The sequence below is a fragment of the Salinimonas marina genome, from assembly GCF_015644725.1.
In the GTDB taxonomy this organism is placed as follows: domain Bacteria; phylum Pseudomonadota; class Gammaproteobacteria; order Enterobacterales; family Alteromonadaceae; genus Alteromonas.
Genome location: NZ_CP064795.1, coordinates 605,515 through 663,185, shown reverse-complemented (window position 1 = coordinate 663,185; position 57,671 = coordinate 605,515). Strand labels below are relative to the sequence as shown.

Below are 57,671 nucleotides of genomic sequence, written 5' to 3'. Positions count from 1 at the left end.
CATAGCCATCATAGTGTCGTTTGTGATTATTTGGTTTGCGATAGGCCGCGAGCTCAAGCCGCTTCAACGACTGAAAAAGGCGATTACCAACAGATCGCCAGATGATTTAAAGCCTATCCAGCTAGAGCACAAACTTATCGAGCTGTCCCCGCTTATCGATAGCCAAAATTCTCTGTTTGGAAAACTTGAAGGCGTCATCGAAAGGGAAAAATCCTTCACCGCCAATGCTGCGCACGAGTTGAGAACCCCGCTGACCGGTATCATCAGTCAGTTACAAGTTGCCAAAATTACCGATGGCGAGCCTAAGAATAACGCCATCAGACAAAGTCTTGCCAGTGCACTGCGGCTTCAGAGCCTGGTGGAGAACTTGCTTTTGCTTGCACGGGTGGAAAACGATGGCGCGCGGGGCAATGTTCAGCCCTGGAATCTGCACCATGAATTGGACAGCGTATTTGAACAATTAGGCTTTGCTCGTAGCAATATTGATATTCAGCTTGAATGCGCTGCAGTTATCACTCACATTCCCGCTTTTGCCTTCAGTATTATTATCAAGAATTTAGTAGAAAATGCCCGCCATCATGGGCAGACAGGCCCGCCGATATCGCTGATGATTAAAGAAAGCACTGATGACTTCAAGATTGAGGTGCAGAATGCTGCGCTCCTTGCTGACGAAACCCTCGAAAAAATGTCGCAGCGCTTCTGGCGAGATAGCTCTGCGCGAGGCACCGGCCTTGGCTTAGCTATAGTGAACGCTTTAGTTAAAGCGTTAGGCGGCAGTATTGACTACGTTTACGACAAAAAATCTTTGAGTGTCTGTATAAAGTTTCCATTGAAAAGTGAGACGCTTTGATTGTCCAACTCACCTCGCCCTGACTCTCGCCTGATAGGAGTGTGCAAAAAGTGGCGTAAGGCGATACCGGTCGTTTAGGATGGATACCCTACTCAGATTCCCGGCGGGCAACACAGACAGAGCGATTGATATGTGATGCTCTGTTAAGCCAGTTACTGCCCCAACCTCTGCTATTTTCAGCATCTTCACTACTGCAATTTCGTTTTTATACTGCCTCGCTTCAATCACGATATTGACGGCAGTGAAAACATCCCGCTGATGATCGGCCGTGTTCCCACGGAGGTAAGTACTTTGTGGCGTCTGGTTTTTCGTAATATTCGACGCATAAACGCCTTATCCGCCCCTTACATCAAAAGGAGAAAAAGATGAAAGTTCATCTGAACCTGTTAGCGCTTTCGGCACTGATGACCTTTACGGTGCAGGCCGCCGAAGGACTGATAAAAAAGCCAAGTGCCTATTCGGTCACCGAAACGGCCGATCGCTTTGAGCAGTTAGTAAACGAGAAGAAACTGACCTTCTTTACGCGTATCGACCATGCCGCCAATGCTGATAATGTGAGTCTTTCATTACGGCCTACAACAACGCTGATTTTTGGTAACCCCAAGATTGGTACCCCCCTGATGCAATGCGCGCCGACGGTAGCCATCGATCTTCCGCAAAAAGCCTTGGTATGGCAAGACGACAAGGGGCAGGTGTGGCTGGGTTATAATGACCCGGAGTACTTGAAAACGCGCCATGGGATTGAAGGCTGTGACAAGTATTTGAAAAAAATTGAAACGGTATTGGGCAGTCTCAGTGATCGCGTTACCCAACAAGAACATTAAAGCCGCGCATTTGACAGCGGTGGCCTGCCTGGCTTGATCCCCCGTGCCGGGGTGTATAAGTGACTCATAGTGTGCGGTTAGCCTGGCGTAGATTAGCGTTCGAATCCAGAGCGCCACAGGCAATACAAAAAAAGCCCTACTGCTTTGGCACAAGCAAGTAGGGCTGTAATTCGCGGTCAGAGTTAGTTAACTAATCCTACCGGCGTGATGGTGTGTGTCAGAGGATTAAACTCAAACGACACCGTACCCGTGGTCGAGTCACCGTTTTGATCAACATTGGCATCCTGCTCGTCGCTAACGAATTGATCAATCACTACCCGGTAGGTGGTGGGGCCATTGGCCCAGCCGTTCACTCGTGCCCGGTACGTCTGGCCTGGGACAATACCGCCGCCCACTTGCTCGTTGGAGCCAAGGTTGCCAGATGTGTCCATGATATTGCCTTCTGCATCCAGTAACTCAAAGTCAAGATCCGGTACTGCCACCACTTCAGCATCGGCACTTAGCGTCGCCACCACGCTCGAGGCACTGGGTAACGCGGTGAAGGGAATATCCACATAGTCGACACCTTCAACCAGCGCTTCGTCCGCCGCACCAATGATGATAACGCCGGTATGCTCTTCGATATTGTGGTATACCACGCCTTGCTCATTGGGCTCAGAGGTATCGTTAGTCGGTGTTTCGCCCACCCCGGTAGACGAGGCACCAGCCTCGTAGCCGTTAATACGCGCGCGCAAGGTGAAGAGTTTGCCATTCGGGTTATCCAGTTTCACATGGCGGGTCCCAGACGTGCCATCTGCAGCCAGTGACTGATCAAACCTGAATGTAGCGGTATCACGACGCTGCCCGGTACCACCGTTATCGGCGTTCAATACGGTCACGCTACGCTCGCTGATGCGGGTGATGTTAAAATCAACAGGACCGTAAATCTGCTTATCACCCGTGTTGATCAGCGCCAGATCGAAGGCAAAAATGCCATCGCTGTAGCTCACATTGTCAATTTTATAATCAACCTGCTTGCTCACATCCACAGCATCCAGCCCGGTGGAGGCAATCCCCGACATATTTGAAAAGCCAACTTGTTTATTGCTGGCCGGCGCAATGGCTCTGACTACATATTCGTAGTCGAAGGAGTCAATCCCCTGCCCTGCACCCCGGCCTAAGCCCTGGCCTTTATCCACGTACACAGTGTCACCGGTAACAAATTCTACGTGGGTGAAGCCATCAAACGTGACGTCACCTTCATAGTATTCTCTGGTCGGTACACCGGTAAACAAGCGCGAACTTGTTCCTTTTTTGCGTTTTAGCACCTGATAGGCGACAGCCTCTGGCACGGCGTCCCAGGTAATTTCAATTGCATCGTCTGAAGTAATATGGGCATCGACCGCGGCTGGGGTAGCTGGTTTTTCCTGACCGGCGGTGAACTCACTTACGGCAGTGGATACGGTTTGACGACCACCCACTGGTGCTTTCGCATTGGCGCCCATTTCACGGGCCGCAAATACCCTCTCTATCAGAGCGTGATGGCGGCCAGGAGCCGTCAAATCCAGTGCATCACTGGGGTACAATGCGGCATCAGCAATTAGTACTGCATCTCTGGCTTTTACGAAGGTATCAGGCGCAGTCACACCTAATACATACATAGAGCCTAAGAAGATTCGCTCCCAGGTCTCTTTACCCAGGCTTATATCCTGAGTGGGCTCCCCAGTGACAGAGTCAGGGCGCTTAAATTCGCTGCGTGGCTGCAGTTCCACCATCAGTTCACGCAGGTCCCACATGGCGCCGGCGTAAATTTCACCGTCACGGTGGACTTCAAAGGCATTGTCGCGGGTGCCGAGCTGCGAATAACGGATCTGACTTTGCGCAGAACGGATAAACTCAAATGAGTCAGGATCGACATCTAACTCTTCAAGATAATTGCGAAGATCGCACGAGTTGACCGGGTAGGTACCTAAATCAGGAGTCTCACCAACGGTGTAGGCCCACAAATCGGCCTGCCCTTCGTTTAGAGCACCGCCTTCGGGCCCGCCCTCAAAGCCGGCAATGGGCGTTATAGTAGCGTGTGTGCCTTCGTGGATAGGTACAGAGAAGTCCAACGCCAGGTTGTTAAACAAAAATCCGTGGCCATACGCAGTGGGATTCACCACCACTTCTTCACCAGCAATTTCCTGGGACAATGGCACAGCAAACGCATTATCGAGCCCCAGCAGTTTTGCCATAAAATCGGGATCAGCTGGGTTATCAGGTGGATCCAGTACATTAGGAATATGCACTACCCCGGTCAGCGGCACCGCTTCATTCGGGTAGCTGTTTGGAAACGAGCCATCGCCCACACCGCGACTGTGTACACTGTCACCTTCTTTATGCAGGTAATCCAGATACTCCAGTAAAGTGGTGATATAGATAAACTGACTGATCCCGTCAATATGGTGTGCAGGGGACGGCGTCACGTGGTCATTTTCTTTTGGTCGCGCCTCTATTGCCGAGTCTTCACTAAAGTGATAGGTACCAAGAGCGGCCTGGGGGAAAGGCCCTTTGGTCACCAGTGCACTTTCAATAACCGCATGCTTACCTGTTAACAGGCCTTCCACCCCGGTGACCACATTAGAGTCATCAAATTTGCGAAGATTAATGCGCTCCATGCCTTTGGGCTTTCCTGTGTAGCCGCCCGCCTCATCTTCAATTAAACACTCGCGTTGCATTGAATCTGTAATGGGTGGAAACGTAGGAAAATAATCCGCGGTTTGTTGCAAAGCACCTGTCTGGGTTGCTTGTGCATCATTATCTCCAGGTAACAAAGTTCTTACCTGATCGTTTCTGGCAAGTATTTCGCCGCTCTGGGCGTCAATAACATATTCAAACACGCCGAAAGGGTTCGTCGAGTAGTAAAAGAACCGCCATGCCATACGCAAGGTATCATGGTCCTGCACGACCACTTGTTGGGGCACCGGCTTAGCGAATACACCCAGACTTTTCTCAATTTGTGAATAGGCCGGGTTTAATACATCGAGCGCTTCAATGGGTAATGTGCGTTGGTTGGTAACTAAGTCGGCCGTGGCAACTGCTACTGCGGCCTCTGCACTCAATACGCTGCTGTTGGTTATTATGGGGTTATTGACGGTATCAGCAAAGACGGCTCTCACCACCCCAGATTCATCGATCAGTAACCCAAGACCACGATCTTTTACTTTAATGCCATCCACAACCTGATCGAAACGTACTAAATGCCCGCCCAGTGCAGTTTTACTACGAAACGGGTTAAACACCAGGTCTTCTGAGGTCAAACCGCCCAGCAAGGCGGAGTGCCTGCTGATAAAATCCTGGCCCATGGATTCAGGTGAGCTTCCTGATACCTCGACCGCAATCCCAAAGACAGTGTCTAAGTTGCCGCTGGTAGTGCGAGACGTGGCGTTGGGGAATGCCGCTTGCAGTTGCGCCAATGCCGTCGACAGCTCAGTATTTGCTGGTGTCTTTACATAACTGTCATTGAGATTGATTTCAGCAATGCGGTGGGAAGATGTATCAAGGGGTGCGTGTACATTCGATGAGTTGGCCATAAAGGGCAATGCCGCAGCAAGGGCCGCATATACCAGGTTTCTTTTTCTCATTATCCGATCCTTTAATTTTTAAGCTATCGGTGTCAGGTTTCAATACCTGAAATCACCTGGATAGCAGAACCATCTCAGCATCGAATAAAAATCCGTCAATCACCATAGGGGAAAACCACTAGAGTCAACTGCACCAACCAGTGGACCACATGGTGTAAAAATCAGGGCCAGGTTCGTCGCTCCCTAAAGGTCAATTAGCGCGGTGTCATACCTTCGGCCACATTTTGTTTTATCAAAATGTCAGCTTGAAAACTTTTAAATAGCTGGCACGTGAGGATTGTTTGATAAAAGAGCTATTATTGCGAATTCGTGTATTACAGAGTGACTGTCTGACCCAGCACGGGGATAACCGCTTGCCATCCATGCGCACCCACTGCCTGTTTAAGTGCCTCTTTGGCCCCGCTTTCGCCATGCACTAAAAACAATCGTGGTTTAGTGCTTTTGAAGTGCGCTAACCAATCAAGTAACTGGGCTTGGCTGGCATGGGCTGAAAAACCGCCAAGTGTATGTATTTGTGCTTTGACCGCAATCTCGTCGCCCCCAATTTTAAATTTTTTAGCGCCATCCACCAGCGCCCGCCCGGGTGTTCCAACGGCCTGAAATCCGACAAAAATTACGTGGGACTGCTTGCGCCACAAGTTGTGTTTAAAATGATGACGAATGCGTCCGCCATTACACATGCCGCTGCCTGCGATAAATATCGCACCACTGACGATGCGATTAAGTGCAATAGACTCTTCGGTGGTGGTACTGTAACGCAGAGAAGGCAAAAAGCTGTGCAGGCTCTTACTTTTCATCCCGCCTGCCGGCGAATGCTGCTCAATGGCTTGCATATCCTCATCGTTATACACATGCTGATACCGGTGATAAATTTCGGTTACCGCGATGGCCATGGGGCTGTCTAAATAAACCACCTGGTGCTTTATTTTGCCTTGCTGATATAACTCCCCCAGACGAAATATTATTTCCTGGGTCCTGCCTACCGCGAACGACGGAATTAATATGTTCCCCCCATTGGCAGACGCGTCTGCAATCACATCCTCAAACTCTTGTAATGTTTCGGCCATGGTGCGATGCTCACGATCGCCATAGGTGGACTCCAGCAACAACATATCAGCCTGTTCAACTATGCTGGGATCACGTAATAATGCGGCCTGCGAATTGCCTAAATCACCGGAAAACACCAGCTTCTTATGCTGACCATTTTCGGTTATAAATATCTCCACAATGGCAGAACCCAGGATGTGCCCAGCATCCTGAAAGCAAACATCGATACCCGCAGTTAAATTGTGCCGTTTATAATAGGCAGCGCCCCGGCAATAACGTAGGGTTTCATCAACATCTTCCAGGGTGTACAGGGGCTCAATTTCTGTCTTTCCCGCTCTACGTCTGCGTTTATTTTCCCATTCGGCGTCGCGTTCTTGTAAAGAGGCCGCGTCCTTTAGCAATACCGCAATTAAATCAGAAGTGGGATTGGTCATGTAAATAGGCCCCTCATATCCCTCCGCTACCAACAACGGCAAGCGACCAGAGTGGTCCAGGTGGGCATGAGAAAGTACCACTGCATCCAACTCAGCCACCGCAAACGGAAAGGGTTGATGATTAGCCGCTTCTTCTTTGCGTCTGCCCTGAAAAAGCCCGCAATCCAGCAGTACCTTTTTATCGCCAACGAGCAACAAATACATAGAACCGGTGATGCCCTCTACCGCCCCGTAAAAAGTCAATGACGCCATGCTATTCTCCTTTGCCCTTGGTGTGTACCAGGGCGCTCAGCACCTAGAACAAAGCTAATTACTGAGATGTTTACCGATGTGCTGAACTGTTTTTATTGATAAGCGTTGAGCACGCACCGTTACTTGAGTATTTGCAATTACATCATCAAGTATATTACTCGCTGAGGCGTTACGCGAATGAGCAACCTTTTTAATTTCAGGGCTACCTGGCGTGCGGCTTGATGTCAGACTTCAGTTAACACCGGCATGCTGTGCAGCATTACCACCACGCACTGTGACGGTAGGTACTTGCCGAAAAGCATTTTCTTAAATTTCTGGCCGATTTCTCTGGGGAGAACCTGAAGATAAGCAAAGTATTAGTGTCACCAGGCGCTTTACCATGACTCTTCTTCAGTAAAGCCGCACTGTCATGCCCTCAGCGCTTGCAAAGCTTTTTGATGGAACCGCAGAACACTTTGTAGTGAATTTAGCTAAGGCTTCGTAAAATCATTTTTGCTTTGGGCGTGACCGGTAAGCTTACAGCTGCCAGCTTTTGCGACCAACAGCAATCCCTGTTTTTAAAAACTGTTCTATACTTATAGGTGGCCTCCTGCGTTGTATCAGGTTCGGTATCGTTCATTAACAAGACGGTCGGGAGTTTGCTATGTTACGTCATTACTATATTTGCGATGATCTTGACGATTTAGAAATTGTCGAGAAAGAATTGGAGCAGCAGGGTGTTGGCAGGAGGCAAATCCACGTGTTGAGCGAAAATGATGCCGAGCTTGAACAGCATCATTTGCATGCCCTCACGCCTTTTTTAAAAAAAGACATTGTCCATTCATCAGAACTGGGGGCGGCAGTTGGAATTGTGGCCGCGGTTGTCTTGTTGTCTGTCACCTATTTTCTTGATTTACACAATACGGTCGTGGGCTGGTTACCTTACATTTTCGGCGCGCTGGTAATCCTGGGCTTTTGTATCTGGGAAGGTGGCCTGATAGGGCTACAACTACCCAATCAAAAATTCAAACACTTCCAGAAGATCTTGAAGAAAGGTCACCATATCTTTTTTGTGGATACCAAAGCTGAGCAGGAGGCCCCGTTGGCCAGTGTTATTGCGAAGCACCCAGGCTTGCGCGAAGTGAGCGCCGATAAGGCCACCGCAGCCTAGCCTAAATTCTTCGGTTGGCTGACAAGTTGTATACGTACAGAAATAAGTCGTGATTCTGTATAAGCCACTTTGGCGTATCTGTTACAGCACTCTGGTTTCGCTCTTCGCGCTCAAAGTGTCGCTGTTACTCACGCCCCCGGTATCTTGTGGGTAAGCCTCATGAATTGCCGGGGCGCAGACTGGCACAGTGATGCCAGTTAGATTCCGTGGCAATAACAATGTGCCGAAAAAAAAATTTTTGTCCGCTGATGATACCTTTTACCCTGAACCGGGCCTCTGCCTCCAACAGCAGGCCACAACCTGATGTGTTCTATTGATGGGCGCTTGTAACACCTGATGTAATCACTTGCGAACAGACTATGATACGAATACGGAGCCCGTTTATTGTCAGGCTAGCTGCACAGCTGGGCCGATTATTCAGCAGATAACAGCATAAACAATGGGATTTAAAAAAGATGGGAGATATCCTTCGGGAGAGAGTGGTCGCAGCGTTAAAGAATGCTTTTATTGCTGACGCCTTAGCGATGCCGGTGCATTGGTTTTATAACCCGGCTGATATCCTTAAAGTGTTCCCTAACGGCATCCGGCATTTTGAGGATGCACCATCGTTTCATCCATCTTCAATCATGTCACTACACGCCACCACTCAGGGAGGCCGCGCCAGAGATTCCGCGCCTTCTGAAAAATACATTGTCGGCGACGTGATTTTGAAAGGCAAACAGCAGTTTTGGAGCGGCGCCAATCAGCATTACCACCAGGGCATGAAAGCCGGTGAGAATACGCTTAATGCGCAGTGCGCCAGAGTATTGCTGCGCGCTCTGTCACATCGGTATGACCGCGACACCTTTTTACAAAACTATATAAGCTTTATGTGCGCGGATCCGCCGTTGCATCCAGATACCTATGCTGAGTCCTATCACCGTGGCTTTTTTGCCAACCTGGTCGCAGGCAAACCCGCCCATCTGTGTGGTGCGGTAACCCATGACACCCCCTCAGTGGGCGGATTGGTGAGTATCACCCCGCTGGCACTGATTGAAGCTCTTCACGGAGCCGGTCTCGAGCAGCTCCAGCAAATCACAAGAAGGCATCTATTGCTCACCCACCCTAGTGAGGCGCTAGCCACTGTGAGCGATTTTTATGTCGAGTTGTTGTTTCGTTTATTACACCGGGACGAACAATCGCCTTCGCAAATACTGCAAGATATCGCATTGCGCTCCGCGAATCTGTCGCTGAAAAAACTCATAGCTAAACAAAGAAGCGATATTGAAGTGGTGGGGCATCACTATTCCTCTGCCTGCTATATTTCAAATGCGTGGCCGAGCGTGTTGTATTTTGCTTATCGCTATAGCGAGGATGGTAAAAAGGCATTGCTGGCCAACACCAATGTTGGTGGGGATAACGTACATCGAGGGTTTGTCCTGGGCGCCATAATGGGGCTGATAGAGCAGACCTCCCCCGCCTCGTTGTTTGAGCATTTGACCGAAGCAAACACCATTGAGCAGGAAATTATTGCTGCTTGTGATAACAGATTTAAACAGACCGATTAGCGCGAGGCCTTCATCCGAGATTGGCATCAGGTTGCCCCGGTTTGTGTTGCAACCTGCTTTTTTTGTACTTTGTTTTTTGTCCACGATTATGCGCGAACAGCCGGGGCCAGAGCATCAAGGCTGCTCAGGCTGAAAATGTCCACACCGGGTAGAGGCCTGCTGCCTTGATGCATTACCCCGAATGTTTCAAAAGAATTACGCGTCATACACTGGCGCAATCTTTAGGCCAGGGCTACCGCCTGTGCTAAGCCCGACAATTGGCTACGCCGAAAGGCGAGGCCGACGTTGCCTAATGTGCGAGCCGGACATCGACAGATGCCAAAAGCGTGTTCGCCAGAACGATTATGTGCTCATCGACATATCCGCCATTACGCGCCACAAGCCGCATCACTGGTGGTTTATATTTAAAGTGGCCAATGTGTTTTTTCCTTTGCCATGTACTTTGCCTTACACAATGTCGCCCGGTTACTGTGAACAATAAACATGCCCTTTGCCACCACTATTAGGTGGCGTGTTCTGTAATTGCATTGTCATTTTCAACAACACCACCCTTTCAACGCTTAATGGTTGCTTCAGCCTTGTAAATGCAATAGGTTACCGCGCATCTGACACAAGGAGAGCAACACGTGATTCAACTGGTAGCTGTTACCGTACTATGGGCATTTTCATTTTCGCTTATCGGAGAGTATCTGGCGGGCAGTGTCGATAGCTATTTTGCGGTGCTTACCCGGGTGTTACTTGCTTCCTTGGTGTTTCTGCCTTTCCTGAACTTCTCGCTGCTTTCCACCGCACAAAAATTCATGCTGGCGGCTTTAGGAGCGATACAGCTGGGTCTGATGTACATCTTCTTCTATCATTCTTTTTTATATTTGTCGGTACCCGAAGTACTTTTATTCACCATCATGACGCCGCTGTATGTAGCCATACTGAATGATGCTCTATTTCGCCGGTTTACCCCCTTTCATCTTCTGTGTGCAGGTATTGCTATGACAGGGGCAATGATTATTAGATTTGAGGAAGTAAGCGCTCACTTTTGGACCGGATTTTTCATCGTTCAGGGAGCTAATCTCTGTTTTGCGCTGGGCCAGGTGGGTTACCGAAAACTAACCTCCACTTTTCCATCGCCAGTGTCGCATCATCATGTATTTGGTTGGTTCTACCTGGGCGCCCTGGCGGTCGCCGTACCGGCCTTTTTCCTGTTTGGCAATAGCGCTCAGCTTCCCGAAAATTACCTGCAATGGGGCGTGCTTTTGTGGTTGGGGGTGGTGGCTTCGGGCTTGGGATACTTTTTCTGGAACCAGGGCGCGCTAAAAGTATCGGCAGGCACCCTGGCTATTATGAACAATGCACTGATCCCCGCCGGGCTGGTGGTCAATCTTGTGCTTTGGCAAAAAGACACCGATATGGTGCGGCTGCTATTGGGCGGTGGCATTATCGCTGCAGCGTTATGGCTATCTCATCATCGACGTAACACCAAGACAAAGGAGCTAGTTCAGTAATTTTTGTTAACTGAACCCGTTGTTTACGTCACGGTTGAGTCATTAATCCGGCTCATAACGGCTGCGCATTGCGTAGTCTTTTCTGGGACCGGTGACCTGCCATTCAGACTCCCATATCGGCCAGCGCCTAAAGACATAGTCGACTTTATAGTCGTCTTTGCCACAAAGATGCTCTGCATGGGGCACCAGGCTAGAAAAACTATGAAAATATCGGTTGTCGTCAAACAACACATCAATTTGACCACCGCTTCCCGCTTGCCAAAAGTAGGTTCGCTCCGCCGGTAACTTTTTACCGTTGGGCGCCATCACCAGTCCCACTTCTTTGTACTTCAGCCTTTGCTCGTGCCAGGTGAAGTTAGCCGCGCCTTCAAATACAAACGTTTCACCATTACGCTGCACAATGGTCCGATTCAGACGCCACGCCCCGGCAAAGTCCTTAAGCCCTGGCATCTGTTTCTTTTCGGGGGAAACAGCGGGGTTAACGATTTGATTTTTGTTGCTGCTCTGGCTCAACTGTATTACTACTTCAAAAACAATTTAGCCAGACTATAAAAGTCTGGCTGCGGTAACGCAATGAGAAAACCAATCCTTGCTGGTGTGGTCTGGTCGCCACAAGCCTACTTCGCTGCTTGCTCTGATCTCGTGCCAATCCTGCTGTCTGTATTTGGTAAGGGGCTGCTTCTTATAACACATGTTGCTATGGAGCCCAGAACATGCAGACCGCAAGGTCAGAGTGCCTGATGATACCTCTTTCGTAACTCCTCAATATCCACCGTGGGAGCAGGAAACTGCATATTCATGGCCTGCAGGGTTTCTCTGACGATATTCGACACGGCCAGATCGCGAAACCACTTATGATTCGCCGGAATAATAAACCAAGGCGCGTGTGCTGTGCTACAACGCATTAACGCCTCTTCAAATGCGTTGGTATAGGCTGACCAATGGTCCCGCTCAGTGTAGTCGCTTTCACTGATCTTCCAGTGCCGGTTCGGATCCTCCAGGCGCCGCTTGAAACGGGCCAGTTGCTCTGACTTGTCGATGTGCAGATAAAACTTAAGAATATGCGTGCCATTGGCATGGAGTAGACGCTCAAACTCGTTAATTTGTTGATAGCGCGAGGTCCATAATTTTTTTGAGACTAAATTATGAACACGCACCACCAGCACTTCCTCATAATGGGAGCGATTAAAAATGGCCACATAGCCCTGTCTGGGGGTCGCTTGGTGATAGCGCCATAAAAAGTCGTGCTCACTTTCCCGGTGCGAGGGCACTTTAAAACTATGCACATTGCACCCTTGCGGGTTCATTGCCGCAAACACATGGTTGATAACGCCATCTTTGCCTGAAGCGTCCCTCCCCTGCAAGCATATCAGCAAAGACCGCTTATGTTCGGCATACATCTGGTACTGAGACGCGGAAATCTGCTCATTAGATGCAGTCAGTTCGCTAACTGACTGCTCACCGCAATCGTATGGCTCTGTATAGCTGGCATCAATTTGATTTAGTTTGACCGTCGCCCCAGGTTTGACCCTGAACTTTTTAGACCAATTCATTTCAGACTTGCCTCATCGAGTCTGCACTGCTTCTTTACAGTATAGAAGCCTTAGCATCAATCACCTGTTTTCCTGAATTAGCGCTTGTTTCTATAGGCCTGATTTTCTCGCACCATGCCCTTTTTTATCCTCTGGCAGACTGAAAAAGATAAACACAATGGGCGAGAGAAAAGTTGGGCCCATCTTCAGAATCCAGATAGTATGAAAAAACCGCCAGGTACTGATAAACTGCCTGCTCTTTCATATATTTAGCCTCTGTTACGTTTGCTCTTTTGGTTTCAAAGACGTCACATGAGCAGTTTTCACTTGTTGGAAAAACTTCTCTTAGCAACCACAGGTCTGTCTCTAAGCTGTCAGCATAAGCGTTTAACCGGTGTCGGTAAGCCATAGCCAGCCGGCCGTTAATCATTTCAACGCCGCGGTGATAGTGAGACCTGTTGCTGGATTGATATTAACCATGAAGCGCTTTGGAGAATAAGGCCTGGCAAACGGTCCTTTCCCTGGGTTTGCTGTATGGCTCAATAGCATTTGCTATATTCTGAAACACGACCACGCGAAAAAAGGACCTACAAGGGTTACAGATAAGAGCCCGACTATTCTGTATAGTTGGTTATATTATTAATGACGGATGATGATCCCCTATGAAATATCCAGTGTTTTTGTTGGTAACTACGTTGATAATGATAAACACGGCGCAGGCCGCGAACACGGCGCCTGTGTTGAACTCACACCCAAACCAGCAAGCCTTTTTTCAGGCTTTGACCAAATTATGCGGTCAGGCATTTAAGGGAAAGGTGGTTGCCGATTCCACCAATTCAGAGGCATTTAATAACAAATCACTGGTTATGCATGTCAGAACATGCAGCGACACCCAGATTCATATTCCGTTTCATGTGGGCGAGGATCGTTCGCGTACCTGGATCATTACCCGCACCGGCAGCGGCTTGAGTCTGAAGCATGATCATCGTCACAAAGACGGTAGTGAAGATGCGGTGACCATGTACGGCGGCTTAAGTCATGAGCCTGGCTTTGCGCAAGTGCAGTCGTTTCCCGCCGATAGCTACACACAATGGATGTTTGCCGAAAAAGACCTGCCTCAATCCATCAGTAATATCTGGAGGGTGTTTGTCTATCCTGAACGATTCAGCTACCAGTTGGTGCGGGCAGGCCGGGAGTTTCGGGTAGATTTTGACTTAACCCAACCTATTGAAGCGCCGCCGGCCCCTGGGGCAGCTAGGTAGCTAACAAGCCTGAGCGCAACTGGACAATGCTGCCACTTGCCCATCTGGCAGCCGCGAACAAATAGCGCCCCGCTGACAAAGTGGCAGCTCACTGGACCGCAGAAGATGAGTAGCGCTGGGGGCTTTTCATTGCAACCTCTGCCAAAGAGCCGCTTTTTGCCCTTAGCGATACCAGCTTAGACAGTCTTATCCCCACTGGAAAAAGGTGGGTCTCCATCATTTCGTCCTAAGCGCGACGTCCTGATAAAATTGCGTGGAAATCTGCAGTGTCAGTGTGCGAAGCCCGTCATGACGAATGGAATAATTTCCTTGGTACACATTAATGGCATCATTACCATCACCTGTGGCTGTCCAGTCTGCATAGTTACCTGTTTGGAAACCATTCTGGTAAATAACGTCTGCAATTGCGGTTCGTCCGCTACACAAGATCACCAGAAGAAATAAATAATGTTGCCAGCTACGCATAGCGCCCTCTCAGCTGTCCATTTTTCATTCAGCTTAAGGGAAAACGTCTCAGGAAACAGGACCAGATAGGTATTTGACTAGAACCAGACTGAAAACCCTGCCGATTGCTGTGTGGGGTATAATGTTCAGCTTATCACAACTGACTTGCTGGTAGACAAAATTAGACAGTCACGTCAGTTTGGTGACAGGCTAATGATTTGCTAATCCCGGCAATAATTCAGCATATTTCTGCAACCCTATGAGGGTCTGAGCTTATAGCTAGATGTGCCATGGTGGATAGCAAGAACATCGTTCGCCAAAAAAGTTTCGACACTCTACCCGAACCCACAGCGTCTTTGGCATGACAGATTCTGTCCATATTTTTTACATTCTTTTTAGCAACAGTTTTATCCTTCTGATTTTTTTACCTTTTTTTATTGGCCTGAATCTTGATAGCGCAACTACAACTTTTTTATGAGAAACAAAAATGAAAACAAAAATCAGTCAGTTACCTACCTTATCTCGTCTGCTTCTGTTAATAGTATCGCTTTGGGCGCCCCTCTCTCAGGCAACCGTTGTTTATAGCGAAAGCATAGATGGTGAGTTTGATGCAATCGGTTCTACTAATATCGCCTTAATCGAAGGGCTGAATGAGATCCAGGGCATTATCAACCAAACCCCGCCTGCAGATACTGACAGACTGACTTTCACTCAGGCTGAGAACATGACTATAGACAGCATCAGACTCGTATTCGCTGGTATTTGGGATGATGCAAATATTGGCCAGCAAATGAATGCAGCGCTGTTTAACAATCAGGCAAATTTGTTCGACGATAACTTTGGCACTATCACCTCCGGAGCATCTATTGAGGCTGCCATGTTTGATAGTTTTGGGCCAGAAACAGGAGCTTTAGTTACAGATGTAGCAGGCGCGATATGGGATTTTCAGTTATCCGCGGGCTTGTATGGCCCGCACAGTCATGGTCCTTGTTTGTTACTACCTCGATTGACCAGCCAGAACCACCTGCAGAGGTTGCCACGCCTTCCAGTATCGTATTGTGGCTGACCGGATTATTTTTAGTTGTAACCAGTCGCCTCGCCCGGGGAAAGACTCACTAATTACACTAACTCTAGTCACAGTGACTTGGGTGCGATCGCTGTGGCTAGAGGCTATATCTTTAGAAGCCGTGCCCGTTCCTCAGCCACCACTTTAAATATTCCCTTTCTTAGTTGGTGTATAGGTCGACTCCAAACCGTTCTATTGTCTGGTTATACTTTCAAACCTGTTGTCACATACCTGGTTTGCCTCAAAAATTCATACCTCACCAAAGCTCAATTCGCTGGTTGAACCAGATTTGGCGCAAGCAACATTTCACGATATGAATAGGTAAGCTTTTTTGGCAGAAATCAATGAACAGCAAATGCAAAAGGTGGGTGTCCATGTTTTTGCCTTTCGTCCTTAAAAATAAATGACCTCAAAGGTGGGTGTCCACTTTTGGGGCTACTTCCATTGATAAATGGTGGGCTTCCACGGTTGGGGCTTTTTTGTGTTTTACCGCATGGGCCAGTTTGCTAAAAACAGATGGGCGAAGGTGTGGGTGTCTAGCATTTCGATATAGGTCTGTAGTTCTACCGCGAGTGCTTTTAAAAATAAGGCTAAGAGCAAAATAGAAAAAAAGGCAGGCTCATAATAACGAGCCTGCGTTACCAGCGTGCATCTTCGCGCATACCTCCTGGCAGGGGCGGCAATTAGCTTATAATTCGGAAGGTATATTTTTAATTTCTTGCAACCATACTTCTGCTTCGGCATCACTTGGAGCCCGCCAATCACCACGCGGCGACAACGAACCGCCTGACCCGACCTTGGGCCCGTCAGGTAATGCCGACCGCTTAAACTGACTGATTTTGAAGAACCGATAACAATAAACTTCCAGCCAGTGCTTTATATCTTTTAGTGTATATTCATTTCGGCTTTCTTCGGGAACAGTGCTAGGCCACCTGCCCTTGCTCACATCATGCCATGCATTGTACGCAAGAAACGCCACCTTCGATGGTCGAACGCCATAACGGGTAATCCAGTACAAATTGAAGTCCTGCAATTCGTAAGGGCCTATTTTGTCTTCGGTTTTCTGAGAAGGTTGCTCACCATCTTCTTCACCCGGCACCAATTCGGGTGAAATTTCGGTATCTACAATATCCACCAGAACTTTACGGGTATCCGATTCGAATTCATCCTGGTCGGCTATCCAGCGAATAAGATGCTGGACCAGGGTTTTGGGTACGCTACTATTCACATTATAGTGAGACATATGATCGCCGACACCATAGGTCATCCACCCCAGACCGATTTCAGACAAATCGCCCGTGCCCAATACCAGCGCATGGTTTTGCTGTGCCAGCCTGAACAAATGCGAAGTACGCTCGCCGGCCTGCACATTTTCAAAATTCACATCATAAACTTCTTCACCTCGGGCATAAGGATGTTCAATATCTTTAAGCATCTGGTCGCAGGAAGGTTCGATATCAATTTCTTTGGCAGTAACACCCAAACTTTCCATCAGAATGTGCGCATTGCTTTTTGTTTTGCTGCTGGTTGCATAGGCCGGCAGTGTATAAGCCAGAATATTGGCGCGCGGTAAGTCCATCCGGTCCATGGTCTTGGCAGCCACAATTAATGCATGGGTAGAGTCCAGTCCACCGGAGACACCCACCACCAATTTGGTAAAGCCGGAGGAGGTAAGCCGTTTCTTTAAGCCGTGTATCTGGATATTGTAAGTCTCATAGCAACGCGTATCCAAGTCGCCGCTATCAGAGGGAACAAAGGGGAAACGGTCAGCCTCGCGTAACAACGGCAAACTGGCTTCAACAGGATTTAAGGTAAAATCAATACGACGAACTTTAGCTACCTGCTCGCGATGCATACTAACCGAGTCATGAAAGCTGGTTAAGCGCATGCGATCCTGACTTAACCGTTCCAGATCGATATCGGCAAGCAGCAAATCAGCTTCCGGGGTAAATCTGCCCGCTTCTTTCAGTAATTTATCATTTTCAAAAATTAATCCATGGCCATCCCAGGCAAGATCGGTAGTGGACTCTCCCGGGCCCGCCGCGGCATACAGATAAGCAGAAATACAGGCACCGGACTGGCGAGCGCATAAGTCTCTGCGATAACGAGCTTTGTCGACCGTGATATTACTGGCCGACAGGTTTGTCAGCAAAGTAGCTCCGGCAAGGGCTGCATAGGTGCTTGGAGGGATGGGTGTCCATAGATCTTCACAGATCTCGCTATGGATACGCAGATGTTTTACATCAACAGCGTTATAAATAAGATCAGCACCAAACGGGACTTGTTCACCCAGCAGCTCAATTTCGTTAAGCAGACAGTCACGTCCCGAAGCAAACTGTCGCTTTTCATAAAATTCTCGATAATTTGGCAGGAAGGTCTTGGGCACACTCCCCAAAATATGGCCGTTATGTATGGCCAGCGCACAGTTATAAAGCGCCCCCTCCACCTGCAACGGCGCGCCTACTAACAGTAATGGGCGTAACGACTTTGAGGCGGACTTTATTTTATCCAGAGCCTCCTCACAGGCATCCAGCAAAGCATCCTGATGAAACAAATCTCCGCATGAATAAGCACTGACGCATAACTCAGGAAACAGGCATACCGCGGCATTTTCAGAGGCGGCTCGTTCCGCAAGCTCAATAATTTGGTCACTATTGTAAGCTGGATCGGCGACTTTTACTTCCGGTATACATACTGCTACCCGGGCGAAGCCATGAGTATAGATATTATTAAACGATTGATTTTTGTTCACAGATATTCTTCCAGGTTAATATCGTAAGAAAAAGGCGTGATGGCTTTGCATGTTGCAGCTATCTGAGAAAGCGCGGTTTGCTTAGTGTCTTCATCAGCACACAAAACCAAATCTGGCGGAACAATGAGCTCGTATTGACGCATGTGAGCATCCTGCGCCGTAAACTGCACACACATGTCGGCGGTAAGGCCTGCCAGTATCAATGTCTGTGCGCCCATATGCTGTAGTAATATTTCCAGAGTGGTACCAAAGAACCCTGAATGACGCGCTTTTATGACAAAATAATCTTCGTCGTCCGGATGCAAGAGTCTGGCAACTTCTTCCCCACGCACATCATCTTCCAATACATGTTTCACTAACTGACGAAAATCAGAGCGCCACTTACCGAAATTGTCATTAACATAAATAGTAGGAATGGTTTTGTCGCGAAGCTGGGATTTGAACTTTCTGATGTTGTGAGCCGCTGCCAGCGCGGGCGACAGCATCTTCTCGCCATCCTCAAACTCCAAATCATTGATCATGTCGATAATGATTAACACCACTTTACTTTTATCCGGAAAATCAGCAGGCTTATTCATATTCGGCTCCCTGGACCCAATTGTTCACCTTATACGGTAGTCCGTTTCAATTAGCGTGAAACTCAGCAGACACGTTACAGATATGGTAGGCAGAGAGGGTTAAGATCAATCCTTTTATAAACTCATCTTAAAATTGTAATTGGTATGATATCTGATAAATAATAGCTAGAAGTTTAGGGGGGACGCCGTGCGTTATTAATTATGGTAAAAGCAGGGACTATGCATGTTAGCAGCAAAAGTATGTGCAGTTGACGTAGCCTTCTATGACGATAATGCCCGATTATTGTTTTTCTGATAACAGGCTGCTGATTACTTTTCCAGCAATTATCAGGCTCTGAAACGCTTTGATTTTAGCGTACGATTTTCTCAATCTACACAAAAGACACCTGGTTTATAAGCAAAAAGTGATACAGTGCACTGCGGCATTGGTTGCTCGTATCAACAAAGCTTTGAATTACCTAACTCCCGACACTGCTATCCTGTATGCATTTCCTATAAGGCTGGAACATGGACAATATTGAATCGCCCCCAATACTCAAGACAGGAAGCATCCGGACAGCCATTTTAAAGAAGCGCGACAAACCAGACTGCTGAAAATACTTGTAATACTTGCCGTTATCTATACGTTGTATCTTGCAAAGTCTTTGCTTATTCCCCTGTTTTTCTCGGCTTTTATCGCCTTACTGCTTAGTCCGCTGGTCTCTGTGGCCAGAAAGTTTTATATACCCCGCACTATCTCAGCTACCGCACTTATGGCAATGCTTGTTACCCCGTTTACCTTTTTAGGGCTGGAGCTTGCCGAGCCTGCCGAACGATGGATGCACTCGCTTCCCAAAATTGCGGCTGAAATTACTGAAGAAATTGAAGAAATAAGCAACACACTGGAAGCTAAAGAGCCGTCCGCTGCACCTGCCCCAAAAAAGAAAGAGTCGTCTTTTTTCGACTGGTTCGCTGATGATGAAGACACCGAACAACCGCCGCCACCTGAGGAAAAAAGCAATGCAGTAACGGACAAATTAAAACAAAGTGGTATCGAAATGGGGCTAACCTTGTTCAGTAATGCTCCTTTGCTGCTTGCTCAAATCTTTGCATGCATCATCCTCATTTTCTTTTTGCTGGTTTTTGGGCCGGGATTATTTAATGTATTTATTCAAGATTTCCCTGTGGTTACCAACAAACGACGCGCTTTAATCCTGGTAAATCAGATTCAACGAGAGCTATCTGCTTATATTGTTACGATTAGTATTATCAATGTGTTTCTGGGGTTAGCGACTGCAGCTGTATTTACCTATGTGGGGGTGGATGATGCGCTGTTATGGGGTGCGCTGGTAGCATTGATGAACTTTGTGCCTTATCTGGGTGGTTTGGCGAGCGGCAGCATATTGCTGGTGGCTGGCGTTGTACAATTCGGTCTTGTGAGTACCGCCTTGCTTCCCCGGTTTTGTTTTTAGCCATAAACATAATTGAGTCGCAAATCGTCACCCCGTCAGTACTGGGGAGAAGTATGCAGCTTAACCCCTTAATTATTATTCTCTGGCTTTCTGTGGCCGGGTGGTTATGGGGTGTAGTTGGCGTTTTACTCGCTGTTCCCATTCTGATGAGTTTTAAAATAATTCTGAAAAACCTGGAAGTTTTTCCGCACTGGATAAAGCTTATTAAATCTAAATAAGAGTTAAATAATAAGCATTAATGCAGGGCTGGCTTAGCTCAATAATCAGTCTGGCATAGATGTGATAAGGTCGGCACACCCAATATCCCAGGTGTCGACCCACTCCAGCCTACTGACATCATAAAACCCGGCCTTGCTCCAAGGCTTGGCTCTAAGGCTGCGCTTTGATCCCTGAGTAATATTCCCTGAAAGTATTCCCGTTTATTGTATGACTGATTTTGCCTGTTATCCGCCCCGCTCTATAACATGAAGGAAATATCACCAATTTGTACGCGTGGCCCTGTAAACCCCGTCCTGCGTACAGCTTACGTGGCTTAGGTTTTCTGTCTATGCTTGTTGAAGCGGCTGAATTTTTCGGGTTACCGGCTACTCACTCTGCCGCCAATTAGTTTTTTATATAGGCTTTGGAAAAACATGGAAAAACGATGCAAATTTTGATGGAACAGAATTCAGAGCAGGTCAGTGGCGGCAATGTGACTTGAGGACAGGCCGTAACAGCTACCCAGGCTGGCGCGTCGGCATTGCAGCGTCAAGAGCTGCACTATTTAGCGGCGGTTACAATATTGGAAACCGCTGTGCTGAAGCGCATAGAATGCACTGTGCCAGGTAAGGCGACGGGCGAAAGCTTATTAGCCAACGGTGCTTACACGCTGAGTTCTTTAGCTTACGCCAGCTATGGATTAATGCGCCCTTCACCATCAGAAGCATTAGTTAAGGAAGTTTAAATGGCAACCCGGGAGGTTTAGCGCTGCTGGCAGAGCAACATACCGGTAAAATCCGGGATTTGATTACGGGTACCTTTCCAATGTTTTTGGCTTCGGGAGCCTGGCCGGCTTCTTCTTTGAGACTTCATTCTAAAGGCAAAAATTCGTAACTCATGAGTTCATCTTTTCGCCTGATTAGAGCTTACTTTCCTGAGCAATAAGAGCTATCGAAGAGGCAAATAGTAGTAACAGGCTTTCATTATCATCGGGCTTCACAGATGGTGAAAGCTACAAAAAGTGAAAGCAGTTTCATTCCGGATTCTGACATGAAACTGCTTTGATGACTCTTAATTGCATCGTCGCGCTATTTGCGCTCTGCCCGGCGACAGGCCGCTGCGGTGAACAACACATCTGTGGAGCTATTTAGCGCCGTTTCTGCAGAGTCCTGAAGTACTCCTAAAATAAAGCCCACCGCTACCACCTGCATGGCGATGTCATTGGGAATATTGAACAGGCTGCAGGCCAGCGGTATAAGCAAAAGCGAGCCCCCGGCCACGCCAGAACTTCCACAGGCAGAGACTGCCGCAATCACGCTCAGCAAGATAGCGGTGGCAAAATCTACCGGAATATCAAGGGTGTTTACTGCGGCCAGCGTCAGTACGGTAATGGTAATTGCCGCGCCGCCCATATTGATGGTCGCTCCTAAAGGGATGGACACAGAATAGGTATCTTCATCCAGTTTCAGGCGCTGACACAAGCTCATATTAACCGGGATATTGGCGGCTGAGCTGCGAGTAAAGAACGCCGTGATGCCACTTTCTTTCAAACATTTGAAAACCAGTGGATAAGGGTTGCTGCGGGTAAGGATGAAAACCAAAATAGGGTTGGTAACCAGCGCAATAAACAGCATGGCGCCAATAAGTACCATCAACAGATGTGAATAACCTAATAAAGCATCAAAGCCGGTAGTTGCTACGGTACTGGTCACCAGGCCAAAGATTCCTATCGGAGCCATGCGCACCACAATGGTAACCACAAAAGTCACGCTGTCGGCCATATTTTGTAGCACATTTTTGGTGGTATCAGAGCCATGGCGTAAGCCAAAACCCAGCCCTACGGCCCAGGTAAGTAAGCCAATGTAATTCGCAGTCACCAGTGCATTGACCGGATTATCAACCATATTGAATATCAAAGTATTCAATACTTCGCCCACGCCTTCCGGCGCGGTCTGACTGACCTCGGCTGCCACAAGGTTTAATTCGGTGGGGAACAAAAAACTGAAAATTACGGCGGTGGTGGCGGCTATCAGGGTCCCCACCATGTACAACACAAGGACCGGTTTTATGTGGGTTTCCCGGGCTTTTTGATGATTAGCAATAGAGGCCATCACCAGAATAAAAACCAACAACGGCGCGATGGCTTTTAAGGCTTTAACAAAAATTTCGCCAACCAATCCAGCAGAACGCGCTGCTTCTGGCGATACCACCGCCAGCACAATGCCACAGATCAGGCCGATAACAATTTGAAGCACGATGTTGCCGTTCATGTAGCGCCGCACCATCGTCGAAAATACATTTGAGCTCATTAAAAAGAGTCCTTGGTTTTTTAGCACGGTGCACCTTAATGCATCTGTTTACCAAAATGAAACAATTTTGCTCAGATTGCCTTTTAAAGCCTGAGAGGCCAATAAACGTTGTGTAAAAAGCAGGCAAAGCACTTGATTGGCGGGTGAATGAGCGCGCATCTGTGGGCCATGTGGGGGAAAAGAAAATACGTGATCTATAACAAGAAGCCGGAGGATCCGGCTTCTTAACTATATTCTGGAACCGAAAACGGCCGGTAAGATTAGCGCTTAAGAAATTCCAGAATATGCCGGGTTACCGCTTCAGGCTTTTCGTCGGTGACCCAATGGCCTGCATCTTCAATCCAGAGGAGTCTGGCACCGGGAATGGCCTCGATGAGCTTCGGCGCATATTTTGGTTTTTGAAAATTGTCTTTGTCCCCCAAAGGATCAGAGTTTCAATGTCGATATTTTTCAGCTCGCCAGCGATGGCTTCTGTGTATTCTTTATTCAGCCTGCGCATATTGCGGAAAAATGCTGCTTTGCCTTTTTCACTGTTCCACTGCCCTACGTACCGCTCAGTCATTTCTTCGGTAACCACGGCATCGTCATATACCCCGCTTGGCATAAAGCCTCGCATGGTGTCGACGAATTCCTCAACACTGGTGGACTCTTCCACCCCAGGCTCTAACATCTTCTCAAATTCCGGAATAGGCCAGGAGTCAAAGCAAACACTATCAATCAGCACCTGCCGGCGTACTCGCTGAGCATGGTTGACCGCCAGCAACTGCCCAATTCCGCCACCGATGTCGTGGGATACTACATCCGCGCTATCAACGCCAAATGCGTCCATCAATTTCACCAGGATTCGGGTTTGTGCATTAATAGACACATCTGCATCAGCAGGCATATCAGACTCACCGTAATTGAGCATATCGGGGGCGATAACACGATATTGTTTAGCCAACTCCGGCATCACATGAGTCCACAACATTTTGTTGGTGGGAATGCCGTGTAGCAGCAATAAAGGCTGACCATCTCCCATTTCTTTATAGGCAATACGGTGTCCTTCAATCATCGTGTATTGAGTGTCAAGCGCTTCCATGGTGGTACCTGTGTTGCTCATATAACCCTCTATTGGTTGCTACAAAATAAAATAACGACACCCTTGCAGATGTGTCTTACATGGGATGAATCAATAGGTAGCTTTTGCTATAAATAACGCCCAATTGAACACCCGTTCAAATTGGTACCAGCGAGTCTTTTAAAAGTTCATTTTTAATATCAACCGCCGCGTTTCTGTTCACAAATCAATCTGCCCTTGGGGAAAGATATTTGAAAGACCACCATTGCAATAAAAAATGCGAACAGTTCTTATTTGTGTTTAGACTATGTATACTCATTATTTTTCTTTCGCGCGACGCGCCCTCATAAAAGACAGTCATAATCATGAAAAACAACAGCTTCGCCAGGAATTGGCTTCGAAAGATGCATTTATGGATTGGATTGATCACGGCGCTGTTCGTGTTAATACTGAGTGTTACCGGCGCGATGTTGATTTACGCAAAAGATATTCAGACCATCATCAATCCCCAGTACTGGACGGTTGCAGAGCAATCTTCCAGGTTGCCAATCTCCACCCTGCTTGAGAATGTAGAAGCCACTTCCGGACAGACGGTTACCGTTGTGAGCACCGAACCTGAATACCGCGACCGGGCCTGGCAGTTGCGCCTGGACAATGGTGAGTATGTTAGTGTGGATCCGTATACGGGTGAAATTTTGCTGACCTATGCTTTCGAGGAGCATCTATACGGCTTCACCATGTCGGTACATCGCTGGCTGTTGTATCGGGATACTGACAATCGCACCAGCCTGCGTAATTGGGTCAGTGTGGTCGCGCTGTTGTTTATTTTCGAAGTGCTATTCGGGTTTTATTTATGGGTGAAACCCAAAAAGCGTCTGAAGCGGCTTAAAATCAACACCCGGGCCAAAACTAAAATTTTGCTTTATCAGCTGCATACTGTGCTGGGTGTTTTTCTGTTTTTGCCACTGTTGCTTATCGCCTTTTCTGGTATTGCGTTTAACTGGAAAGCCCCTACCGCAGCGGTGGTCAGCGCCTTGTCGCCAGGCCAGATTGAGGCCCGGCCGCCGGTAGCGGAGTTCACCCCAGGCCAGCAACTAGCTATCAATCGTGCCATTGAAAATGGACTTCGGGCCTTACCTCAGGCGACATTGTTCAGAATCTATATGCCCGCCTCCCCCGGTGAGGCTCTGAAACTGCGGGTGCAGATGCCGGGCGAAACTCACGCCTACAGCTGGATATGGATGAATCCTTTCACCGCGCAGGTATTACAAACCTTTGATGCGTCGGCGGCATCGGCTGCGACACAAGTCTGGAATTTTAAATACAAATTCCATATTGGCGGTTTTGCCGGTCCTATTGTTGAAGCCCTATGGCTGATTATGGCCCTGTCACCATGCTTTTTTGTAATATCCGGCATTTATTTCTGGCAACACCGCCGAAAAAGCAAGCCTGTGCCAAAATTTCGCGCCCCCAAAAACGCAATTGATAATCATTCTCTTTAACATTAGACTATGGGCGTTTTTTATTTACAGGAATAGTAAAAGCCATGAAGTTTACCGTTAGCCGCGCCAGCCTTTGGGTTTCCTTATCTCTTGTGTCGGGCTCTGCCCTGGCCGTCACCGACCTGCCTGCCGATATGGAACGAATCGTGGTTTCTGGTAGCCGGGTGGTAGAAAGTATTGATGAAGTACCGGCTTCTGTTACGGTTATTACCAAGCAGGATATCCAGGAACATCTTAAGGTTACCCCTGAGCTGCAAAGTTTGTTGGCCATGTATGTCCCTGGTATGGGGCCGGATACCGGCAGCTCCAGTAACACCGGTCAGACCTTGCGCGGACGAGCGCCGTTGGTGATGATTGACGGTGTGCCACAGTCTACCCCGCTTCGAAATGGCTCGCTGGGGGTCAAAACCCTTGATCCCAGTGCCATTGAACGTATCGAAGTTATTAAAGGTGCGACTTCCATTTTTGGTAACGGTGCGGCCGGCGGTATTATCAACTACATCACGCGCACCCCCAGAAGCGACGATGGCGTTGAGGGTGATGTATCTGTTTCCAGCCGCTTCAGTGCGGTGCAGCCCGATGAAAGCGCAGGCCATCGTCTGGAAGCTGCGGTCAACGGCCGCACTCAAAACTGGCATTATCTGCTGACGGCCAGCTATGAAGAAAACGGCGTTCAGCGTGATGCCGAAGGGGATATCCTGGGGCTGCAGTATGGGTTGTCTGATGCCATTACCCAAAACTATTTTGCCAAACTGGGCTACGACTTTGATGCTGATAAACAGCTACAGGTAAGCTACAACTTTTATCGCTCCCAGCAAAAAACCGATTTGGGCGATACCTTCAATGGCAATAAAGATTTGGCAGTGCATGTGCCCCCTGCCGAGCAAAAGGCGGGCGAACCACAGGGGCCAGATGGCAATACTAATCTGATGGTGAAATACACCGACCTGAATATTTTTTCCAATACCCAGCTGACCCTCGATTATTATGATCAGAGCATAGAAAATGTGTTTTTCTTTTCCCCGAGTCTGGCCAACCCTGAAGGCGGCTATAGCGGTGGCCAGTCGGTAATAAAATCCGAAAAGGAAGGACTACGCGCCACCTTTAACAGCCAGCTTAGCTTTGACAATATTGAAGCTACTTTTATCTATGGTCTGGATGCCCTTAACGATGTTACTTCGCAACCACTGGTGGATGGCCGGGTGTGGGTTCCGGAAATGGACATGAATAATGTGGCCGGCTTTGTGCAGTCAAAGTGGGTTTACCATGAGGATCTGATTATCAAGGCCGGGGTTCGTCGTGAAAGCATCAGCCTTGAAGTGGATAACTATGACACCTTACGCCTTTGCCGACAGGAAAATCAGTGTTCTGTGCCTGTTGCCGTGACCGGTGGAGAACTGGATTATGATGCCACCACCTATAATGTGGCGGTTAAATACCAGCTTAATCCGGCCTTCCACCCATTTATCAGCTATTCACAGGGTGCGGATATTTCGGATACCGGCCGTTTGTTACGCTCAGCCACGGTCACCGATATTGCCGATATACGCACCGAAGCTTCGATTATCGATAACTATGAGATTGGTTTTACCTCGCAGATGTCTGAGGCGGTACGTCTTGAAGTAGCGGCCTATCGCAGTACTTCAGAACTGGGCACATCTACCCGGTTTGATCCCACTACCGGTGTGTATTTACCGGTACGGGCCCCGCAGGAGATCTGGGGTTACGAGAGTATTATCAACTACCGTGTGTCGCCGACTTTAGACTTAAGTGCGACCTACAGTTATGTTGAAGGCAAGGACACCCAGGAAGATGTTTACCTGGGTGGCCGCACCGTGAACCCTCCTAAAGCCACACTGATTGCAAACTGGCGCCCCACCGATACGGCAAATTTAACCCTGGAATATTTGTATGTGGGCAGCCGCGATCGGTTTAATGCAGATGAAAACGGGGCTTACAGCACCGACCAGGCGCCGGTAAGCAGTTATAATGTGGTAAATGTCAGCGGCAATTACGCGTTTTCGTCTCAGTGGCAGGGCTTTTTAGGCGTGCAAAATCTGTTAAATGAAGATTATTTCCCGGCCCGGGCTCAGGCCTATACCTATGGCGGCTACCGGGTGAAAGGGTTAGGTACCACCGTTAATGTGGGGGTCACCTACCAGTTTTAGATTTTCCTCGCTGGATCTCTTCACCTCATTTACAGGCCGGCTCATCCCCGGCCTGTTTGCTATTACCGGCGTTTGTCACTCAATGTAGGTGGTGCCTTGCAATACGTCCTGTGAACAATCACTGCCATGCAATACCGAAATATCTCCGGTTGTTTCTAATATAACCGCCCGAACCTGCGAGAAATCCAGCACATTTGCCTCACGCAATTTGGCGATAAGATCGCTACGAGCCACGCGGGTATGCCGCAGGGCATCCTCCAGAATTATTCCATCGCGCATCAGAACGATCGGGGTGTTTTGCATCATGGCTTCAAATTTGTCAGATGAGCGGCGCAGTCGCGCCGCGCTGTATTGCACTGCAAATAATGCTGCCATCGCCAAGCCTGCCTGGATAAAAGCATCCCAGTTTGTCGACTGACTGGCGCCGGCCAGCAAGGAGCCCATTGCCACCGTCATAACAAAATCAAAGTTGGTCATCTTGGAAAATGAGCGCAGCCCGTTTACCCGTGTAAGTAATACTACCCAGCCCATGGCCAGTGCCGTAAGCAATAAACCACGTAATACAAGATCCAGTGTCGCACCATCTACAAACATGCAATTGTTCCGTTTAAAAAAATTGGCATGGTATGCATACACTTAAAACCGACACACAGATGAGTACGGTATTATTTTATAGTGAATGAAGACCTTCAGAATAAATATTGTATTCTCAGTTCGTAAGACCTGGCGTTTTGAAGGACATTGCAGCTAAACACGTGAGAGGGCTGAGTCAGAATATAGGGGGAGCTTGCTCTATAGCGATAAAAAGGGCTTTGCTGCATCGCTGTACATCAACGAAAAGCCCCTGGTTTATGATTATTATGTTATTGCATCAGATCGTTTCGCAGTTCCCATACATTGAACTCGACTTTGTCAAAATGCCCTGCCCACCGCTTCATCAATTCCTTGGCTTTTTCCTCATCGCCCATGTGGGTAGCCAGCACTTCCATAAACTCTGTTTCAGGTGGTGCCATGGCCCCCCAGTTTTCATAAGGAACCGCCAGATTTATCTCACCGTGCCCACTGACCGAGTTAGAAAACGACCAGTGATAGGGCCAGTTTTGTTCCTTGGCTGCCTCTGACATGGTTTTGATATCTTCGTTAATAGCACTGCGGTGACCCAGCTTAGGCTGATAGCTGGTCACTCCCACATATTTGTAGTTAACATCAGGGCCCCAGTGGCTGTTTTCACGATCTTCGATTGCCAGGTAATGGTGATAATGATCTACATACTGGCCAGCGGTTTGTTGCCAGTTCTCACTGACCCCCTGGTTCTTCGCCCAATCGCGATAGGTGTCCATATCCGCCCAGGTAAAGTTATTGGCCCGTACCGCCAGCCGATCCAACTTGCTGCCGAATACCGGAGCATAGACATGCCATTCGCGGGTATCATTTTTAGATTGTCTGAATTTTACATGCTCTTTCAGTGCATCTTCGAGCGCCTGTTGTTTTCCTTCTTTAGGCATCATCACCCACATTTCAGCCAGCATTTCCTTTTTGGCCCCGTCTTCCTTGTGCGCCTCGGCCAGAGCACTGGCGGACGTCAGGCATAATATCCACAAGCCGGTGGCGGCTATGACCCCTTTGTACAGTTTGTTCATTGTTGTATCCTCTTACGGTCTGATATAAACCAATGGGTCCAAAACGACAATAACTGCGCGACTATTCAGTACGCTATTAAAGAACTCATCATCTGCTGAACGTATAAGCATAGCCCTATATCCGGTAAAGTTCCGTAGCTTATACGAACAAGTTCTTACGCAGGCAAATTCATGAGAAAAAACAGCTAATAAGCGAAGGGATTAAAACAAATGCTCATAAAACATTGTAGCTATGGGGTTATTCACTCTGATTGAGTGAGTTCGACATGCACTGGTAATAAACTGAAACGAGGTTTAGCTATTCTGACAATTCCGCTATGTACGTAAACCAGGCCTTGGCGCAATGAGTTTTCCATCGCAGTAGACTAGTAGAAAAACCATCAAGACACTGAGATATCAAATCTTGGCAAGAATGTCCTTGCTAGCAGCTTGCGCTCATACCTCCTAATATCTTCGACCACTACAGCCAGTACACCGTTAAAACTAAGCTGGTAAGGCAGGTAGTTTCCCTTAAAGTTAAAGCACACTTGAACCATCTGGTATCGCACCAGATTGTAGGTCAGCATTACGCCCCACAGCTCCTGCTTCTCTAACTCAGGCAGGCGACTACGCAAGGTCAGATGGTTGCCCAGCATATATTTTTCTACTCCCGATAGCCCAGCTCAATTTCTAGCGATGTCCGTATAAGTTTACGATATCGGCTGCAGGTTAGTGCATGGCGCCGGTCATTGAGGTCAGTACCTCATAGGTTTTGCCTCTGCTTTTTCGGCTTACAATACGAGCAGTCAGGGTATCAGGTAATCCCGGCCATAACTTCCTGAAACTGGGGTTACTGCTTAACGTTACCAATTTGTCATTGCGTCCCAGAGAGCGAATTTCCTGATATCGCAGGTTCTTTTTAAAAAGAATAAGCCAGTGTCGGTTTTCCCCCTTGTGCTGCCACTGATTAACAGGCCCAGGGAGTAAAACCCTTATCGAACAGGGTGACACTATTATCCGGGGTGGTTTCGATAAGCTGTTCGGCCAGCTTCATTTTATTGACGGCATAACTGTCAAACGCTCTTCCTGTCATCAGGTCGGTACTTAGCTCAATCTAACAGACCATTCTTACTTGCGTATAAAGAGAATTTTTTTGCGTGAAAACCCGTCGGCATCTTCGGGTGTATCTTCAGTACGCCAAACGACACCATCAACGTCTAAAAGCGTCAGTGCGTTCCGTTGAGGTAGATTTGCCTGTTTGACCAATGCGCGGTCATATGCTGATACACCGCCTTTGCGCCACATTCTTCCAGTGTTTTGCAACGCTGCGTCAATACACTTGGCGCCGAAAAACAGTTTACCTTCGCGGTCGACAGGGTCCAGTTGACTCACGGCATCGGATATCGATTTGTCGCTATATAGCGCCATGCCCACAAGCAGCCACACCGATGATTCCACTTGCGCAAGGTGACCGTATCAGTCATCTGATAAGCTTGCTCAATCAACTCTAGTGGGATGAGGTCTGACAGCACTTTAACCTGAGGCTGTTTTGCTGAATTGATGATGTCGAGAGCTTGAGAAACGTCCATAAAAAAATCCGATACCAGTTAGCTGATATCGGATTTTGAAGCCTTCAAAGGATCGGTCAACCGATCATTAAATTCTTAACTGTTCGGCATTAATGCTGAGTAAGAGTTTTTTTGGGAATCAGGAGATGATACGACGGAGATATCGAAATATTTTATTTGTTATAAAGATCTTGGCGTGTTACGTTCTTTAAGGAAATTTAAATTTCTTAATAATAGTGATTAACTATGTAGTTTGAGTTTAATATTAATATAGATATTATTACATATTAAAGGGATATAGTATGAAAAGATTGTCGTTAATAATTATGTTTTTTTTGGTAAGTCCTTCGGCTTTTAGTAGGCTAAATAATTTAAATGATTTTTTTATTGACAATAAAATTTTTTCTTTTAGCGACTCATTCTACGCCCAGTTTGATAACAGTGAAGTTCCAAAGCTTATTAAAAATAAAGTCTACAATATAAAAAAATGGGAGAAAAGAGCAGATAAGGGCGATATTCCGGCAATTATAATTTTAGAAAATTTCTATATTAACAACCACAACTACCAAAGAGCTGAAAAGTTTGCTTTGCTAAGATACTTTTACTCAAAAAATAAAGGTTCAGCGTTAAGTTCATTGTCGTCAATATACAATGCTTTGGGTGATTTTGATAAAGAAGTAGCTTTTGTGTACTTGCAAGGTGAAATTGACAAGCACATGAAGGATACGCTTTATTACAAGTCGAAAACCAGCGCTTTTGAGAATGAATTATTAGATAAGAATTCTCAAATCTTTCTCAAGGCGGCAAGGGAAAAACTTAACATAAAAGAAGCTGTAGAATTCGATTATAGCATAATGTTTAAAAACAAAATTGACTTTTAATTTTTACAAACGGAATTGTTATGAAATTATTCTGCTTTTTAATTCTAAGTTCTCTGTCAACTTTTGTTTATTCAGAGGGCAGTATCGTTGCCGCCGAAGCAATTTATACAGGTGATAACCTTTATAACGGAGCGTATAGGGCCGTACAGTCATCAAATGAATGGAGAAACATGGATATAGGTGATTTCTGAATCACGAAAGTTACGGTGAATTACAATAATGATAATAAAGGTTGGCATACAGTATATTATAAGACAACACGACAAATTTTTCATCATAAAAAAGAAGATTCATCTAAAGATGAATATGCTGATGCAGCAATAAATCAAGCTCTTCAAGAAGAGTTTCGTTGATACAGATATGATATTTTCGCCTTGTTTTCTCAAAAAGAGCCAACTTACGACGTAATATCAGGAACGCGATCATCGATGAACATAGCCCCCAAGTTTTGTCACTGTGGCACGGTAACAATCTCATCTGAAGGGAACCTTAAAAGAAATGATGCAGATTATGAAATACCTTGATTACCAGCAGTGACTAGTGAATTCAGACCTAAAATGTACTAGTGTGATTACCAAGGGAAACTGTCGGTATAATTACCGAGCGACTTTGTCGTTGACACCATACCAGTCCATATTTATTCTTGCAAATTGCACGGCCGATCTGAGCGATAGGAGACACGTTCGATATTTAGTTATTCAATGCGAACAAAAGCGCAAGATCCGCCGTTCGACGGTCTCATTTAATGTTCCTTCGGTACCTAAAATTCAGTATTCATACTCTTATTCAGTACCCTCAGCCTGGAATAGGGAACTTATTAATGATCATCAAAAGAGGTTTATTCCATATCTGGTTCGAAAACCAAAATATCGCCGGGTTGACACGCCAAATGATGACAGATAGCTTCTAAGGTCCCAAAACGTACACCTTTTACTTTACCACTTTTAAGTAGTGATAAATTTGCTTCGGTAATACCAATTTTCTGCGCTAATTCCTTAGAGCGCATTTTCCGCTTCGCCATCATTACATCTAAATTTACTAATATTGGCATTTATATTATCTCGTTGTTTTCTAACGCTATCTCTCTTGCAGCACTGAAAAATTGGACAATTGCGGGCAGGCAAAATACAACTATCAAAGTTAGAGGTCTAATGTTGATTTCTATATCTTGATCACTTCCCAGTAAATACAGGGCGAAGGGACTCAGTAACATATTGTAAAGCACACCAAAAAACGTCAACCATGCTAACCACTTCAGGCAGCTCACACTTGAATCAGAATAAAAAGTGCCATGACTGAATTGTTGCAATAGACGTTGCAAAAAATATGCACCCAATAGAAGTGTTATGGCAGCAGGCGCTACTAGCAGAAGCAATATGCTAGTTTTATCATGATGAATTTGCCAAAGCTGGTTAAATTGATCATCACCAAATGATACCCACGATCGACCTTCTGTTACAAAGCCAAATATCGCGACAAAAAATACCGCGCCAAATATTGCGAACACCATGAAGCGGGCTATTTTTCCCGTTCGTTTCAACTTATCTAATGAACTCATTTTTATGCCAGTAAATTTTTCAATCAGTGTAAGCCAAAATCTCAGACCGTACAAAGAAATCCCTTTCTTACGGAAATAAATTATTACAAATAAACAAATAGTTATTATAAAACAATAATTATTTGCTGTTAAGGTAATATGAAATAACTGAGGGTAAACAATGTCAATACGTATAGGTATGCTAATTCCAAGATTTATAAAAAACAAATCGCCTAAAGAAAGTGTGAGGGCTATTTTGAAACTCACCTTACTATTAACAATATTAAGCGCTATGTCTGGTTGTCGAATATGGGATTTGGCTAACTTTCAGTGGCAAAATGCTAAAGCGAATGTTTCTTGGGGCAAAGGGCAAAGCAATGCAGTAGTGCCATTCACCATGCTGAATAATCATATTATCGTCTCTACGACTGTAAACGGGGTTAATGGTTTTCGCTTTGTCTTAGATTCTGGCGCTGCGGCGACTGTGGTTACTGAAACAGCAGCTACCCAGTTACTTAAATTTCCTCAAAACAAGCCAATTGCGATATCTGGTTCTGGGAATGGTGACGATCCTATTGCCTACATAGTTGATAACACCCATATAAATATTGGTGATTTTTCAATTTCAGAGCTATCTGTTATTTACGCCCCCACATCAGCTATGCCATTTGACAGTATCGCAGAAACCTATTTTGACGGCGTATTAGGCGCAGATTTTTTTAATTGCTGCTTAATCGAAATAAACTACGATAAGCAAACGCTTCAAATATCATTACCTACGCAAACAAATCGTCAAGGGTATGCATCGAAATCATGGCAAGTGTTAGATATTGAAGTAGAAGGCAATACCCCATACCTATCAACCCAAATACGAAACGGTGAAACAGATAAAACAGTCAAAGTGATGCTTGATACTGGCTCCACAGGCACGTTGAGCTTGTTTGCGAACAAGCAAGCTTTTGCTATACCAAACAACGCTTTCACTGCAAGAACGACTGGAATTAGTGGCGATACATTGAACAAAGTAGGCTTACTGAGTTCATTGGTTATTGGTGAACAACATTTTAGATCCTTGCCCACATACTTTCGTGTAACAGGGAGCAATTCTCAAAGCGGCAGTCATGGTGTATTGGGCAATCAAGTTATGCAACGATTTAATATGACGTTTGATTTCTCTGGAGAAAAAGTCTGGATCCAAGCTAACCATAAAACGAGCATCCCGATTTTGTTAGACCGCTCCGGTTTACGATTACTACCGCATAGCCAAGGAGCAATAGTCAAAGATATAGCCGCTGGGACAGGCGCAGATGCATTGAATATCTCTAAGGACAGCATTGTTAACAGCATTGATGGGATTAATATTAATAGGGATAACTTTGACGGAGTTCTGTCAGTGTTGCGCGACCCCGAGGTTAATTACGTCCACATCTGTTGGATGGCCAAAGAAAACCAAACCTGCGGGAAATTAGCTCTTTATTCAAGAATAAAAATGTAATTTTTAGCGAAGCGATTTAGTCGAGTATTAAAAACCGAATATCAGCTATCTGCACAGAGACTGTAAAATATTTTGTGTAAATGGCTGATTGCACTGTTAAATCCGAGCCTGGTACATAATCTCGAACTGCGCCATGGCCGGTTTCCAGTTGCGTATGGGCATCGTCCACTTTTTCGAAGCCTGATGCAAGGCTAGGTACAACACCTTCATGACGGCTTCGTCGTTCGGGAACGACCGGCGGGTCTTGGTGATTTTTCGCAGGGACGCGTTCAGCGACTCAATCGCATTGGTGGTGTAAATGGCCTTGCGTATCTCGGTCGGATAATCGAAGAATACGCATAAACGTTCCCAGTTCGCCCGCCAGGAGCGGCTGATGGTCGGGTGTTCGCAATCCCATTTTTCTGCAAAAAGCTCGAGGGCCTGCTCGGCTTCAGCACGAGTGGCCGCACCATAAATCAGTTTTAAATCCGCCGCGATAATCTTACGCTGCTTCCAGTTCACGTAGCGCAGCGAGTGGCGAATTTGATGCACGATACACAGCTGCACCTGTGTTTTCGGGTATACCGCTTCAATGGCTTCCGGGAAGCCTTTGAGGCCATCACAGCAGGCGATGAAGATATCCTCCACCCCACGGTTTTTAAGCTCGTTCATCACCGACAACCAGAACTTGGCGCCCTCAGTTTGGGCCATCCACAGACCTAATAACTCTTTTTCACCGGCGGTATTAATGCCAAGCGCCAGATACACGGATTTATTTTGTACCACGCCAGAGTCACGACTACGAACCACTAAACAGTCGAGATAAACCACCGGGTAAAGCTTTTCCAGCGGCCGATGCTGCCAGGCCTTAACCTCGTCCATCACCGCGTTCGTTACCTGCGATATGAAGGTGGCAGAGACCTCAACACCGTAAGCTTCTTCAAGGTAAGCCTGAATATCCCGCGTGGTCATGCCGCGCGCGTAAAGGGCAACAATGCGCTCATCAAATCCGTTTAGCTGACGTTCGCCCTTGCGTACTAACTTGGGGTCAAAACTGCCGTTGCGATCGCGTGGAATATCGAGTTCAACATCACCATTGGTGCTGCGAACACTCTTCTTCGTTTTACCGTTGCGAGAGTTGCCGCTGTTGTTACCAGCCGCATCGTTGGGCGCGTAGCCCAGATGGGCTTCCATTTCGGCTTCTAACGCTCGTTCAGCAACCTTCTTGGTAAGCTGCTTGAGGAGGCCAGCTTCGCCTAAAATGTCTTCTGGTGAATCACAGTCGTCAAGCAGTTGGTCGATGAGTTTGTCTGATATTGGCATTCTGATATCCTTCTAAGGAGTTGATAAGAATGCCATTTACACAGTTATTTTTACACTCTCGTAAACCAGCCTTTGACAAAAAGATGCTAGGTTCTTTTGCGATTTACTTTTTTACGCCTTTACCGATCTTTTTCTCTAAATTATTCAATCGCGTTTTATAAGCACCGTTCTCAACATTTTCTTCATAGCTCATCGCTAACGCTTTCTTCCTCATCTTAAGCGCCATGGCTAAATCGCCTTTAGCTTCATAGCCATCTGCTAAGCTGTCGTAGGCGTCAGACTTGTTAGGGAATCTAGTAACGTTTTTCTTAAAAATGGCAATTGCCGACTCGAAGTCTTTTTTGTTTAACTCCGCATAGCCTGCGTGATTTACTGCTTTGTATTCTGGCTTTGCCTGAAAGCCGTATTTTTCAGAAAGGTCTTTATAGTATCGTTGTACCGCATGGAGACCTTCTTGTATTAGTGCACCTGTCGGGCGTAACGAATTAAGCTGTTTTTGAAGGGCCAAGCTCATACCTGCAAGCGCAGTGGTATTGTGGCTTTCAGATGTATCTAGCTCGGTATCAAAGGTAAACCCTTTTCGTGTACTATTATTCAGCAGTTCAGAGTAACGCTGGAATGCGCTCAGCATGTGTCCGCCTTCGCTGCCCATATTTACATAAAGGTATTTATTCAGGTCTTGTTCTGCGCTATAAAACTTTTCTGCTTCTGGAAATATCACTTCTTCGTGCCACCACAGGCTTGGGCTAAAAGCGAAGTATGCTTGAAACATATCAGGCCGTTCATGCAGGGCGTATACGGTGAATAGGGCGCTTAAAGAATGCCCAGAAAGAATTGCGTAATTATTAGTACGATAATTCGACTTTACATGCGGCTTTAGCTCTTTCTCTAGAAAATCTAAAAAGTTGTCTGCACCACCTGATATTCCCCACTCGTTATAGCTTTCATCATAGGTAGGTGTGAAATCTCGTGTACGCTCGGTGTTTGTGATACCGACAATTATCATCTCTTGCGCCATACCAGACTGATTGAGAAGGTCTAGCGTGCCTACTGTATGCGCAAAGTTGCGCTGGCCGTCTAACAAATATAAAACAGGGTAAGTTGTGTCTTCGTAGCGTGAGTAATTATTGGGTAAGTGAATAAGCAGTTCCCGCGACTCACTCAATATTTCCGATGTTACAGTTGTAACCATAGCTTCGCCGCGTACTTTAGCGGTTGCGTGAAAGCTAAGGCTTAGTAATGTGCCGATAAAAATACAAGCAAGTTTCTGATACATTTGGAATTCCTTTTCTCGAACAAGCACGGGTTTCATCGATAGTTGAGTTAACCTAAGCTGTCATGGACGCCCGAACTTGTCAAAAAATCGCAAATAATTATGTAGTTTGGTAAAAATATAAACGCAGAACCAATGATTTTTGTTTGTCGAGAAGTAGGAAATAAGATCGTTGATCGTCTGCTCCTTGTCTTAAGCAGACCACCATCCTCTGAGTGGTGACCGTTCGCAAAACGCTCTTAGCGGAATTGTCTTTCCGTCCTTAAAGACGTGAAAACAGTCAAATTTGGGCTAACTCATGTATTAGTCAGTACACTTTATTAGTTCTGAGAAACCCAAGAGGCCAATCTTCAGGCGCAAATATTTCTCATCAACTCATTGAATAAGGAGGCTGGGGTGCTCGCACTAATCAAAGTCATTGTGAATGACTATGGCTGGATCCATTTATCGTTAGGTCTGTTTGGTAATTTTGCTTTTTTTGTCGGCAGTATTTTATTTTTACCGCGTTTTGAAATGTATCAGACCCTTGGCGTCTGGCTGTTTATCATCGGGGCATTTTTTATGCTGCTGGGAACGGTGGGAAGATTACTGGTGGATATTAGTGGAAAAACCAAGAAATAACGCGCACCAACCGGGTTGATGCGCAACTCGCAGACTATTTTGCTATTGTATAGCGGAGCTTCGGCCTGCTTCCTTGAGATAGTTTTTCCATACTTTTTCATCTTCGCGGACCACATCTTTGTTGATGCTATGGGCCACCAGCTCGGAAAGCTGTTTGTTCATTTTGTTGCGTAATTTGCCTAAAAAGCCGGCTTCGGCAATGATGTCGATGTGATAAACTTTTTCTTCACAGCGACGTTTGTCCAGCCAGTCAGTCACGGTGCCGGCAAAGCGGTTTGCTTCTATCTCGGTGGCATCTTTGCGGCTCATGGTATCCACGCCGTGGACTGCGCCACTGGGTGACGAGGTGGCTCCAGGGCGGTCGGTGACCAGATCACTGTCTGAGTCGCGACCATCATCGTTCATCAGAACCACAACCGGTTCAAGCTCGCTTGCCCCTTCTTTCTCGATGAAAATTTTTGCTTCAGTTTGATTTGCTACTACCAGATATGATTTTCCTAACATGCTTGGTCCTCGCGTTGGTTGCGTACAGTTTATAAGGCACAGCCACCAAAAAAGATTGGTTCCCACCCGCGTAGAGGGCGATTATTTCTTCACCCAGATGCCTATTCCCTATTTAGCCGCCAGCCCGGATTACCCTGTGGCCGGTTTGGGCAGCCGAATGGTGCCCATTACCATGATGTTCATTCACGCAGCTCAATTTGGCATACACCGCAGTCTTATGAAATGCCATCTGCCCCATCGTAAATTTACTGATGCGACTTAACATGGGCCATTGCCAGCTTTAAAAACTTTTCCCCCTGTTTCGCACCGTTTTCAAGTTCCTGCTGTTGTGCAGGATCCACGATACTACTGAAATTGGCGGCGACAGTTTCTGGATTCTGGTCTTCAGCGGCTAAAAAGATCCCCGGCGTTTCCACCGTTCTGGCACACGAGTAGCCGCCCACACCGGCACACAAAGTTGTACGGTTCGGGGCCCCGTCATGACACAGGGTCAGCGCTCCGGCGGTCACCGCGTCAGTGGTAAGCATGTTGTAAATATCCGGCGGTAGTAGGTCTTCGGTCATACGGGTACCGGCGGTGGGGGCCAGTGCGTTAATGCGAATATTATACTTCGCGCCTTCTAAAACCAGTGTATTCATCAGGCCGATAACCGCCATTTTCGCGGCCCCGTAATTGGACTGGCCGAAGTTGCCATACAAACCACTGGATGAGGTTGTCATCAGGATCCGGCCATAGTTTTGCGCCTGCATCGTTTCCCAAACTGCCTTAGTGCAGTTCACCGTACCCATTACATGCACATCGAAAACGGCCTTAAAGTCTTCAAGATCCATCTTGGCAAACGATTTATCCCGTAGAATCCCGGCATTGTTGATCAGCACATCGACCCGGCCCCACTTTCCCAAAGTGGTATTGATCATATCCTGTACCTGAGTCATGTCGGTGACATTTGCACCATGGGCTAAGGCTTCGCCGCCCGCTTGTTCAATCTCGGTGACCACCTGTTGCGCCGCAGCCGAGGAGCCGCCTGTGCCGTCCCGCGCGCCACCAAAATCGTTTACCACCACTTTAGCGCCGCGCCTGGCCAGCTCCAGGGCATGAGATTTTCCCAGACCGTTACCGGCCCCGGTAATAATGGCTACCTGATTGTTAAACGAAATTGTCATGATGTGTCCTTGCTTCTTGTTGATTGTTTCTGCTGACTTAAATATCTGTTGGCGTTACTGTTTCACCAGCTGCAAACCTATCCACTCGGCCATTAGCGCCGGCTTATCACTGTTTTCAATTTCAATGATGACATCGTACGTCACCTTGTACTGACCCGGCTTGGTATTATCTACACCCTTAACCTGGGCGATACACCGAATCCGGGCGCCCTGGCTCACCGGGGCTAAGAAACGTACCTTATTAAAGCCATAATTAATGCCCATCACCGCGCCCTCTACCTGCAAGCTGAATGACTCAGCAAAGTACGACAGCATTGAGAGGGTCAGAAAACCATGGGCGATAGTAGTACCGAACGGGGTTTGCCGGGCTTTTTCTTCATCCACATGGATAAACTGATGATCGTGGGTACAATCAGCAAATTGATCGATTTGCTGCTGAGTAACACAAAACCAGTCGGTGGGCGGCAGGCTGGTGCCTACGCTGTTAAGCATTTGCTGGGGGGTAACAGTTTGCATTTATTCAGGCTCCTTAAAGGCCAGCGCGTAACCATAATACGCGCCAGCAACCATCGATTAAAACCACTCGCTTTGCATCTCGTGGTTGGTGGTATCCAGCTGGCTAATGAGCGCGGCCCAGTGGTTGATCTCAGGCAGCTCGCTGCGAAAGAAAAATTGTAAAGTATGCAGCTTGCCCTGATAAAAATGCTTTTCGCTATCACTGATACCAGGCTGGGCAGTCAATGCCTGATTGGCTACCAGGCCTTGTTTAAGCCACATCCAGGCAATAACCACATGACCGAATACCTCCAGATACTTCACCGAATTGGAAAAGGCCGCATCAATGCTCATCGCACGGGTCGCCGCCAGCACGGTTTTGGTGGTGCTATCCAGGGTGCGGATGGCCTCTGCTAGCGCGTTGGCATACTCTTTTAACGCCGGCTGTTCCGCTGCCTGGCTAATCGTACGCTGCATGGCGTCCAGACAAGCCTGATAGCCCGAAAAATCATTTGCTGGTACTTTGCGGCCCAGCAGATCCATCGACTGGATCCCGGTTGTTCCCTCATGGATCGGATTCAGGCGGTTTTCGCGATAGAACATCTCCACTGGATGCTCATTGGTATACCCTGCACCACCCAAAACCTGTATCGCATAGTGATTGGCTTTTAAGCCGTATTCAGAAGGCCAGGTTTTAATGATGGGGGTCAAAAAATCCAGCAACGTATGTCCGGCCTTGCGCTGTTCCGGCGTATCCGCGGTTTTTTCATCATCATGCAGGCGCGCGCCAAATAAACATAGGGCCAGAGCCCCTTCAGCATAGGCTTTTTGCGCCAGCAGCATCCGTTTTACATCACTGTGCTCAATAATATTTACCGGTGCCGACTCAGGATTTTTCTCGCTTAGCAAGCGCCCCTGGGGCCGTTCTTTGGCATAGTTGAGTGAATACTGGTAGCCGGCCAGCGCCATCACCGTGGCCCCCATGCCAACAAACAGCCGGGCTTCGTTCATCATATGGAACATATAACTCAGTCCCATATTTGCTTCGCCCACCAAATAACCTACCGCCCCGCCTTTTTCTCCAAAATTAAGCGCCGTGGAGGTAATAGCATGCCCGCCCATCTTGTGAAACAAACCGGTCAGGGCCACATCATTGGGCTCCCCCACACTGCCATCTTCATTGACCATCCGCTTAGGCACAATAAACAACGAAATGCCTTTAACCCCTTTCGGGGCGTCCTGAATTCGCGCCAGCACCAGGTGCACAATGTTGTCACTTAAATCATGATCGCCCCCGGAGATATAAATTTTGCTGCCGGTAATACGGTAACTACCATCAGGCTGCTTCACCGCTTTGGTGATCAGGTCGGCCAGGCCGGAGCCGGCGCCCGGTTCGGTCATTGCCATGGTGCCGGTAAAGCGGCCTGCGCGCATTGGCGCGACCCACTTTTGAATTTGTTCGGCACTGCCATGGGCCTGAATCAGGTTGGCATTGGCGTTGGTCAGGGTAGTGTATCCCATTACGCTCATACCCGAGGCGGTAAGGTGGGCACTCACGGCGCAGGCCACCAGCGACGGTAATTGCATGCCGCCATGTTCAAAATCGGCGGTGGCAGAGGCCAGCCCCGAATCGACTACCGCCTGAACCGCTGTTTTTATCTCAGGGATAAGGTGTGCCCGGTGGCCATCAAATTCCGGCTTTTGCAGATCGGTTTTTTGTCTTATCGGCAATAGGTACCGTGCGGCCACGCTTTTAGCGGTTTGCAGTGCTGCTTCAAAGGTTTCCTGATTGTGATCGTTAAACCGCTCGCGACTGCACAGCCCCTGGGCGTCAAACAACTCATACAGCATAAAGTGTAAATCACGTTCATTTAAAATGGAGACTGCCATAAAAACCTCTGAAAAATAAAAACCGGTGTGGGTGGTGTCTGGTATCTTTGTTTTATTCTATTGTTCCTGTAATTAGCCCGGGATAACATGACCTTAGAGGTCATACTTTGCCAGGTGCCTGTTGTACCCTTATTCGCGGAACAAACGTTGTATGGTTATGTCTTCATCATTATTGTCTGAACAGGCCTGCGCGCCCGGCCCGCAGGCCTTCAGTGGTTTATTGAAATTCTGGCGCAAGGTGTTTGAACTTAGTCAGGAAGAACTGGCTTATGCAATCGACTCGTCAGCGCGCCATATCAGTCGGATGGAAAATGGGCATGTTCATCCCAGCTTTGAAATGGTGGAGAAGATTTGCGCGTTTTTACAGCTTAAAGAGCGCGACACCAGTCACTTATTAATCGCCGCAGGATTTATGGCCTCGCCAACGCAGACTGAGTTTGACGCCCCCCGGCTAAGCTGGTTACGCAAAGCCATGAAGCTGACCTTGCGCGCCTTAGACCCCTATCCGTCGGTGCTGATAAACGGCACTGGTAAAATACTGATGGTTAACCAGGGCTGGCTGCATTTTTACGCGCCGATGGTGGGTGAGCAGGCGCTTCGCGATGCGTCGAACCATTTTGAGTTTTTGTTTGATTTGCACCAGCATCCCGGTAAGGCCATGCAGGATGCCCTGGCGCTAATCCTGATGAACCTGCAGCAAGAAAACTTACTGCGGCCCGATAAAGACATCGCCGTGCTGTTACAACGATTGGCAGCACGACCCGGGGTCCCCACCGACTGGCCACGGCGTGCGGCGTGCCTGGATCCTATGGCCAGTTTTAAAATGGAACTGGTGGTGAACGGAAAATTGCAGCGCTTTTATAGCGTAAGCCAAACAGTGGGGGCCATGGGGCCCACCGCCTATGTGTCTGAACCCCGTCTTACCATCAATACCCTTTATCCAGAAGACGAGTCCGTCCCCTCATGGTCGACCGCACAAACCAACCTTGGGCATCCATTGCTGTACTACTGAAATTTTACCTACTTGTGAAACAGGCAAAAAAAAACCCGCCGGCTCTTTGCAGAGCAAGCGGGTTTTATCATCATCACAAATCCGGGCTAATGCATTAAGCCTGTTCGGTCTGACGATGCGGCTTGGCCTGACGACGACGCGCCGGGCCATTATTTTGGCCGCGGCTATCATTTTGTCCACGACCACCATCGCGACGACCGGCCGAATTTGCTTTCGGTTTTTTCGGTTTGCCTGGCTTCTTAGGTGCTGACAAGGTGGTTTCACGCAAGCTTAACTGCGGCTCAAATCCTTTTAAGGTTTCCCGCGGCAACAGCTGCTGAATCAGCGTTTCAATGTCTTTCAGTTGTTCGTACTCATCAGCACTAACCAGAGACCAGGCCTGGCCCGACGCACCAGCACGACCGGTACGGCCAATACGGTGAACATAGTCTGCCGCGGTATTAGGCAAATCCAGATTAACCACCACCGGCAACTGGCTGATATCCAGACCACGAGCAGCAATATCGGTGGCCACCAGAATCTTTACCGAACCATCTTTAAATGCGGCCAAGGCTTTGGTGCGCGCACCCTGGCTCTTGTTACCATGAATCGCCGCACTGGGGATGCCGGCGGCTTCCAGCTTTTTAGCAATTCGGTTGGCGCCATGTTTGGTACGGCTAAACACCAATGCCTGTTCCCAGCTCTGCTGTTTGGCCATGGAAATAAGCGCCGCAATCTTGCGGTTTTTATCCAGTGGCACCAGACGTTGATCAATTTTTTCCACGGTGGTGTTGGCCGGCGCGGTGGAAAGCTTGACCGGCTGACGAGTAATAGACTCAGCCAGCTCGGTGACGGTACCGGCAAAGGTAGCCGAGAACAGCATCGTCTGGCGTTTGGCTGGCAACAGCTTCAAAATACGTTTGATATCATGGATAAAGCCCATGTCCAGCATACGGTCGGCTTCATCTAATACCAGCATTTCCAGATCGCTGAATTTAACCGCATTTTGCTGATACAAGTCCAGCAAACGTCCCGGGGTGGCAATCAATACATCCACACCGCCACGAAGGCGCTTCATTTGTGGATTAATACCAACCCCGCCAAACACGACAGCGGTTTTAAGTGGCATAAATTCGCTGTACTCGCGAACACTCTGTTCTACCTGAGCCGCAAGCTCGCGGGTCGGGGTCAGAATAAGCGCCCGTACATTGTTGGGTGAGGCTGGTTTGCCTTGCTCCAGACGATGCAAAAGAGGCAAGGCAAATCCTGCAGTTTTGCCAGTTCCGGTCTGTGCAGCTGCCAGTACATCCTGTCCTGAAAGAATGGCAGGAATGGCTTGCTCCTGAATGGGAGACGGCGTGCTATAGCCCTGTTTTTCAATAGCTTGTTGAAGCGGGGCAGACAAACCCAACTGGGAAAACGACATAATACCTCGAATGGCAAAAATAGATGAACAAAAAGAAGGGAGTTACAGAAGCATAACGGTTACAGACACCGCGGGGGCGTCTGTAACAAACAAGCACTGGTTTACAGTACAACCACGTCGGCTGCCTGAGGACCCTTGTTGCCTTGTTCAACGGTAAACTGTACTTCCTGACCTTCAGTCAGAGTACGGAAACCGTCTGATTTGATTGCGCGAAAATGTACAAATACATCTTTGCCGCCGTCTGCTTGTGTAATGAAACCAAAACCTTTGGTTTCGTCAAACCATTTTACTGTACCTGTGGTAGACATGAGTAACTCCTAAAGAGATTAATAAATAACGGATGCAACCAAGCATCCAGTTTGCACTGAAGGGCTATCTGTTTTGCAGCAGGCTTTAATCGGTAGACGTCTAAATGTGAATCGCACGAGGGGGACTAACAAGAAACTAACGTAAAGAAGCATTTATCAAATTGAAATAGAACCTTCTAAAGGCGAATGCATAATATCAGGCTTTATCAGTGTGTACCAGTTTATTTTTCAGCCCTGACTAACCCACCGGTGCTATAGGCTGAACAAATTTGCACCAAATCACGTAGCAAGTTCTTAATAACATGGTCATTTTAACAGAACAAAAAAGGAAAAAGTCTATGCAACGATTGCTCAAGCTTGGGATCTGGCTAAGCGCGCTGTGGTCACTGACCCTATCGGCACAAACTCAAAACGCCCCGGAACAGCTCGTGGTAGCCACCAAAGAAGCCCCGCCTTTTGTCATAAAAAATGAAAACGGGGAATTTGAAGGGATCAGCATTTATTTATTTGAGCAGATGGCTGCCGAGCTGGGGATTGATTATCGCTACGAAGAAACCGACTTGCCCGGAATGATTGAGGGTTTACAGCAAGGGAAGTTTGATGCCTCCATTGCGGCGATTACGGTCAATGCTGAGCGTGAAACTCAGGTGGATTTTACTCACCCCTTCTATACTACCGGTCTGGCCATTGCGGTGCCAAAAGATGAAAGCCGGATGATGTCGGCAATCTCTAATTTGTTTTCGTGGAAGTTTTTGGCAGCGCTGGGCGGACTTTGTTTATTGCTGCTGGCGGTCGGGTTTATTATGTGGCTGGTGGAGCGTCACGGCAACAAAGAGCAATTTGGAGGCTCGACTCGCAAAGGTATTGGCTCTGGATTTTGGTGGGCCGCGGTTACAATGACTACCGTAGGCTATGGCGATAAAGCCCCGGTAACCTTGGCTGGTCGGGTCATTGGCTTTATCTGGATGTTCGCCGCGATTATTCTGATCAGTAGTTTTACCGCCGCCATTGCCACCAGCTTGACCGTGAGTCAGTTAGAAACCCAGGTACAGGGCGTGGATGACTTGCCCGGTGTTCGAGTCACCACCCTGTCCAGCTCGGCCAGCGCCGCCTTTTTAGACAGCCGCTCTATTGATTATAAAACAGTGGCGACGGTGCGTGAGGGATTAGAAGCTATGGCTAAAGGCGATACCGATGCGCTGGTTTACGATAAACCTATTCTTGAATACCGTATTAATCAGGGGTTTGAAGATAAAATTCAGGTGCTGCCTGATGTTATTGATCGTCAGGATTACGCCATGGCATTACCTGAAGATAGCCCTCGGCGCGAAGCGTTTAATACCACATTACTACGTATTATTGATAGTAAGGAGTGGCGGGACAAGGTCAACGAGGTATTGGGCACTCAAAAATAAACCGCTAACAGAATTAACCCTATAAAATAAAAAACCTTGTCAGTGACGCGACAAGGTTTTTTGCTGGCTGATAATTCCGCAATTCAAAAGTTTTTAATTTGCCACTCTCGGGCACAATAAAGCATATGATAAAGTTGCTCCTGTCCTCCAGCATAAATATGGATCATCAGTTCATTCACTCCTGAAAGCTGGCACCATAATGATGTTCCATCCTGGAGCTGGGCACGAATGGGACCATTTTCCCGATAATTCGAAACTTCGGTGATAGTAAGTGAATGGCTTAAGCAAAACTGAGATAAACCGTCCCACATGGTGCCCTGCCCGATACTGGGGACATCGGTAAAATTAAAATTCAAAATGGGCTCCGCTTCCCTGTGGTGTAGGTTAACTATAAGCAACAAAGACCTGCCCTACCATTGTACTTTCGCCTACTGAACTTTTGGCTAATGCGGCCAGGGCCCCTTTGCTGCCTAGCTTTAAAGCCACTTCGGGCCTGCCATTTATTCTCAGGTTTGCCCGGGTCTCCAACTTTAATATATGGTCTGTTTATCTCACCGTTACTAGCCGCTTTAAGCCCATATTTATCGGCAGACCAGATAGCACAAACCGACCGCCGGAGGTATCTGACCAAAGGTTTTTTCTGCGCTAAAGGGGTTACCGTATGCTTACCTGACACACTCACTAATTAGCTGCAGGCAGGCGATAGCGGCTTGTGACCGTAGCAACACTAACAGTCGCGGCTGAAGCAGGTATAGAAGACTGCCGGGCCCAACATCGACATGGCTGCAATTGCCCTAAGCTGCGTTAGGGTTGGCATTAGAATAATCGCGCAAAGAAAATACAACGCCGGCACTGTTGTGCGACCGGCGTTAAATATTGAATGTGGGTATCGTGCCAACCAGTACCAGGGCTGGTGTGGTTTTTATTATGGCCGGCTCCGGCTCCAGGCTCGCTCGGCTTGACGCCCACCTGCTACGCCAAGCATCAACAGCAGTAACCCCACAACCGCCCCGCCGCCTTTGATTTCAACCCGAACCGCCACCGGGTGCACGGTAACGGTTAACTGACCTTGGGCTTCTGCAAAGTTGGTATCGGCAACGATGTAAGTTATTTTGTCCTGACCGGTGAAATCAGCGCGAGGCACATACTCTAAGGCCCCGGAATCCAGAATAAATACCGTACCCGATTGCGCCTGGGCGCTAACCACCGTTAACGCATCGCCATCCGGATCGCTGTCATTACTTAACACATTCACGGTAATGCGGCTGCCCGACGCTACTTCGGCGGTTTCATTTATCACCAGCGGAGCTTTGTTGGCCACAATTTCTATGCTCATCATGCCCGCTGCAGTGCCGCCTCGTTCATCCGCTACGCCATAGGTAATTTCTACATTGCCGACAAACCCTGCAGGCGGCGTATAAAATACCTTGTCGTTGTTGAAGGTCACCTCGCCAAAACTGGCAGAAGCCGAAGTAATCATCAGGGCATCACCGTTGGCGTCGGTATCATTGGACAGTGGCGTAAACTGGGCCGATTTGGTGAGCAGGACTTCATAGCGATCCTCATTGGTTTCGGGAAGCATATTAGGGTCGCCGATGACCACGCCTACCCCGCCGGGATCCACCACCGTGGTGTTGGCGATGCCATCGGCGTCATTTGGGCCACCATCCATAATAGTGAGCTGGACACACCAGTGACCGGCAGTGAGGCCCGGAACCCACGCCTCGCTACCCGGTGCAGGACAATAGCCTGGCTCGCCGGCCGCAGACCACACCCGGTTATGGTCATCCTGCACAAAGTCAAACCACAGCTGTTGGTGTTTATACTTACGGTACACCGCATTTTCCGGGACTGGCCTTAACTGTGGGATAACAATATTGACGACCTGGCCCTTACGGGGAAGACCATAAGCAACAAAGTCGAACAGCCCGCCCATATTTTGTGCTATCGCATCGGCGATTAAATCATTCAGCGCACCAATATCCTGTTCCAGTACCTGAGCGCCGCCGGTTTGTCCCATTCTGGCGGTTTTACCCAGCCGCAGACAAACACCAGGATCTGTTTGCAACAGGTACTGCTTCAACACGGCGATATTCTGCGGCAGCACACTACAATTGCTCAGCCGGTCGACAAAATCAGCGATCCCGTTAAAGTTGTGATCACGGTACCCTTCGAGTTCATCCGATATCCCATCCTGGTCCGAATCAACCCCGGTCAGCTTCTTAAAGCCCTCAACCACCTGCAACACAATATTACCGGTAGCACCGAATGCGTTATCTGCTGAGTCGGTAACCTGAAGACTCACCTCATAGAAACCGGTTGCTAACGTGGCAGGCTCAAAGGTAAAGCTCGCCGGCGAATCATCAATATCGATAAGTTTGGTCTCTTGCGCCAGCCAGGCATACTCGTGCGCGTTGTCTGCTTCCGGGAGCTGGATCAACGCGTTTATCTGAACCGGACCGCCCTGGCGGCTCACCACCAGTCGCTCCTCACCCTGCTGCACCGTACGTAACGTAAACGCAGGATCGATATTGGTTTCTGCAATTTGAATCACCTGCTCAAATTGATTACTCCGGTTGAGGTTATCGCTCAGGCTTACCACGATGGTTTCGTTAGCATCTTCTATTTCATCGGCAAAGGCAGTAAAGCGCAGCGTGCCGGTAGTACCTGATTCAATGACCACCTCGCCACTAATAAGATCGTGGTCATGGGCTGTCGCGGTGCCGCTAACCTGGTAGGGAATGACCAGTGGATAAGCGGGTGCTGCGCCGTTTAAATGCACGCTTACCGAGGCACTGTGTCCCTCCAGAACCTTTTGATCCTTGCCTAAAGACACCATCGGATTGATCCTGACCCTCTGACTGGCGATGCTTTGACGCCCTTCTTTGTCGAGGGCTACCCAATAGGCGATATTCATCCCCGGCTCATAGAAGCTACTGCCGCCCATTAACGACACGGGCAGAGGATTGCCAAACCGGTCGACGGCGCTGGCCATACCTAAATCAACTTTTGTAAACAGGGCGTCTGCATCGATAGTGATATCGGCGGGCACTTTAATCACCGGCAACAATCCATTACTGGCTGGCTCCACGGTTACCATTACCCGGGCTGACGCGGACTGTCCGGCGGTATCTTTAATGGTATAAGTTAATACCGTGGTGCCCACAAAGCCTGCTACCGGACTATAGAACAGTTGCGACTCACTCCAGCTCACCGTGCCTAATGAGGCGGTCGCGCCGACAATGGTCAGCTTATCGTCTTCCGGATCGCTGTCGTTGGCCAGAACGTCAATGGTTTGCTGGCCATAGGCGTCGGTCAGGACCACATCATCAATAGCAAGGGGCGCATCATTCTCGCTACCAATGACAATGGTTACGGTGGCTTCGTTGGAGCTGTACTGACCATCACTGGCAACATAGGTGAAGTGATCCTCGCCATCAAAGTTTTGCGGCGGGGTGTAGGTGGACACCGGCATATTGCCAGCCAGTTTGCCTTTGGGTTCGGTTAACAGCGTGTAGGTCAGCAGGTCGCCATCAGCATCGACACCATGCAGCGCCATCGTGATACTTTGGTCCTCGCCAATCTCAACGGTCAGATCCTGCAATACCGGTGCGGTGTTTGGCACTGTTACGGTTATATTCCAGACACCACAACTTTGCTCAGTGCCATCAGACACACACACCCGGGCTTCAGCAGGCCCATCAAAATCGGTTAGCGGTGTGAATGTCAGGCGGCCCCCAGCACCTGTACTAATCACCCCATTGGTGGCGCTGCTACTGGGCAGCTGCAACGTGTCGCCATCCACATCTATGGTGTGGGCAAATACATCGATGATAACGGGCTCGTTCACAAAGGTCGTTACCGGGATGGGCGAGAGCACCGGGGCATCGTTAACCGGCGTCACAGCAAAGTGAAGCTGGGCAGCGGTCTTGCCGCCAACACCATCACTTACCATATATGAAATCGTCGCCGGCCCATTGAAATCCTGAGAGGGCATAAATCGCAACTTGCCACCCTGGCTGACACTGGCCTGTCCCTGGGCAGAGCTTAAGTTGGTAAGCTGTAGAATGTCATTATCGGCATCGATATCGTTGGCCAGGATATCCAGTATCATCAGCGTATCTTCGATGGCCACCGCGGTATCGTCAACCACCACCGGCGCATCATTTATATTCGCCACTGTCACGTTTACCTGTCCGCCTGTGGCGCGCCCCGTAGTATCCTGAACATCGTAATGGATAACAGTGTTACCGGCAAAGTCAGGGTTGGGGGTATAGCGCAGACTATCACCTTCCACCGTTACCGTGCCGGTACTGACGGTAGCATTAACAATAACCAGTGCTTCGCCGGGGTTGTCCGCATCATAGTCATTGTTAATCACATTCACTAAAGCACTGCTATCTTCAGTGACCTGCAGCGTGTCGGCCACTGCCACCGGCGCATCATCCATCGGCGTGATAGTAATGGTCACGTTGCCGCTTACCTGAGCACCGGCAGTATCGGCAACCAGGTAACTCAATGTCTGTTCACCGAACAAATCAGCCGCAGGCGTAAATAAAATATTGGTTTCATCGGAGCTGATAAGGGCCGTACCCTGCAAACCGGCAGTCTGCAAACTGATAAGGGTGAGTTGCTGCCCATTGTCGGCATCGCTGTCATTGCTCAGCACATCAAGCACCTGATCCCGGCTGTCTTCTGCAATGGTGAAAGCATCATTGGAGACCACCGGCACTTGGTTTAATAAAGTAAAGCTGACGGGGTCCTGGGTTAGCTGAACCTGATTACCTAATGCGTCGACAAACCACACTGCCGGGGTAATGTCGTAAGGGTTCTGAGCCGCTGCCGGCACCAGACTGGAGGAGTCCAATTCCAGCGTCAGGACAAAACGCTCGGCATTGACATCATTATCGGAGTTAATTATCCCCCCAGCTCGACGGTGGCCGAGTCAATGGTCTGGATAACATCAACGCTTACTGAAGTATTGGCTGATTGTGCATTTATATCTCCCGGGTTTAGCGCTGCTCGCAAACCAGTATCAAAATTGCGTGCCAGCGTGGCTGAAATGACCGGCATATTTTCTGGCAGCAGTATCTGTGCAGACACCTGCTCATGGCTACCCACCGGCACATTCAGCGTGTATTCCAGCGTCACGGTCTCGCCCTGAACAATATCAGTGCCGGTAGTCTGGTTATCCGAGGTGGCGGTAATTTGGCTGGCAACAGTAAGTGCCGGGGTCAGGGCGTCAGTAACCTGCACCAGCAGTGGATTGCGACCGTCGGCGGCGTTACTGTTATCATCGGCGCTCAGCGTACTGAAATTCGATCCGCTAACACTGGCTTGTGAATCAATCACAAAATTATTGTCAGGGCCCTCCACCCGCAGTGTATAACTGACACTGGCCACCGCGCCAGGGGCCAGGCTCCCCAGATTTGCCACCAGTGAGGGTGATTCGCGTCCCACCGCGCCCTGACTAACCTGGGCTGAGTTTTGAACATAACGAGTGTTGTCCGGATAACTCTGGGTAACCACCACCTGGCTGGCGGCCCCGCTGCCATAGTTAGAAGCCTGCAGGATGAAGGTGATTTCATCGCCGTTATCGACCATGCCGTCCCCATCCATATCATGCTTTAAATACCAGCTTTGGGTGAGTTCCACAGCTGGCTGAGCACTGGCATCGTGGCCCACTGCGAAAATCTGTAATGGTTGGCTGCCATCTGCGGCAATACCGTTAGCATCAAAATCACGGCTCCCGGTTTCATTACTACTTAACCGGCCCTGTAACAAAAATGAACGTGAGGTGGTCGTCGGAATAATGTCATCAATGGTCGCGGCAAATGACAACACCACCGACGCGCCGGCAGGTAACACGGCCAGCTCCCCGGTAAGGATGTTTGCAGACACCGCCACACTATCGGCCCCCGGCAGTACTGCCGAGCCGTTTACATAACTCAGGCCGGCTGGGATAGGCTGCTGCACCGCAACATTGGTCAAATCAACCGTGCCGTTGTTGGTTAACGTATAGCGAAAGGTCAGGGTATCACCGGCACTGACTCTTTCATCATTATCGGCATCGTGGGTTAAGCTGAATTGCTGCTGGCTAATGGTAGCGGTAACCTCGCCTTCGCGGCCGCTTATCCGCAATCGGTTCGCCTGATCGCCGTTGGCATCATTGGCATCCGCGTCGGTAGGTTCGCTGACCGTGGCGGCAGAGTCTACGCTGCCCTGGGCACTAATAAAGCTGCCGGGAGGGGCGGTGTCGCTTACGGTCACCACAAAGCTGATATTCAGAATCTGATTTTCGGCCAATGTCTCTTGGGTAACCCGAATACCGGCGCTGTCATCGAGCACACCGGCTGATGTCTGCGCGGTACCTGCTTTATAAGCGGTGCTTGCCGGAATACGATGGAAAAACTCAAATTCCGGTGCGTCGAACCCGTTATTGGTGGTGATGGTGGTGTTGATGGTCAACTCATCGGCGGCATCGACCTGCCCATTGCCATTGGCATCATAGGTCAAGAACATGCTCTGGTCTGCGCTGATAAACGAAGCATCATCGGCCGCAATAGTTTCGGCAACACTGAAACTGTAGATGCGCTCGTCGTTGTTAGCTGCAGCTAAACTACTGAAACTGGCAGACTGCGTGGTTACCGACAGTGCGCTATCAATGGCGGCATCGCTATCCACCCGGGCTTTAAAGCTAAACTGCCGGGCCCCTTCAGTTGCCACAATGGTGCCCAGGTTTGCGGCCAGCACCCCACTTTGACTTTCATCGGCCATGCCGCTACCGGCAAAACTGCCTGCTTCCAGGGTCAAACCAGTAGGCAGTGTAAGTACCAGCCCGGTATCATAGGCGTTCGAACTGCCTGCTTCAGGGGTGGCCGTAAAGGTAAAAGTCACCACATCGCCCAGCGTCACCGCATTTTTGTCAGCCTCAAAGGTGACATTCAGGGCCGGCTCTATCACGATTACCTCAAGGTTGCTGGGTGAAGCCAAAACGCTATTGCCTGCCGCCCTGCCGGTAAAACCTAATAAGTCACCACTTTGGGTGCCGGGACTATCTTCAACTACCCCGGTGACTGACACCATAAAAAAGTCATTCGCAGGATCGTTGTCCGGGGCGTTAGTTACCTCCCCAAGATTCAGCTGCACCTGATTATTAGCATCTGCCGTCGCGGCACTGACGCCGGTATAGTTTATCTGCCCAGGTACCGATACCGCCGCCTCTTCAAACCGGACCCCTGTCGGCATATCAAGTTGCACGTTCAGCGCATCAACATTGCCTTCGATAACCCCACCCGAAGGTCCAGCGTAATTGATTCACCAATGGTGAAGGTAGTTACCGGATGTTTATCCGCATTCAACGTGGTTTGCACCGAGAGGGCGCTGTTCAGGGTTAGCTCACTAACGGTGAGGCTGTTGTAGTTATTCAGCACCGAATTGTTGTTATCATCGGCGCCATCAGAATGGTCTCGCCCTGCGTTGCTGCTGATATCACTTAAGCTGTTGTAGGTAGCGGTAACCGTGTTAAGCAGCGTTTGCCCCGCCTGCGCTGTATCATCTACATAGACATCATATTCCAGTACCAACGCACTGTTAGCCGCGATGGTCAGTGCCGGTAACGCCAATGTGTCGCTGGGGTGGTTGGTGGTAATGATTTGTACATTATTCTGATTCACCGCGGTATTGGTACCGTTTAGTTCTATGGTTCCGGTAGAGGTCAGGGTGATATTGGAAAAAACGGCGTCCGCTGCTGCCGGATTTCCTCCTAGCAGCTCCTGGGGCATTACATCGTTTAACACCACCTGATGAGCTGGTGCGCTGGAAGATTGATTTTGCACCGTGGTGCGATAACGAATTTTATCGCCTGCGTCGCTGTTGACATCTCCGCTTAAAATCATCTGGCTCACCTCCAGATCAGCTTCGCGCAAGATAAAGCTACTGCTGTCTGAGGGCGCCGGGTCCGATACCCGGGCATAACTTAACGCAGCTTCTGTGGTTAGCGTCACGCCGTCCTGATTGGTCAGGATATTCTGGGTTTGCACCGGTATGGTGATTTGTACGGTTTGACCCAGACCCGCAGAGTTGACCACCGAGCCGAACTGCAGGATTACCGGGTTGGTGCCTGCCGGCTGGCTGGTCGCGGGGGTCTGGCTGGTGCTGAAATCAGCGGCAGGATAGCCCACATCGATGGGTTCGCCGGTATACCGCACACCGGTGGGTAAGGTTAGAGTAGCACTAAAAGCATCGGTGGTGCCGGTAGGGATCCCAAGATCCATGGTGTAGGTCAACGACTCACCGATGAGCAATGCTGATGAGCTGCCCGCCAGACTCACAGCAGGTGCCCCAGCCATAATCGTTTCGCGGCCGGTCGCCGTCAGGTTGTTGACCGCCTGAGCTTCGGAGTTATCACCTGGCAAACCCGTTCGCTCGCCATGTGCGCTACCCGCGGTGCCTGGTGTTGCATTGCCCGTCCCCTGCTCGCCGGGCAACGAGGTCGCGGTGAAAGTCGCAAGACTTTCTACCGGCTCTTCAAAACCAATCGAGGCATCCGCCTGGGCGGTGTACACAATGGTGATACTTTCGCCAGGCGCCAGATACCGTTCGCGGTTATCGGTCAGGCAACTACTGGTAACAATAATCTCGTTGTTCGCCTGGGTAACACACGCGCTGATATCCTGGTTTCCCCGGGACAAGGTGGCTGAAGTCAGCCCCTGATACGCTAACCGGGATGGCAGATTTTCGGTGATCACCCAATCCCAGGCCCGGCTCGCCCCAGACTGAGCAGAATTGGTCGCCACCAGCGTATAGGTCATCGCTTCCCCGCCGCTGAAGGTGGTTTTGTCGGCATCAAGGGTCATCAGTAACAACGGGGCAACGATAAGGCTATAGGAACTTTGCTGGTGTGCCTGGGCGGAACCAGCCTGGTTCAGATAATTGATACTGGCTTGCACGGCTTTACTTGCACCCCGCAGGTTGGCACTGGTGTTGGTGACCAGCAGCTCAAACGCCACCACTATATATTCATTATTTCTATCATTATCAGTATTGGTGACTGTGCCTAAATCGAAGGCCAGTTCACCCATGCCCACGGTCGGTTCAATAGAACTATTGCTGGCTGCAAGAGTGGTATGAGTGGTGCTGCTCAAACCAGTGTCAGAGATTTCACGCACCGTCGCACTTGACTCGATATAGGCGAGTCCTTCAGGCAACTCGATGATGGCAAACTGGCCGGGCTTTCCCACTGTGCGCCCTTCCGGAATCACCATTTTGACCCCATAGGTCACTACCTCACCAATCGCCAGCTCAGGCAGTTCACCGGCCGCGGTCCAGCTTTCCGAGGTGGTTAACGCAGACAGCGTTGTCACCGTCGGGTTTACCGTCTGGGCAATGACAGGCCAGCTTTGCATTTGTTCACGTTGAAGAGCGCCTGTGCCAGGCTGGCTGTCGCCTTGGGCGGTGGCCGTCAAATCAAAAGCGGAACCGGATTGCACATCGCCCACGACGGTTCCGCTATAACTAAAAACAAGGGTTTGGCCCACCGCCAGCGGCGCTGTACTGCCAGTAAAGGTGACGGTATTGCCCACTTTGTTAAAGCCATAACCGGAGGCCATGACCGGTCCGGCTACCACACTGGTAGTATCCAGCAAGTTCTCATCTAACATGCTGGTTACGCTCACATCATGGGCCGCAGCAGTTCCGGTATTTTCTACCGTTAAGGTGACCGTGATCTCATCGCCGGCCGAAAGGGCCGTGGAAGGGGTGATAGCAGTACTCATCGACAGATTATGTTCAGCAAACTGCTGGCCCACCGTGGCGTCAATGTCGGGACCGCTAAAGCCGGCAAAGGTTACGGCTGTTTGCAAGGTTTTGTCTTGTTTGGCTAAGACCGCAGCGTTGGCCTCATTGTTGGTGACCCGGGCATTAAACGCTACCGTAAAACTGTTGTTGTCCGGGTTATTATCTGCGGTGGTGGTCGTAGTACCAGAAAATGTCATGGTCAGTTGCTGACCGGTGGCCAGCGTGCCCGCTGTAGTCACCACCGGCGCCGATGCCAGGCTACCGGCATAACCGCTGGTGGCCGGATGCGCCGAACCAACGCTGTATTCAAAGCCCGCCGGTAATATAGCCTCCAGTACCAAATCACTGACTTGTCCTTCGGGTAAGGTTATCGTGGCGATATAGCTGATCAGATCCCCCACCACCACATCGGGCGCCTCGGGTTGCGGCGAAACCGAGACTGCCGCGACACTCACTTTCGGCGAGGAGACAAAGAGCGACTGGGTGGCGGTAAGGGCGGGGAATTTGGTGGCGCCGGTATTACTTGCCCATACCGTGCTACTGGCTGCGGTAATATTTTGCTGAGGCTTTACATCAGCCGCCACATTACGGGTAAAGCTGACCACCATTATGCTTCCTGGCGCCAGCGGATCATTCACGGTAAAGTCATTGGTGGCAAAGGAACCGGTGGTGTTACTGGTTGGCACATTGTCAATCGTTACTGAGTCCAGCACAGCATCATCTAGCCCCACCACCGTTGCCACCTCAGCGGCAATATCATAAGCGGTGGCGCCGCCTTCATTGGTAATTTGCAGCCAATAGCGAAGAGTATCGCCCGCATCCACTTCTGTCGCACTATCGTCGGTTAGCAGCGCGACCAATTCGGGAGCGCGAACCAATAGCGACACATTCCTTAAGCTGCTGGAGATTTGGCCAGGGCTATTTTGACTGGTGGATGAAAACAGATTGGTCAGATTGAGACCGTCAGCAAACGGCTCGCTGACAATGGTGGCTTCAATATCTACTGCCAGAGTTTGGGCCTGAGTACCGCTAACATCTCCCCAGTCAATAATCAGAGCGTTATCCGCGATATTATAATCTACTGTGGCAGCGACTTTAGGAAGCCCATCGGCACTATACCAGGTTACCTTGTCCTGACTACTGACCGACTGATCGTCATAAATTGTGCTGAAATTTGCCACGTTAAATACCGGCAGGGGCAAATAGTTCACAAATTTAATGGCGTTACTGTCGCCTGAAGGGATGGCCATACTCAAGCGAAAGGTAACTTTGTCACCGGGCTGATATTCTGCTTTCACGTGCCCATTATCATCCGGCACAATACTAATCGCAGTTGAAACAGGCGCTACACTCACGGTAGCCGCAGAGGTATCATTACAGGCTGTTGCTCCTTGGGCCAGAGAGTAGGTAATTTGTGAACGTACGCCCAAGCTATCTGAGGCCAGCACATCATTGCCGTTGGCATAGGTTTGCAGCACCCGCACCTGGTAGGATATTGAAAAAGTGGCTGCCGTGCTAGCCGAAGGCTGCGGGCTGGTCAGCAACACGTGGGTAATGGTTTTACCGTCGGCAGAAACCACCGGAGCGCCGTCAGCTGGTGCGCCGATATTATTCACAAACTCCAGCCCATCGGGCAATGTGTCGGTAACGATTAACTCACTGGTATTGCCATAGGCGGTGGTTCGGATGGTATCGGTAATGGTAATGATATCGCCTGGCTTCACCCTTGACGGTGAAGCACTTTGCTGCACCGTCAGATGCTTAGCAGTGATATGCCGGCTAGCGCTAACCGGGGTCAGCGCGGTACCATCGTACTCGGCCTGCGCTTCACTGGTGCTGGTTACTGTTAACGTCG

Annotated in this window: 39 protein-coding genes and 3 pseudogenes (2 of these 42 only partly in view); 16 read left to right on the top strand and 26 right to left on the bottom strand. The window is 48.7% G+C overall.

Annotation, left to right across the window (positions count from 1 at the left end):
- Window positions 1-850: the 3' portion of a histidine kinase dimerization/phospho-acceptor domain-containing protein gene (locus tag IT774_RS02855; protein WP_195811251.1), read on the top strand. 470 nt of this gene lie to the left of the window's left edge; only the last 850 of its 1,320 coding nucleotides appear in the window; its start codon lies off the left edge, out of view; the stop codon is at window positions 848-850.
- A 365-nt stretch (window positions 851-1,215) separates the two neighbouring features.
- Entirely contained in the window at window positions 1,216-1,674 is a 459-nt protein-coding gene (locus tag IT774_RS02850) for a DUF302 domain-containing protein (RefSeq protein ID WP_195811250.1), read from the top strand.
- 182 nt (window positions 1,675-1,856) lie between these two features.
- Here the strand turns inward: IT774_RS02850 and IT774_RS02845 are convergent, their stop codons facing one another.
- On the bottom strand, window positions 1,857-5,279 hold the full coding sequence (locus tag IT774_RS02845) for a M36 family metallopeptidase (protein WP_195811249.1): 3,423 nt from the start codon (window positions 5,277-5,279) through the stop codon (window positions 1,857-1,859).
- A gap of 314 nt (window positions 5,280-5,593) precedes the next feature.
- Window positions 5,594-7,012: an MBL fold metallo-hydrolase RNA specificity domain-containing protein gene (locus IT774_RS02840; protein ID WP_195811248.1), complete on the bottom strand. Its 1,419-nt coding sequence runs from the start codon at window positions 7,010-7,012 to the stop codon at window positions 5,594-5,596.
- 643 nt (window positions 7,013-7,655) lie between these two features.
- On the opposite strand from IT774_RS02840, the gene IT774_RS02835 reads away from it, so the two are divergent.
- From IT774_RS02835 to IT774_RS02825, 3 genes are all read left to right on the top strand, one after another.
- On the top strand, window positions 7,656-8,162 hold the full coding sequence (locus IT774_RS02835) for an NAD/FAD-utilizing enzyme (protein ID WP_195811247.1): 507 nt from the start codon (window positions 7,656-7,658) through the stop codon (window positions 8,160-8,162).
- 455 nt (window positions 8,163-8,617) lie between these two features.
- Entirely contained in the window at window positions 8,618-9,709 is a 1,092-nt protein-coding gene (locus tag IT774_RS02830) for an ADP-ribosylglycohydrolase family protein (RefSeq protein ID WP_195811246.1), read from the top strand.
- 626 nt (window positions 9,710-10,335) lie between these two features.
- The gene (locus IT774_RS02825; protein WP_195811245.1) at window positions 10,336-11,208 is read left to right on the top strand and encodes a DMT family transporter; all 873 of its coding nucleotides are present in this window, start codon (window positions 10,336-10,338) and stop codon (window positions 11,206-11,208) included.
- Between the two features lie 42 nt (window positions 11,209-11,250).
- Here IT774_RS02825 and IT774_RS02820 read toward each other — a convergent pair whose 3' ends face one another.
- Both IT774_RS02820 and IT774_RS02815 read right to left on the bottom strand, forming a co-directional pair.
- Window positions 11,251-11,658: a DUF6314 family protein gene (locus IT774_RS02820; protein WP_195811244.1), complete on the bottom strand. Its 408-nt coding sequence runs from the start codon at window positions 11,656-11,658 to the stop codon at window positions 11,251-11,253.
- Between the two features lie 278 nt (window positions 11,659-11,936).
- Window positions 11,937-12,761 (bottom strand): polyphosphate kinase 2 family protein, encoded by an 825-nt coding sequence (locus IT774_RS02815; protein ID WP_195811243.1) that lies wholly within the window; start codon window positions 12,759-12,761, stop codon window positions 11,937-11,939.
- A gap of 641 nt (window positions 12,762-13,402) precedes the next feature.
- Between IT774_RS02815 and IT774_RS02810 the strand changes: the two genes are divergently transcribed.
- Entirely contained in the window at window positions 13,403-14,002 is a 600-nt protein-coding gene (locus IT774_RS02810) for a hypothetical protein (RefSeq protein ID WP_408641198.1), read from the top strand.
- A 216-nt stretch (window positions 14,003-14,218) separates the two neighbouring features.
- Here the strand turns inward: IT774_RS02810 and IT774_RS02805 are convergent, their stop codons facing one another.
- Window positions 14,219-14,467, bottom strand: a complete 249-nt coding sequence (locus IT774_RS02805; protein WP_195811242.1) for a hypothetical protein — start codon at window positions 14,465-14,467, stop codon at window positions 14,219-14,221.
- Window positions 14,468-14,933: 466 nt separating this feature from the next.
- Here IT774_RS02805 and IT774_RS02800 point away from each other — a divergent pair, with 466 nt between their 5' ends.
- On the top strand, window positions 14,934-15,512 hold the full coding sequence (locus tag IT774_RS02800; protein WP_195811241.1) for a hypothetical protein: 579 nt from the start codon (window positions 14,934-14,936) through the stop codon (window positions 15,510-15,512).
- Between the two features lie 688 nt (window positions 15,513-16,200).
- Here the strand turns inward: IT774_RS02800 and IT774_RS02795 are convergent.
- Both IT774_RS02795 and IT774_RS02790 read right to left on the bottom strand, forming a co-directional pair.
- Window positions 16,201-18,264 carry an NAD(+) synthase gene (locus tag IT774_RS02795; protein WP_195811240.1) on the bottom strand — a complete coding sequence of 688 codons (2,064 nt, stop codon included), beginning with the start codon at window positions 18,262-18,264 and terminating at the stop codon, window positions 16,201-16,203.
- On the bottom strand, window positions 18,261-18,842 hold the full coding sequence (locus IT774_RS02790; RefSeq protein WP_195811239.1) for a cysteine hydrolase family protein: 582 nt from the start codon (window positions 18,840-18,842) through the stop codon (window positions 18,261-18,263). Before IT774_RS02790 ends, IT774_RS02795 begins: the two co-directional genes overlap by 4 nt.
- Window positions 18,843-19,363: 521 nt before the next feature.
- Between IT774_RS02790 and IT774_RS02785 the strand changes: the two are divergent.
- A pseudogene (locus tag IT774_RS02785) lies at window positions 19,364-20,511 on the top strand (AI-2E family transporter).
- A 1,068-nt stretch (window positions 20,512-21,579) separates the two neighbouring features.
- Here IT774_RS02785 and sstT read toward each other — a convergent pair.
- Window positions 21,580-22,800: a serine/threonine transporter SstT gene (sstT, locus tag IT774_RS02780; protein WP_195811238.1), complete on the bottom strand. Its 1,221-nt coding sequence runs from the start codon at window positions 22,798-22,800 to the stop codon at window positions 21,580-21,582.
- Window positions 22,801-23,060: 260 nt separating this feature from the next.
- Window positions 23,061-23,881 (bottom strand): annotated as a pseudogene (locus IT774_RS02775) (alpha/beta fold hydrolase).
- Between the two features lie 383 nt (window positions 23,882-24,264).
- Here IT774_RS02775 and IT774_RS02770 point away from each other — a divergent pair.
- Entirely contained in the window at window positions 24,265-25,362 is a 1,098-nt protein-coding gene (locus IT774_RS02770; protein ID WP_232365096.1) for a PepSY-associated TM helix domain-containing protein, read from the top strand.
- 44 nt (window positions 25,363-25,406) lie between these two features.
- The gene (locus tag IT774_RS02765; protein WP_195811236.1) at window positions 25,407-27,530 is read left to right on the top strand and encodes a TonB-dependent receptor; all 2,124 of its coding nucleotides are present in this window, start codon (window positions 25,407-25,409) and stop codon (window positions 27,528-27,530) included.
- A 75-nt stretch (window positions 27,531-27,605) separates the two neighbouring features.
- Here IT774_RS02765 and IT774_RS02760 read toward each other — a convergent pair whose 3' ends face one another.
- The 3 genes and pseudogenes from IT774_RS02760 to IT774_RS17230 all read right to left on the bottom strand — a co-directional run.
- Window positions 27,606-28,124: a DUF421 domain-containing protein gene (locus IT774_RS02760; RefSeq protein WP_195811235.1), complete on the bottom strand. Its 519-nt coding sequence runs from the start codon at window positions 28,122-28,124 to the stop codon at window positions 27,606-27,608.
- A gap of 269 nt (window positions 28,125-28,393) precedes the next feature.
- The gene (locus IT774_RS02755) at window positions 28,394-29,170 is read right to left on the bottom strand and encodes a hypothetical protein (protein WP_195811234.1); all 777 of its coding nucleotides are present in this window, start codon (window positions 29,168-29,170) and stop codon (window positions 28,394-28,396) included.
- A gap of 458 nt (window positions 29,171-29,628) precedes the next feature.
- A pseudogene (locus IT774_RS17230) lies at window positions 29,629-30,738 on the bottom strand (IS4 family transposase); the annotation flags it as partial.
- Window positions 30,739-31,019: 281 nt separating this feature from the next.
- On the opposite strand from IT774_RS17230, the gene IT774_RS02740 reads away from it, so the two are divergent.
- Both IT774_RS02740 and IT774_RS02735 read left to right on the top strand, forming a co-directional pair.
- A complete protein-coding gene (locus IT774_RS02740) occupies window positions 31,020-31,598 on the top strand; it encodes a hypothetical protein (RefSeq protein WP_195811231.1) in 579 nt (192 codons plus the stop codon).
- A 206-nt stretch (window positions 31,599-31,804) separates the two neighbouring features.
- The gene (locus tag IT774_RS02735; RefSeq protein ID WP_195811230.1) at window positions 31,805-31,951 is read left to right on the top strand and encodes a hypothetical protein; all 147 of its coding nucleotides are present in this window, start codon (window positions 31,805-31,807) and stop codon (window positions 31,949-31,951) included.
- Between the two features lie 485 nt (window positions 31,952-32,436).
- On the opposite strand, the gene IT774_RS02730 is transcribed toward IT774_RS02735, so the two are convergent.
- Both IT774_RS02730 and IT774_RS02725 read right to left on the bottom strand, forming a co-directional pair.
- Window positions 32,437-32,649, bottom strand: a complete 213-nt coding sequence (locus tag IT774_RS02730) for a helix-turn-helix domain-containing protein (RefSeq protein ID WP_195811229.1) — start codon at window positions 32,647-32,649, stop codon at window positions 32,437-32,439.
- Window positions 32,650-33,156, bottom strand: coding sequence for a hypothetical protein (locus tag IT774_RS02725; protein WP_195811228.1), 507 nt, complete (start codon window positions 33,154-33,156; stop codon window positions 32,650-32,652).
- A gap of 160 nt (window positions 33,157-33,316) precedes the next feature.
- Between IT774_RS02725 and IT774_RS02720 the strand changes: the two genes are divergently transcribed.
- The gene (locus IT774_RS02720; RefSeq protein WP_232365095.1) at window positions 33,317-34,630 is read left to right on the top strand and encodes a retropepsin-like aspartic protease; all 1,314 of its coding nucleotides are present in this window, start codon (window positions 33,317-33,319) and stop codon (window positions 34,628-34,630) included.
- Between the two features lie 96 nt (window positions 34,631-34,726).
- Here IT774_RS02720 and IT774_RS02715 read toward each other — a convergent pair whose 3' ends face one another.
- Together IT774_RS02715 and IT774_RS02710 are read right to left on the bottom strand one after the other, a co-directional pair.
- Window positions 34,727-35,932 carry an IS256 family transposase gene (locus tag IT774_RS02715; RefSeq protein WP_195811227.1) on the bottom strand — a complete coding sequence of 402 codons (1,206 nt, stop codon included), beginning with the start codon at window positions 35,930-35,932 and terminating at the stop codon, window positions 34,727-34,729.
- 103 nt (window positions 35,933-36,035) lie between these two features.
- The gene (locus tag IT774_RS02710) at window positions 36,036-37,208 is read right to left on the bottom strand and encodes an alpha/beta hydrolase-fold protein (RefSeq protein WP_195811226.1); all 1,173 of its coding nucleotides are present in this window, start codon (window positions 37,206-37,208) and stop codon (window positions 36,036-36,038) included.
- Between the two features lie 393 nt (window positions 37,209-37,601).
- Between IT774_RS02710 and IT774_RS02705 the strand changes: the two genes are divergently transcribed.
- Window positions 37,602-37,826 carry a YrhK family protein gene (locus IT774_RS02705; RefSeq protein WP_195811225.1) on the top strand — a complete coding sequence of 75 codons (225 nt, stop codon included), beginning with the start codon at window positions 37,602-37,604 and terminating at the stop codon, window positions 37,824-37,826.
- Between the two features lie 42 nt (window positions 37,827-37,868).
- On the opposite strand, the gene IT774_RS02700 is transcribed toward IT774_RS02705, so the two are convergent.
- The 4 genes from IT774_RS02700 to IT774_RS02685 all read right to left on the bottom strand — a co-directional run bounded on the left by IT774_RS02700 (window position 37,869) and on the right by IT774_RS02685 (window position 41,878).
- Window positions 37,869-38,330 (bottom strand): host attachment protein, encoded by a 462-nt coding sequence (locus IT774_RS02700; protein ID WP_195811224.1) that lies wholly within the window; start codon window positions 38,328-38,330, stop codon window positions 37,869-37,871.
- Window positions 38,331-38,575: 245 nt separating this feature from the next.
- On the bottom strand, window positions 38,576-39,493 hold the full coding sequence (locus IT774_RS02695) for an SDR family NAD(P)-dependent oxidoreductase (protein ID WP_195811223.1): 918 nt from the start codon (window positions 39,491-39,493) through the stop codon (window positions 38,576-38,578).
- Window positions 39,494-39,547: 54 nt separating this feature from the next.
- Window positions 39,548-40,009 carry a MaoC family dehydratase gene (locus IT774_RS02690; protein WP_195811222.1) on the bottom strand — a complete coding sequence of 154 codons (462 nt, stop codon included), beginning with the start codon at window positions 40,007-40,009 and terminating at the stop codon, window positions 39,548-39,550.
- A gap of 57 nt (window positions 40,010-40,066) precedes the next feature.
- Window positions 40,067-41,878 carry an acyl-CoA dehydrogenase gene (locus IT774_RS02685; protein ID WP_195811221.1) on the bottom strand — a complete coding sequence of 604 codons (1,812 nt, stop codon included), beginning with the start codon at window positions 41,876-41,878 and terminating at the stop codon, window positions 40,067-40,069.
- A gap of 157 nt (window positions 41,879-42,035) precedes the next feature.
- Between IT774_RS02685 and IT774_RS02680 the strand changes: the two genes are divergently transcribed.
- On the top strand, window positions 42,036-42,890 hold the full coding sequence (locus IT774_RS02680) for a helix-turn-helix domain-containing protein (protein ID WP_195811220.1): 855 nt from the start codon (window positions 42,036-42,038) through the stop codon (window positions 42,888-42,890).
- A gap of 94 nt (window positions 42,891-42,984) precedes the next feature.
- Here IT774_RS02680 and IT774_RS02675 read toward each other — a convergent pair whose 3' ends face one another.
- The gene (locus IT774_RS02675; protein ID WP_195811219.1) at window positions 42,985-44,295 is read right to left on the bottom strand and encodes a DEAD/DEAH box helicase; all 1,311 of its coding nucleotides are present in this window, start codon (window positions 44,293-44,295) and stop codon (window positions 42,985-42,987) included.
- Between the two features lie 101 nt (window positions 44,296-44,396).
- Window positions 44,397-44,603 (bottom strand): transcription antiterminator/RNA stability regulator CspE, encoded by a 207-nt coding sequence (cspE, locus tag IT774_RS02670; RefSeq protein WP_195811218.1) that lies wholly within the window; start codon window positions 44,601-44,603, stop codon window positions 44,397-44,399.
- Between the two features lie 338 nt (window positions 44,604-44,941).
- Between cspE and IT774_RS02665 the strand changes: the two genes are divergently transcribed.
- Window positions 44,942-46,018 carry a transporter substrate-binding domain-containing protein gene (locus tag IT774_RS02665; protein ID WP_195811217.1) on the top strand — a complete coding sequence of 359 codons (1,077 nt, stop codon included), beginning with the start codon at window positions 44,942-44,944 and terminating at the stop codon, window positions 46,016-46,018.
- Window positions 46,019-46,101: 83 nt separating this feature from the next.
- Here IT774_RS02665 and IT774_RS02660 read toward each other — a convergent pair whose 3' ends face one another.
- The 4 genes from IT774_RS02660 to IT774_RS02645 form a co-directional block, all read right to left on the bottom strand.
- Complete coding sequence (locus IT774_RS02660) at window positions 46,102-46,374, bottom strand: hypothetical protein (RefSeq protein ID WP_195811216.1); 273 nt, start codon at window positions 46,372-46,374, stop codon at window positions 46,102-46,104.
- 569 nt (window positions 46,375-46,943) lie between these two features.
- Window positions 46,944-50,885 carry an Ig-like domain-containing protein gene (locus IT774_RS02655; protein ID WP_195811215.1) on the bottom strand — a complete coding sequence of 1,314 codons (3,942 nt, stop codon included), beginning with the start codon at window positions 50,883-50,885 and terminating at the stop codon, window positions 46,944-46,946.
- A gap of 50 nt (window positions 50,886-50,935) precedes the next feature.
- Complete coding sequence (locus tag IT774_RS02650; RefSeq protein WP_195811214.1) at window positions 50,936-53,278, bottom strand: DUF11 domain-containing protein; 2,343 nt, start codon at window positions 53,276-53,278, stop codon at window positions 50,936-50,938.
- A gap of 2 nt (window positions 53,279-53,280) precedes the next feature.
- Window positions 53,281-57,671: the 3' portion of a CARDB domain-containing protein gene (locus IT774_RS02645; RefSeq protein WP_195811213.1), read on the bottom strand. Its footprint extends 310 nt past the window's final position; only the last 4,391 of its 4,701 coding nucleotides appear in the window; the start codon falls outside the window, past its right edge; the stop codon is at window positions 53,281-53,283.

What these genes read in the sequence shown, in the direction of transcription:
- IT774_RS02850 (WP_195811250.1), top strand. Translation starts at nt 1,216, where the DNA reads ATGAAAGTTCATCTGAACCTGTTAGCGCTTTCGGCACTGATGACCTTT.
- IT774_RS02845 (WP_195811249.1), bottom strand. Translation starts at nt 5,279, where the DNA reads ATGAGAAAAAGAAACCTGGTATATGCGGCCCTTGCTGCGGCATTGCCC.
- IT774_RS02840 (WP_195811248.1), bottom strand. Translation starts at nt 7,012, where the DNA reads ATGGCGTCATTGACTTTTTACGGGGCGGTAGAGGGCATCACCGGTTCT.
- IT774_RS02835 (WP_195811247.1), top strand. Translation starts at nt 7,656, where the DNA reads ATGTTACGTCATTACTATATTTGCGATGATCTTGACGATTTAGAAATT.
- IT774_RS02830 (WP_195811246.1), top strand. Translation starts at nt 8,618, where the DNA reads ATGGGAGATATCCTTCGGGAGAGAGTGGTCGCAGCGTTAAAGAATGCT.
- IT774_RS02820 (WP_195811244.1), bottom strand. Translation starts at nt 11,658, where the DNA reads ATGCCAGGGCTTAAGGACTTTGCCGGGGCGTGGCGTCTGAATCGGACC.
- IT774_RS02815 (WP_195811243.1), bottom strand. Translation starts at nt 12,761, where the DNA reads ATGAATTGGTCTAAAAAGTTCAGGGTCAAACCTGGGGCGACGGTCAAA.
- IT774_RS02810 (WP_408641198.1), top strand. Translation starts at nt 13,403, where the DNA reads ATGAAATATCCAGTGTTTTTGTTGGTAACTACGTTGATAATGATAAAC.
- IT774_RS02805 (WP_195811242.1), bottom strand. Translation starts at nt 14,467, where the DNA reads ATGCGTAGCTGGCAACATTATTTATTTCTTCTGGTGATCTTGTGTAGC.
- IT774_RS02800 (WP_195811241.1), top strand. Translation starts at nt 14,934, where the DNA reads ATGAAAACAAAAATCAGTCAGTTACCTACCTTATCTCGTCTGCTTCTG.
- IT774_RS02790 (WP_195811239.1), bottom strand. Translation starts at nt 18,842, where the DNA reads ATGAATAAGCCTGCTGATTTTCCGGATAAAAGTAAAGTGGTGTTAATC.
- sstT (WP_195811238.1), bottom strand. Translation starts at nt 22,800, where the DNA reads ATGAGCTCAAATGTATTTTCGACGATGGTGCGGCGCTACATGAACGGC.
- IT774_RS02770 (WP_232365096.1), top strand. Translation starts at nt 24,265, where the DNA reads ATGCATTTATGGATTGGATTGATCACGGCGCTGTTCGTGTTAATACTG.
- IT774_RS02765 (WP_195811236.1), top strand. Translation starts at nt 25,407, where the DNA reads ATGAAGTTTACCGTTAGCCGCGCCAGCCTTTGGGTTTCCTTATCTCTT.
- IT774_RS02760 (WP_195811235.1), bottom strand. Translation starts at nt 28,124, where the DNA reads ATGTTTGTAGATGGTGCGACACTGGATCTTGTATTACGTGGTTTATTG.
- IT774_RS02755 (WP_195811234.1), bottom strand. Translation starts at nt 29,170, where the DNA reads ATGAACAAACTGTACAAAGGGGTCATAGCCGCCACCGGCTTGTGGATA.
- IT774_RS02740 (WP_195811231.1), top strand. Translation starts at nt 31,020, where the DNA reads ATGAAAAGATTGTCGTTAATAATTATGTTTTTTTTGGTAAGTCCTTCG.
- IT774_RS02730 (WP_195811229.1), bottom strand. Translation starts at nt 32,649, where the DNA reads ATGCCAATATTAGTAAATTTAGATGTAATGATGGCGAAGCGGAAAATG.
- IT774_RS02725 (WP_195811228.1), bottom strand. Translation starts at nt 33,156, where the DNA reads ATGAGTTCATTAGATAAGTTGAAACGAACGGGAAAAATAGCCCGCTTC.
- IT774_RS02720 (WP_232365095.1), top strand. Translation starts at nt 33,317, where the DNA reads ATGTCAATACGTATAGGTATGCTAATTCCAAGATTTATAAAAAACAAA.
- IT774_RS02715 (WP_195811227.1), bottom strand. Translation starts at nt 35,932, where the DNA reads ATGCCAATATCAGACAAACTCATCGACCAACTGCTTGACGACTGTGAT.
- IT774_RS02710 (WP_195811226.1), bottom strand. Translation starts at nt 37,208, where the DNA reads ATGTATCAGAAACTTGCTTGTATTTTTATCGGCACATTACTAAGCCTT.
- IT774_RS02700 (WP_195811224.1), bottom strand. Translation starts at nt 38,330, where the DNA reads ATGTTAGGAAAATCATATCTGGTAGTAGCAAATCAAACTGAAGCAAAA.
- IT774_RS02695 (WP_195811223.1), bottom strand. Translation starts at nt 39,493, where the DNA reads ATGACAATTTCGTTTAACAATCAGGTAGCCATTATTACCGGGGCCGGT.
- IT774_RS02690 (WP_195811222.1), bottom strand. Translation starts at nt 40,009, where the DNA reads ATGCAAACTGTTACCCCCCAGCAAATGCTTAACAGCGTAGGCACCAGC.
- IT774_RS02685 (WP_195811221.1), bottom strand. Translation starts at nt 41,878, where the DNA reads ATGGCAGTCTCCATTTTAAATGAACGTGATTTACACTTTATGCTGTAT.
- IT774_RS02680 (WP_195811220.1), top strand. Translation starts at nt 42,036, where the DNA reads ATGTCTTCATCATTATTGTCTGAACAGGCCTGCGCGCCCGGCCCGCAG.
- IT774_RS02675 (WP_195811219.1), bottom strand. Translation starts at nt 44,295, where the DNA reads ATGTCGTTTTCCCAGTTGGGTTTGTCTGCCCCGCTTCAACAAGCTATT.
- cspE (WP_195811218.1), bottom strand. Translation starts at nt 44,603, where the DNA reads ATGTCTACCACAGGTACAGTAAAATGGTTTGACGAAACCAAAGGTTTT.
- IT774_RS02665 (WP_195811217.1), top strand. Translation starts at nt 44,942, where the DNA reads ATGCAACGATTGCTCAAGCTTGGGATCTGGCTAAGCGCGCTGTGGTCA.